Source organism: Psychromonas ossibalaenae ATCC BAA-1528 (assembly GCF_000381745.1).
Classification (GTDB): domain Bacteria; phylum Pseudomonadota; class Gammaproteobacteria; order Enterobacterales; family Psychromonadaceae; genus Psychromonas; species Psychromonas ossibalaenae.
The window spans coordinates 57,672-98,540 of sequence record NZ_KB906980.1 but is presented as its reverse complement, the minus strand read 5'-3'; the positions used below and the strand labels follow the sequence as shown (position 1 = coordinate 98,540).

The window sequence follows — 40,869 nt, the reverse complement described above, 5'->3', positions numbered from 1 at the left end:
AAGCTAGAAGCTGACAAGCTAGAAGCTGAAAAACTAGAAGCTGAAAAACCAGAAGCTGAAAAACCAGAAGCTGAAAAACTAGAAGCTGAAAAAGAAAAGTCAGTTGGCGAAGATTATTATGAAGAGATAATGTTTGACCAGGAACCGGTGAAACCTGCCGCTGCCGACAAAAAAGAACAAAAAACCTTAGGTTTCTTTGCCCGCTTCAAACAAAGCTTAAGCAAAACTCGTTTAAGTATCGGCAGTGGTTTATTCTCTTTGTTCAAAGGTAAAAAAATTGACGATGATCTTTTTGAAGAATTAGAAGAGCAGTTAATCGTTGCCGATATTGGTGTTGATACCACTTTAAAAATCATTGACAATTTAACTGAGCATGCAGACAGAAAGCAGCTTAAAGATGCAGAAGCATTATATAGCCTGTTAAAAGAAGATCTTTCTGAAATACTGCAGGAAGTTGAACAGCCTTTAGTTATTGATGAAAGTAAAAAACCCTATGTTATTTTAATGGTTGGCGTTAATGGTGTTGGTAAAACAACTACTATTGGTAAGTTGGCTAAAAAATATCAGCAGCAGGGTAAGTCGGTAATGTTAGCGGCCGGTGATACTTTCCGAGCGGCTGCCGTTGAACAGCTTCAGGTTTGGGGGGAACGTAATGATATTCCTGTTATTGCCCAGCAGACCGGCGCCGACAGTGCTTCTGTTTTATTTGATGCGATGGATGCGGCTAAAGCACGCGGTGCCGATATTCTAATTGCAGATACAGCTGGGCGTTTACAAAATAAAGATCACTTAATGGATGAGTTAAGTAAAGTGGTGCGTATTATGCGTAAAAAAGACGCAACAGCACCGCATGAAATTATGCTTACCATTGATGCCGGTACGGGACAAAATGCTATCAGTCAGGCACAGTTGTTTGATCAGGCCGTTGGTATTACCGGCATTACACTGACCAAATTAGACGGAACAGCAAAAGGCGGGATCATCTTCTCGATAGCTGATAAATTTAAATTACCTATTCGTTATATAGGGACAGGAGAAGGCATTGACGATTTACGTGAATTTAATGCCAGGGAGTTTATTGATGCACTTTTCTCAAAAGAGGAAGACTCAGAACAAGGTGAAAATTAATCATGATTTTATTTGAAGAGGTCAGCAAAATTTATGCCGGTAACTATGCTGCATTAAAAGAGGTGGACTTCCATCTGAAACAGGGGGAAATGGCATTTTTAACCGGCCACTCAGGCTCTGGTAAAAGTACGTTATTAAAATTAATCAGCTTAATGGAACGCCCTACAACGGGGAGAATTGTTCTAAACGGTAATGATATAAGTAATATTAAAGGTAACGATATTCCTTATCTGCGTCGTCATATCGGCATGATCTTTCAAGATCATCGCTTGTTAATGAACCGTTCAGTATTAGAAAATGTTGGTTTACCATTATTAATCGAAGGTTACAGCCGTTATGAGATTAAGCGTCGTAGTTTAGCTGCGCTTGATAAAGTCGGATTATCAGGTAAAGAAGACTTCTCGCCGATTCACCTTTCCGGTGGCGAACAGCAGCGTGTAGGTATTGCCCGCGCTATTATCAATCAGCCGCCGCTCCTGCTTGCCGATGAGCCGACGGGTAATCTTGATCCTAAATTATCGTTAGAGATCTTGAGTTTATTTGAATCTCTTAATGAGTTCGGTATGTCAGTTTTAATTGCTACCCATGATTTAGGTTTGATTGCAAAAATGCGCTATCGCACTCTAACATTGAAAGACGGTGTGATGATCAATGATGGATTAATGAGAGAACGTAATGGCTAATCAGACAGATTATAAAAAAGTATTATCAAGCTCGCCGCGTATTACAAAAGTTTCATTTTTTGGTCGTGTCGGAGCCGTTATTCGTCAGCATTTTCAGCAGATTTTCAGTAGTTTTACCGAGCTGTGGAAAACGCCTTTTGCCACTTTAATGACTATTTTAGTGTTAGGTGTGGCTTTATCATTGCCCAGTGTTTTTCATGTGTTATACAAAAATGCAGAGCGCGTGAGCGCACAGTGGGACAGTGCATCAGAGATCAGCCTATTTTTGAAGAAAGACATTTCTGAACCGCGGGTACAGGTCTTAATTAATAAATTAAGCATGTATGATGATATTGATTCTGTTACTTATATTTCTCGTCATCAGGCATTAGAAGAGTTTAAAGAGATGTCCGGTTTCTCGAAAGCGCTGAACTATCTGGATGAAAATCCGCTGCCGGCTGTTTTGGTCGTGACTCCAGCTAAGCAGGCGATGAATACCGCGGGCAGCAAGTTATTAGTTGCCAAGCTTAAGCGTGAGCAGGATATTGACCTGGTTAGGGTTGATATCGATTGGATTGAAAAACTGCAGGCTATTTTATCGCTGGTGGTGGATATTGTTATCGGCATTGCCATTCTATTACTGCTTTCCGTTTTACTGATTGTCAGTAACACCATACGCCTGAATATATTAAATCAGCGTCCGGAAATCGAAGTCATGAAATTAGTTGGAGCAACCAACAGTTTTATTCAGCGTCCATTTTTATACGTGGGGGCTTGGTACGGCTTATTAGGCGGTACAATTGCCTGGCTGCTGACCTTTAGTTTAGTGCAGTGGCTGCAGTCCGGAGTGATGGATTTAATGGGCCTATATCAAGTGCAGTTCCAAATATCATTAATGAGTTTTACAGAAAGTGCAATTATGATCGCTGTTGCCACTTTCTTAGGTTTTAGTGCATCCTATATTTCGGTAAAACAGTACTTAGTGCGAATAGAGCCTAAATAAGTCAATACTGTCACTTTATTGTGAAGTGTAAGTAAATAAAAAAGGAGATCTTACTTGATCTCTTTTTTTTTGCTTGTAATATGTGATTTATGTCACCAAATTTGCTGTTTATAATAGTTTAATCGAGGATATTTATGCATAAGGTTGTTGATCTAAAGTTGACCCCTATATTTTCACCTGTCTGCCAGGCACTGATCCACGAACAAATTCAAGACTATTCACAAGAATCTCAAAGTGAACTATATGATAATTACAGCGAATTATTAATTATCCGTTTAGACGGTACAGTTATTGGCTATAGTACTTTCGATGTAGAAGATGGTGATATGATCAGTGTTAACTCCTTACATTTTAGAAGTATTATTAAAGATCATGCGCTTAGTGAGTACTGGTTGTCACGCCTATTAAAACGTCGTTTAAGCAAAAACAACTATCTACAGTTTTTACTTGCTAGTTAATTTTTCTGCTGATCTAATTTGACGGCCTCTATATTCCAGCCTGGTCCGGAACTGCTGATTTTTGCATCTTGAAGCAGTTTCAGTATAATAGACATTTATTTTTGTCTACGGTCAGCATATCGCTTAATACTGTTGTCAAAATAGTTAATATTTAAGTTATCCATTAGAAATTAATAAGGTAAAGCATGAGTAAAACAATAGATTCGATGAGTTTAGTTCCTCAAGGAAGTATTGGAGCCTATGTTCAGTCTGTAAATCAATTCGCTATGCTCAGTGCAGAGGAAGAGAAAGAGCTTGCAGAACGTTTATTTCATAATGGTGATTTAGAAGCCGCTAAAAAATTAGTTATGTCGCATTTGCGCTTTGTTGCTTATATTGCAAAAAGTTATGCGGGTTACGGATTACCGCAGGCTGATTTAATTCAGGAAGGTAATGTTGGTTTAATGAAAGCTGTTAAGCGTTTTGACCCGTCAGTGGGGGTGCGCCTGGTTTCTTTTGCTGTACATTGGATTAAAGCTGAAATACATGAATACGTTATTCGTAACTGGCGTGTGGTAAAAGTTGCAACAACTAAAGCGCAGCGAAAATTGTTTTTTAATCTGCGTAAAGCTAAAAAACGTCTCGGCTGGTTTAGTCATGATGAAGTGGCTAATGTTGCTGAAGAATTAAATGTGACAACCAAAGATGTGCTGGAAATGGAGTCTCGTTTAAACGGACAGGATCAATCTTTTGATTTAAGCGCCGGCGACGATGATGAAGGCAGCTTTGCACCTGTTCAGTATCTGGAAGATAAAAGTGCCGATGTTGCTGTCGTAGTTGAAACAGAAAACGCGCAGCTGCATGTAAAAAATAAACTTTATTCGGCCTTGTCTCTACTTGATGAACGCAGCCAGGATATTGTCAGTTCCCGCTGGTTAAGTGAGCCGAAAGCCACCCTGCAGGATTTAGCCGCTCGTTATGATATTTCAGCAGAGCGTGTCCGTCAGCTGGAAGCAAATGCTATCAAAAAGCTGAAATCTAATATGGATTTTGCATAAATAGTCCCCGAAAAAGCGAGCGATAAGCTCGCTTTTTGTTACTTGCCTTAAATTTCTAATTATTACACTCGGTGCCTCATGCTTAAAATTGCTACGCTTGGTCCTAAAGAAACATTTTCAGATTTGGCTGCTCAGCAATATTTAAAAGGCCAGGACATTCCCTATCAGGTTCAATATCTACCTACACTTTCTGAAACTTTTCAAGCTATTGGCAAAGAGTGTGAAATAGGTGTTCTGCCGATAGAGAACTTATCTGAGGGCTACGTTCAAGTTGTATTAGATCACCTCTTAGACACAAATTTAGTGGTGCTCTCGGAGCTGCTGTTGCCGATTCAGTTTTCTTTTGCAGGTTACTGTGAAGAACTTGAACAACTGACGGATCTTTATGTGCAGTTTGTGGCTCATGGGCAATGCTCCGATTTTATCAATAGGTTAGACAATGTCATTATCCATAATACGCAAAGTAATATAGAGTCGTTATTACTGGCAAAGCAGCAGGGAAAAGGAGCCGGTGCGATAATTCCGCAGCATGCTTTAACCATGGCCGAGGGCTGCTGCCTTATTAATAAAAATGTAACCAATTATAAAAATAACCAGACTCGGTTTTTAGTGATAGGCACACAGCAGCTGCCGCGAAGTGCCGAACTTAATTATAAAACGACGCTGGTTGTGAAAAACGAAAAAGATTGTCCGGGAGTATTGAGTAATATCGTCAATGCCTTTGCTCTGCAGAAAGTTAACCTTACTTCGATTATGTCTCGTCCGACGAAATCACAGTTTGGCAAATATCATTTTTTTATCGATGTTGACGGGCATCAGGATGATGCTAATTTAAAACAGGCATTAGAAGAGATACAGATGCAGTATCCGGTGACGGTCCTCGGTTCATATATTAAAGCGCAATAGTTAAAGCTGCTCTGACATTTATCGTCCCTTAATAAAGTAGTACTCACTAGTCTCTTATCATTTCAGATCTTTATTCTGGAAGCTTCTCCATGAAACAAAAAGTCCGCATACTAAAGATTACCCCTGCGGCTGTGATGCTGAAGGAAAAATCACTCTAAGCTTATTAGCCGTGGGAATTGAGATCATTTGTGATTATCAGGGCTCAGATCAGCATGTCTATGAGTGTTTCTCTGCTGGTGAGGAGGCTGAAGCGGATATATTTCTATGGCTGGATAAAGTCGATAAAACTCAATCGCGTAGTCCGTCTATAACAGCTCTGCCTGACAACGAATATGAAATAGTAGGGCTATACAAAGGTACCTGTCAGCATGAAAACAGTTTGTATTATTTAGTGGATTTATTAATCGAATTACTAACTACAAATGAATTTAATGACGACAGCAGGCCTGCAGAAACTGGTGAGTGGGTGAGGGCAGTCGGCTTTTTTTATATTGAGCTACCCTGAAGCAGCTGCGCATTAAGAAGCAGTACAAAATATCAAATTTGTACTGCCTCTACTTTGCGGCCCTCTAGCGTTTAACTAAATATACGCCGGCTTCTGTATGATGTGTGTACGGAAACTGATCAAACAAAGCAAAACGTTTAACAATATGAGTTTCATTAAACACTTCAAGATTGTTTTTCAGGGTATCCGGATTACAGCTGATATATAAAATATTGTCGTAAGTCTGCACCATTTTCACTGTTTCATCATCAAGGCCGGAGCGCGGCGGATCGACAAAAATAGTATTACATTGATAATCGCTTAAAGTAATGCCTTCTAAACGATTGAATTCGCGTACCCCGTTGATTGCCTGGGTAAACTCTTCTGCTGACATACGGATAATAGTGACATTATCGATATTGTTTTTGGCGATATTAAACTGTGCCGAATGTACTGATGGTTTAGCAATTTCAGTTGCCAGTACTTTATTGAAGTTTTTAGCTAATGCTAATGAGAAATTGCCGTTACCACAGTAAAGTTCCAACAGGTCACCCTGGCTGTCACGCGTACAGTCGATAGCCCATTCGAGCATTTTTATGGAAACCTCTGCATTAGGCTGGGTAAAACTGTTTTCAATCTGCTGGTAAATCAGTTTCTGGCCGTCAACTTCTAACTCTTCCACGACATAGTCTTGATCTAGTAAAACTTTCTGCTTTTTAGCACGCCCGATAAAGTTGATATCAAACTGTCTACTCAGTTCTGCTTTGATGCGCTGTGCTTCAACTAACCACTGATCATCTAACTGTTTATGGTAAAGCAGGCTGACAATAACCTGACCGCTTAAGCTGGATAGGAAATCTACCTGAAACAGTTTATAACGTAGTACTTTAGATGATTTTAGTAGTTCAATTAACAGGGGCATCAGATCATTAATAAGCCTGCTTGCCGGCGGGAACTGATCTACACGGATTTTCTGTTTTGTTTCTTTATCAAACATAATGTAATAAAGATCATCTCCATCATGCCATACGCGAAACTCAGAGCGCATACGGTAATTTACTTTTGGTGATGCAAAACATTCCAATTCAGGCAGGTTAAATGTTGCAAATTGCTCGTTAAACTGCTCTTTTTTAGCATTTAACTGATTTTCGTAATTATCTGGATCAACAAATTGCAGACTCATTGTAACCTCTTGGTTGGTATTTATAATGGGGCTGAATTTTAAAGGAGCGGCCGCTGCTTGACCAGAAAAATTCATTTTATTTCTTTATCGATTATTAACAGGTTAAACTATGCAGCTATAAAATAATTTTCAGTTGGTGAACAATGTCAGTAAAACAGGTGCTTATTTTTGATTCCGGAGTAGGCGGGTTATCTGTTTTTGCGCAGGTATTAAAAGTAAATCCTAATATTAGTTATTCCTACCTCTTTGATAATGCCTATTTTCCCTATGGGGAGCTGGATCATGATTTTCTTATTCAGCGTATTACCCGCTTATTAGTGAGCTTTTCTGAAAAGCAGCCGGTGGATCTTATCGTTATTGCCTGCAACTCAGCAAGTACAGCTGCACTGCAAGCTTTACGTGCCCGTTTTTCCATCCCTATTGTTGGTGTTGTACCGGCCATTAAACCGGCTGCCGGAATGACTAAAAACGGTGTGATTGGTTTATTAGCGACACCGGCGACCGTTAACCGGACTTATACTCAAGAGTTAATTACCCAGTTTGCCGTTTCAGCACAAGTATTAAAAATAGGCTCTACGGAACTGGTTAAATTAGCAGAACAAAAACTGCAGGGAGCAACTGTTGATAAAAAGCAGCTGCAGATTATACTGCAGCCCTGGTTAAGCTTAAAAGAGAAACCTGATACTTTAGTGCTTGGCTGTACCCACTTCCCATTATTGAAAAAGGAAATTGCCGCTTGTTTTGATAATGAGGTTAATCTGGTGGATTCGGGAAAAGCGATTGCTAAGCGGGTTAATCAACTGCTCGGGCATAATAGAGCGTTTGACGCTATAAGTCAGCATCAGGCTTATTATACTAAAAGCTTTTCTTCATCAAAGCAGCACACTGCATTACAAAGCAGCTTCAGAAATTATGGCTTTACGGCTTTAAAATTTTATCCTCAAGGTTAACCTGTATTTTTATCTTACGCCGGTCAGGGGAGTTCTGTGCTCGTTGATGCTGTCTGTCTTTACCTTTTTTCCTGTTCCTAAAAGTGAGTGCTTAATTTATCTGCTTTGAACTCTGCATAAGTGGTGGAGGGGATTTAGGTTAAGTCAATTGTGTTTCTTACGGGTAAAAAAAATAGGAGCCGAAGCTCCTATTTATTATTAACTAAATAACCCGGAGGGTTAATCAGCAGTAGTGTTTACCACCAAGCTTCCATTTGAACACCGAAGTTTACTTCATTGTCTTCGCTATTAGAGAAGGTAGAACCATCTTCATGAGTTTTAACGTATGAAGCAAATACACGTAGTTCAGGACGAGCCCAGAAGCCGTTACCAGCACTGATAGCTTGAGCCACAGTCACTTTGCTCAACGTTTCTTCACCCCATGCATCATCGTCTGCTGAGTAGTAACCAGCTTCTAAGATTGTTTTATGGTAATCATTCCATTTGTACGACGGGCGAACAACTACGTTAAAGTAATCATGAGCATTAGCAAAGTCATCACGGTCGTAAGATGCGTAGTTAAAGCTGTAGCCAATATCAACTTTTTCGCCTGCAGGAACAACACCCCAGTTAATTAAACGGTACGCTGTACCATTTTGACCTGTGTTTTCTGCACCGTACCAGTTACCGCCGCCAAAGTAGCGAAGTGCATGTGCGTAACCTTCAGTACCATACTGAATTACAGCTTTGTTAAAACCGCCAAGAATAGAAGATGTTAACTGCGCAGTAAGCATTACACCGTCATCGGCCTTTTTGCCTGATGCTTCTTGTGCATCAGTTAGATTAGCCATGCCGTATGTAAGACCAAAGTCAAGAGAGTTTGAAGCGCCTAGTTTTAGACCAGTGTAACGAACATCAAAGTTATTTACATTTGCTGCAACGCCTGTGTTGCCTGGAATGTTTACTGTATCACCAGTTGGAGTTCCGGTGCCATCAGTAACGGCACTTGTTGAACCACTTGTAAACCCATCTGCACGGTCAGAACGTGTCCATGCGAAGTTAAGCGCACCGCTACCAGCTTTAATTCCTTCGATACCTGCACCGGCACCAGAGATATCCCAGTAGTAGAAATCGACAATATGGATGTCATTACGTTGATAGAAACGTTTACCTGCCCATACCGTTGCTTCAGGAGCAAAATTTAATACGCCGGTACCTGTTGCATACATTTCACGAATTGCAAAAGCAGCATCATTATCATCACCAGTGCCTTCCCAGTCGTTAGAACCGTCTGAAGTGTAAGCTAGTGTTGTTGCAATATTGAAAATCTTGCTGTCATTGTTATGAACTTCCTGCTTTAAAGTTAATTCAGCATAAGTTTCACATTCATTACCTAAACGGCCTACTTTTTGTTTCTGAGCACTACATGACTGAGCGCCATCATCGCTGATGCCAACACCTGAACGTGCATAACCGTGGTACTCGACTGCAAATGCACTACTTGATAGCAATGCTACTGCGACTGCCGCTGAAAGAGTTTTGATTTTCATAGTTTATTTCCTAGTAAGTTATAAAGCTTAAATCATTTAAGCAGTTGGTTTTACCTATCTTTGTAGGTTTTGTTACTTATTGCTGAAACCAACTTTGTAAGTTAGTTTCAGCAATGAATTCTTTATTTAACGCCGATCTCTTTATAAGTACGTTTACAGCTTGTTCCATCTTCCTTAAACAGGTGACAGCGGTACTCAGGGAAAGTGAAATGGAACTCCTGATCCAGTGCGACATTTGCCACATCGAAATAGCGGATAATCAGATCACTTTCAATATCTTTAGCTTCTACATAAATTTGTGTTTCGTGACCCAGCTGTTCCAGTACTTGAATTTCACCGGTTAGGTAACCGTTAGTTTTATCTGTTCCTGCTCCGTCACCACATTGAGTTGATGGTGATGTATCAATATGTTCTGGACGGATACCTACTGTGACTGCATCACCAATCTGCAGTGTATCGTGCTCTACCTGTACGGTTAATTGTGAATCGTTAGGCAGTTTAACTTTTACGCCTTCGCTGCTTAGTTCCAGAACTTTTGCATTGATAAAGTTCATTTTTGGTGAGCCGATGAAGCCGGCTACAAAGCGGTTCAACGGGTAATGGTATAACTCAAGCGGTGTGCCTACCTGAGCAACTCGTCCGCCTTCTAATACTACAATGCGGTCTGCCATTGTCATTGCTTCTACCTGGTCATGGGTTACATAAACCATTGTAGAATTTAGACGTTTGTGTAGTTTTGTGATTTCAATACGCATCTGTACACGTAATGATGCATCTAAGTTCGAAAGAGGTTCATCAAAAAGCAGAACTTTCGGACGGTTAACTAGAGTACGGCCGATTGCCACACGCTGCTGCTGACCACCAGATAACTCTTTCGGCTTTTTCTCCAGCTGACTGCCAAGTTGTAAAATTGAAGATGCGTAATCAAGACGCTCCTGAATTTCAGCTGGATCAGTTTTCGCCAGACGTAAACCGAAGGTCATGTTGTCTTTTAAATTTAGATGCGGATAAAGTGCATAAGACTGAAACACCATGCTGATTGAACGTTGTGAAGGCGGCGTATCATTAACACGCTCTCCATCAATATATAGGTCACCCGCTGTAATATCTTCGAGTCCTGCAATCATTCGTAACAATGTTGTTTTACCGCAGCCTGATGGACCTACAAAAGCAATAAACTCTCCATCAATGATTTCAAGGTCGATATCCTTTTGTACAACAACATCACCGAATGCTTTGGTGATTTTTTTCAATACAACGCTAGCCATGAACTTTACCTTCTTATCTTAAGTGTTTTATTATTGTTCAGATTTCCCTGCGTGATAACTTCTCTATATGAACACGGACACAATCTGATAAGTATTAAATTTGATGGGAAGATTTTGCGCCAAGCTATGTGCTGAAACATCCTCCCAACCGGGGGGCGTAGAGGCTTATTTGGGGGCGGAGTAGTCCTTATTGTGAAGTAGATCCCGCCAATTAAGGTCTATTTCCTGTTTTAGTGTTTATTTGTGCTTTTTTTTTAATATGAGAGCATAAAAATCAAAGATAACAATCAGCTTAAAACAGTCGTCCAGCCCCCGTAAACGCTAAATGCATGACCTGAGTCACACTCTGTTTTTTTATGCTCCTTTCCAGTTTAAGACCGCTCTGCTGCTTTCCTGTTTTTCTGCTCTTAGAATCACCTTTTTTCTTCTCTGTGAATGATATGGACCGGCAGTATCGACCGCATTGAACTGTTGATATGGATGCGGAGGAGAGGATAAACAGCTTTATAGTAGTCAGTGTAATTAAATGGGCAAAATCACAACGTTACTGTCTATTTTTAATCTGTAAGCCAGGTCAGATATTTATGCACAGTGATATTAGTAGAGGCAGACTGCTTTTTCTTCATTTGGTGCAGAGCTCAAACCGTTGAGTGCATTGTTTATGCTGTTCGATTGCTGTGGAGGCTCTGTTAGTGGGCGATCATCACTCAATTTTGGAAGCAGCATAAGAGCAGGGAAATCTTAGGCTTATACCTTTCCGCTAATAAAGTGTTCAGAGTTTTCGTAGGAAAAATAGTTAAGGTCAAGGCGCGCGATTGAGTGCAACTCAGGCATTAGCTATTTTTACCAGCAAAAATGACCAGATACTTAGGCGGATTGGTATCAGATCTAATAAAGGAAATGAGCCGTGTATTCCTGTCTTAGGCAAAAAAAAAGCTTACAACATGGCTGTTGTAAGCTTTTTTAGCAGTTTGTTATTATCAGTTAAGCAGTGTTACCAGCTGTTCGCTCAGCTGCACCGCTTCATTGCGGTCTTCAAGACCAAGTTTCTGATAAACATTACGAATGTGTGATTTTACCGTGGTTGGTGCAACCCCCATGCAGTTGGCTATCTGGTGGTTGCGGTATCCTGCATGAATATAACCTAACACCTGCCATTCTCTCGGTGTCAGCGGGATATTCTTAACTAATCTTGGAGCGCGGGCATGTGCTTTAATTTTAATAATCGAAGCAGAATCAAACGGATTCTTAGGTGCATCATCGAGATTAATCCCTGATAAAGACAGCAGTTTAACCAGCTTCTCTTTTACCGAGTGAATTAGTGTCGGGTCCTTGGCAAGATCCTGATAAACCGGCTTTAAGTTATCTGATTCACGAATAAAACAGGTGTTTAATCCGGTAAACAGTGACGATTCAACTGCTTGTGATAAATGAATCTTGGCATTACCAAAAAGTTTAAGCTTACTTTCGATACTGGTTAGCAGGATTAGATTGCGGTTTATTTCCATCTGCAGGCTGCACTGCTGGGCATCTTGAATATTCTGCTCAACAATCAGCATTGCCTGCTCTAAATCACCTAATTTAATCAGTGCACGTACCCGGTTACGGTTATGGCACTGTTCAAAGTGATTAAAGGCATGTTCCGGCTGCGGGGCGGTAGTTAACCAGCGTTCAATTGCTGCGGTATCTTCTGTTGCCCGCCAGTATTTCAAGCGTGCGTAATTTGCCGCTGCTATCCAGTCGCTGTGATAGTTTTTATTGCGCAGCAGGCGTTCAATATCTTCAATCAGTTCCTGCCCGCGTACTAAATCGTCCTGCTCTAGAACAATTTTTGCCTGCAGCGTATAAGTATATAAAAGCCACTGTTCGCCATAAGGGGAAACAACACTTAAAGCCTGTTGACAGAAATCTTCAGCAACGCTGAACTGACCAGCCTGATAAGCACGCTGTGCTTTGAAATGCAGAGGAAACGCATGCAGAGGCATTGCGCTTAAGTGGTGTTCTTTAATCAGGCTAAGTGCCTCTTCGAGGTGCTGATCTGCCTGCTGATGAAAGCTTTGCGCCTGAAGAATTTCAGTCTGCTGGTAAACAGCCCATATTTCACTTTGGTACATTTGTTGTTCATTGGCCAGTATTTTTACTTCCTGGAAATACTGATAAGCCAGCTCTAAATTACCAAGGCCGTGATAAGACTCTCCGATAACGGCCTGTGCTACAATATTGGCGCGTGTATTGCTGCTCGGTAATAGCAGTAAGGTTTGTTCTGCTTGTGCTAGTGCATCGTGGATACGGCCCTGGTTAATTGCTATCTGGGCATGAATAACCAGAAACTCGCCTTTAAGCTGATCCGATAAAACAATATTATTCTCGGCAAATAATTTCTCCGCCTGATTGATCAGCGGAGCCACTTTATAACTCTGATGACGGCTCTGCAGCATCCACACTTTTAAGATCACCAGTTCCGGATGCAGCCAGAATGACTGCTTAATAAGGTCAAAACATGCCTGCAGGCTGTTTAGCTGGCCGTCATGAAATAATTTCCAGCCTGCCTGGTTTAACAGGGCGATAACCAGCTGCTGATCCTGACATTTAAGTACATGGGGTAATGCCTCCGCAATCTCCTGATGGTTCAGCCATAACTCAGCAATGACTTTGTCATCTCTTTTTACTGAACCGCACTGTTTAGCTTTGTGCACTAAGAATGCTTTGAAGAAGGAGGTGAAAGTAAACCAGTCCTGCTGCTTATCAACGGGAACAATAAATGCGGCGTGTTCTTTGAGCTGTTCGAGCAGCAGATGCCCGTCTTCGGTGGAGCATAAGCTGTTAATGATATTGCTGTCGACTTTATTGAGGGGCGCAATATGTAATAGCAGGTCCTGCAGCTCCTGGCTTAAGACCGAAAAAACTTCTTCATCGAGGTAATCCCATAGATATACATGATTACTTTTACCTATCTGTTCCGCGCATTCATTAAAGCTGCTGCTGTCTTTACTTAAGATGGAGACAAGCTGCAGGGCGGTCGGCCAGCCTTCAACATTATCCCTCAAAGCCAGCTGCTTTTTCTCTTCCGTTTCGAAATCGGTACTGGCGGCAAAAAAATCTAATGTTTCCTGCTCGGTAAATGCTAAATCAGCTTCTACCAGCTCAAACAGCTGCTGCTTAATGCGTAAACCTGAAACGGATAAGGCCGGCATGGTCCTGCTGGAGATAACAACCTGCCAGTGATTAGGCATGTGTTTAATGAAAAATGCCAGTGCCTGGTGGATATCCGGGCTTTTGATATGGTGGTAGTCATCAAGGATTATGCGTAATGGTTTTTCCAGGCCGGACAGTTCATTGAATAATATACTTAATACGCTGACAAAATCAGCGTCGTCACTTTGTTTGGCCATCTCTAAAGATGCCGGGCATGATACTGCCGGGAGCTGTTCGATTGAATGAATAAAATAGTTACAGAAGTGACTGGGATTATCATCAAAACTGTCAATTGAAAACCAGGCTACGTTTTCATGTGCATCTGCCCAGTCGGCAATTGCAGTGCTTTTTCCATAACCCGCCGGCGCACAAATCAAACCCAGTTTATAACCTTCGAAGTCTTCTAAAAGACGGGTTCGTTCAATCCCGTTTTTTAGTTTTGACGGTTTTTTTAACTTGGACTTGATAATCATATTAAACCTCTAAGCAGCGTTTGGATTGTTCAATCTTAGTACGTAAATGATACGCTTTTTAGACGTGATAAGCGCTTTGAATATTGTAACAAAGTGCAACACAAAAACGACTGTAGAGCCCGCAAACCATGAATTTACGAGCGCTAGATCTCATTTTTAACACAACAAAGAGGGGGGCGTAGATTCGGGGAGGGTGACTCTCTTGACCCGGAGCATTAAAGTTTTGCCTGTTTTAAGACAAACGAACAGTTCTAAAAGCAGGAACAGATTAACTATTTATATCACAACTAGATAACTACTTATTAAGGAATTACGATGAAAAAAGCATTAAGTACATTAGCCGTTTCGGTACTTGTAGCACTAGGCAGCGTAAACATTGCTCATGCGAAAATGGATGAAGGACAAATCACTATCTGGATTAACGGTGATAAAGGTTATGACGGTCTTGCTGAAGTTGGCCAAAAGTTTGAAGCTGATACCGGCGTGAAAGTGATTGTTGCTCACCCTGATAAATTAGAAGAAAAATACGCTCAAGTTGCATCTACAGGCGCAGGTCCGGATATCATTTTCTGGGCACATGACCGTTTCGGCGGCTGGGCTAAAGCAGGTTTATTAGCTGAAGTTAAGCCTAGCAAAGAATTCAAAGCAAAAATTGCTGACTTTACTTGGGACGCTGTTTCTTACAAAGGTAAATACATTGGTTACCCGGTTGCTGTTGAATCACTATCACTTATCTACAATAAAGACTTAGTACCTAACCCGCCGAAATCTTGGGAAGAGATGAGTGCGCTTAATGCAAAACTTAAGAAAGACGGTAAATCTGCAATCATGTGGAATCTAAGTGAACCGTTCTTCACATGGCCTCTAATCGCTGCTGACGGTGGTTATGCATTTAAATTCAGCAATGGTGCTTACGATGTAAAAGATACTGGTGTTAATAACGCGGGTTCAAAAAGTGCACTACAGTTCATCATTGACATGATTGATCGTAAAGAGATCAATGCTGATGTTGACTACTCAATTTCTGAGGCTGCATTTAATTCTGGTAAAACAGCAATGACAATTAACGGTCCTTGGTCTTGGGGCAATATCGATAAAAGCGGTATCAACTACGGTGTAACAGTATTACCAACATTCAAAGGTAAATCTGCTAAACCATTCGTAGGTGTATTAACTGCCGGTGTTAACAGTGCTAGTCCAAACAAAGAGTTAGCAAAAGAGTTTCTTGAAAACTACCTGATGACTGACTCTGGTTTAGACCTGGTAAATAAAGACAAGCCGCTTGGCGCTGTAGCGTTAAACTCTTTCCAGGCTAAATTAGAATCTGATCCGCGTATTGCTGCAACAATGCAGAATGCACAGACTGGTGAATTAATGCCTAACATTCCTGAAATGTCTAAGTTCTGGTACGCAGAAAAAGCGGCTATCGGTAATGCGATACAGAAACGTCAAACTGTTGCTGAAGCACTTGATGACGCTGCTGCACGTATTATTAAATAATTAAAATCAAGTTAAGAGGCTCTTGGGAACTTTGTTCTAAGAGCCTTTATTGATTGAGTTCTTATGGGGAAAGGTATGGAACTATCTATTGAATCAGGAAATGCACAAAGTCCGAGTGCAAATTGGATTAAGTGGGGTTTATTAACACTTATTTCACTATCGGCAGGTTACGCTATTATGTTGATGTACGCACAGGATGAACCTGTGTTTGCTATGCTGACCTTGGTTCTTGTCGCTTCGGGTGTTGTTGTTTTTGCGCGTACAGATACCTATTCTCACCGTTATATTTACCCTGGCGTGGCCGCCATATTTTTGTTCATTATATTCCCGCTTATGTACACGGTTGGTATCGCATTTACCAATTACAGCGGTTCTAATCAGTTAACATTTGAACGTGTTCAGTCGCAGTTTCTAGCGCAAAACTATGAAAAACCAGATTCTGCATATAAATTTGATGTTTACCAGTTAGACAACGACAAAATCCAGCTTCACTTTAGTAAAGATGGTGAAGAGTTTGTTACTCCGGAGATCACCTTAGATCAAAATAATAATAATATTGCTCTAACACCTTCAACAGCTGCGATGCAGGGAGAAAAAGTTAAAATACGCTTCCTGGTTAAAAACCGCGAGGCCTTAAGCAAACTTGCAATTCAAACGGTATCCGGTGAACAGTTAATGATGGGAGGTTTACGCTCATTTTCGGAATCATCTCCTTTGTATGCTCTTCAGGCAGATCAACAGTCTTTAGTCAGTCAGGTTGACGGTACAGTCTTAAAGCCGAATTTTGAGATTGGTAACTACCAGGCTGTAGATGCAGACGGCGAATTTGTCGGTAATGCATTATCTCCAGGTTTTGTCGTGAATACCGGTTGGGACAATTTTACGCGAATCTTTTTAGATAAAGGTATTCAGGGACCTTTTATACAGATCTTTATCTGGACGGTTGTTTTTTCCGGCGGCTCTGTATTATTTACTTTAGCTGTAGGTTTAGTGCTGGCATCCGTGGTGCAGTGGGAAGAGCTTAAAGGTAAAGCGATATACCGTATGCTCCTTATTTTACCTTATGCGGTACCGGCCTTTATTTCGATATTGATATTCAAAGGTTTATTTAATCAGAGCTTTGGTGAGATTAACGGATTCTTAAATGCGTTGTTTGGTGTAAAGCTGAAATGGTTTAGTGATCCTTATTTAGCTAAATCTATGCTGTTGATCATCAATACCTGGCTGGGTTATCCCTATGTAATGATTCTATGTATGGGTCTATTAAAATCAATTCCAAGTGATTTATATGAAGCATCAGCAATTGACGGCGCAGGCCCGCTTGATAACTTCTTTAAAATTACTCTGCCGTTAATTATCAAGCCGTTAACTCCGCTGTTAATTGCCAGCTTTGCATTTAACTTTAATAACTTCGTACTGATTGCGCTGTTAACTAACGGTGCGCCGGATATTATCGGCTCATCAACACCAGCTGGTCATACCGATTTATTAGTTAGTTATACCTACCGTATCGCCTTTGAAGGCGGTGGTGGTCAAGACTTTGGTCTGGCAAGTGCGATTGCAACATTAATATTCTTGATGGTTGGTGTGCTTGCGATTATTAATCTGCGCATCTCCAAGAAACAACAAGCTTAAGGAATTATTATCATGGCAATTGTTAAAGCTAAAAATGAAAGAAAACGAGTCTGGTTTGCCCATGCATTTTTAATCGTCTTCTGCGCAATTATTTTGTTTCCATTATTAATGGTTGTGGCAATTTCGTTCCGCGAAGGTAATTTTGCATCGGGATCGCTGATACCTGACAACCCGACCTTAGAGCACTGGAAGCTGGCCTTAGGCTTTACAGTGACCAATGCAGACGGTTCAACCACACTGCCTCCGTTCCCGGTTTTATTATGGTTATGGAACTCAGTAAAAGTAGCTGCAACAACATCTGTTCTTGTATTGGCATTATCAACCACTTGTGCTTATGCATTTGCGCGTATGAAGTTTGCCGGTAAAAAAGTACTGCTGGAAGGTATGCTGATATTTCAAATGTTCCCGGCTGTACTGGCGCTAGTTGCTTTATATGCATTATTCGACAAAGTTGGTCAGTATATTCCGTTCCTGGGGTTAAATACTCACGGCGGTCTGATCTTTGCCTACTTAGGAGGTATTGCACTGCATGTCTGGACTATCAAAGGTTATTTTGAAACCATTGATGTATCACTGGAAGAGGCTGCTGCACTGGACGGTGCTACGCCTTGGCAGACATTTAGACTGGTTTTATTACCGCTTTCAGTGCCGATTCTGGCCGTGGTATTTATCCTGTCATTTGTTGCTGCGGTAACCGAAGTACCAGTAGCTTCCCTACTACTAGTGGACGTTGACAAATATACCTTAGCGGTAGGTATGCAGCAGTACCTTTACCCGCAGAACTACCTGTGGGGCGATTTTGCCGCTGCCGCTGTTTTATCTGCAATACCAATTACTGTTGTATTCCTGTTAGCACAGAAATGGTTAGTAGGCGGCCTGACAGCCGGTGGTAATAAAGGTTAACTAATACTCGATATTTCCTTGCCTCAAAGCCCCCAATTTAGCGACTAAATTGGGGGCTTTTTATTTCTCCCCCTTTTTTCTGTCTACTCTCCAGTAATAACTATTTAAAATTCTCTGTGTTCTACTGACTCTGTTGTTTGAAGATAAATCGAAGTGGATTGTTATTAAAAGTAATAAAGGCTATGGTTTATTAATCAGGTAAACAGCAGTGGCTGCCGTTTACCTTGATTTGAAGACAGGAAGTTATTTGTGATTATCAGTGCCAGCCGTAGAACGGATATTCCAGCCCTTTATCATCGCTGGTTTATGAATCGAATTCACGCGGGGTTTCTACTCAGCAGAAACCCCTATAATGCCAGGCAGATAAAAAGAGTTTCACTATTGGCTGAAGATATCGATGCAGTTATATTCTGGACGAGAAATGCCGGGCCTATTATCAAACATCTTCCAGAGTTAGATGCCTTAAACTACAACTATTATTTTCAATATACGCTCACCGCTTATCCAAAGATACTGGAGAGGCACCTGCCGAACCCTTACACTGCAGTAAAGACCTTTATTAAACTGAGTGATCTTATCGGTAAAGAGCGGGTAATCTGGCGCTATGATCCTATTCTGTTATCCACTGTTACCCCGGTTAATGAGCATAAAAGGCTGTTCAGCAAAATTGCACAAATGCTGGCAGGGAAAACTAAGAAAGTAGTTATCAGCTTTGCTGATATCTATCAGAAAACTGAGCGTAATTTAAATGCGCTGAACGGGCTGGAATATTTTGATATTTTAGCTGAAAAGGAAGCACTGCAGGAGCTGTGTTTATTTATGGCAAATACCGCCGCTCATTACGGTATGCAGATATCAACCTGTGCCGAGGAAATTAGTCTCGAAAAGTACGGGGTATATAAAGGAAAATGCATTGACGAGCAGGTGCTTAATAAACTTTTTGATCTGCAGCTGTCAGCAGCTAAAGATACAAATCAGCGCCTGCAGTGCGGCTGCATTAAAAGTATCGATATTGGACAGTACAATACCTGCAGTCATGGCTGCGTATATTGTTATGCCGTCGATAGTGCAGAGCGGGTGAAAAGTAATCAGTTAAAACATGACCCGGATAGTCCGTTTCTGCTTGGCGGGATTGATGATGTTGACCAGAAACTGCTGTTGAAACCTATTATTCAGCAGAGTTTATTCTAGCAGCCGCTTAAAAATCGTATTCAATTTTATTGATATACCAGGTTACAACACCATTGGGCGTTTTTACCTGCGCCTCATCATCCACCTGCTGTTTTAATAATGCCCGTGCCATCGGACTGTCAATCGATATGTAGTCTTTACGCTGCACAAGTTCACCACGCTGAAATATTTCATCGGGGCCGACAATCTTAAATCGCTTTATCTCTGCCTGATCATTTTCAATGGTTACCCAGGCGCCGAAGAACACTTTATCTGCCTGCTGCAAAGAAGGAGAGACGACCGTAACCTGCTCAATACGTTTACCTAAAAAACGGATACGTGAGTCTATCTGACGGAGAATACGTTTGTTCTCCTTGTAATCAGCATTTTCAGATCTGTCGCCTAAGCTGGCCGCCCAGGTCACTTTCTTGGTGATTTCAGGACGGTACTGCCGCCACAGATAATCTAATTCTGCCTGCAGTTTTTTAAAACCTTCCGGAGTGATTAAGTTTGTACGCAATGTCTGTCTCGTTTGAAAAAGAGTATAGATACCTATTTATAATGATTAGTTCCTGCTTTGCAAGTGTTGATATGCTGTCTTTACCTTATATAAATGAACTAATCATCAGCCGATGACTCTAAGAAAAATGAGAGCGGTCAATATTTGAATTCGCAGTAACTTAGATGGTAATGCTGTTGTTAAAAAAAATAAGTTTATATGGTGTGCTAATTTTACTGCTTTTTACTATAGCTGCTTGTGATTCGTCAGTTAACAGCAGCGTTAAAAACTATGAAAAGCACGCTTTAATGCAGTCAGGCAGTCAGCTCTTATATCTGCAGAAAATAAAACTGCCGGAGGGGGCAAGTTTAGAAGTGCGCTTGGAAGATGCAGCAGCTTCGACCTTGATAAGCAGTAAAAGCGTAACCCTGAAAGGGCGTCCGCCTTACCTGTTAGAACTTGATTACCCGGAAAACAGTATTGAGCATAACCACATATACAGACTGCGCAGCGTCATTACAATAGACGGGAAACCGCTTCTGGTTTCCAGTCAGAGTATCAATTCATTTTTACTGGAAATTAAACAGCCGCTTGAAATAAAGATTGACCCTGTGGATCGCAGCGGAAAGTTTTAACTGATATATTTCCTGCAATACAACCAGAAGGTACTGCATACTGCTTTTAACTGGAAAATCTGTCTAGATTAACAGCTGCGGATCACTAAACTCTAAAGCATGTGCTTTAGCGACCTCTTTAAGAGTCACCTTTCCAGCACAGATATTTAATCCGTTAAGCAGGTGTTTATCCTCTTTTAAGGCTTGTCGGTAACCTAAGTCAGCAAGTTTTAATACATAGGGCAGGGTAACATTATTTAATGCCTGTGTGGCTGTCAGTGCCACGTCGCCGGGCATATTAGCTACACAATAATGTACGATACCATCCACAACATAAGTCGGATTCTGATGTGTTGTGGCGCGGGATGTTGCAAAGCAGCCGCCTTGATCAATGGCAACATCGACCACAGCGCTGCCTTTTTTCATCTGTTTAATTAATTCCCGGCTTACTAATTTAGGTGCGGCTGCACCTGGAATTAATACTGCACCGATCACTAAATCTGCGTTTACAACATGATTTTCAAGACTTTCCCGGGTGCTGTAAACGGTATTGATACGGCCGGAAAACTGATTGTCAATACGGCGTAGAGTATTGATGTTCTTATCCAGGATAACCACCTCAGCACCTAACCCTAATGCCATTTTGGCAGCATTGCAGCCGACAATTCCTCCCCCTAAAATCACTACATTCGCCGGGGCGACACCGGGGACACCCGCCAGTAATAATCCTGAACCGCCGTTGGATTTCTGCAGTGCGGCGGCTCCTGCTTGAATAGACATTCTACCGGCCACTTCTGACATTGGCCTTAATAAAGGCAGCTGCCCGTTGTTATCGGTAACAGTTTCATAAGCGATACAGACCGCGCCGCTTTTTATCAGAGCTTGAGTCTGTTTTAGATCGGGAGCCAGGTGTAAATAAGTGAATAAAATCTGCTGCGGATGCAGCATCGAACACTCGTTCTGCTGCGGCTCTTTAACTTTAACTATCATTTCTGCCTGACTGAAAACTGTTCGGGCATCTACAGCTATTTCTGCACCGGCATTAATGTAATCCTGATCTGCAAAGCCAATTTCGGCACCAGCATTTCTTTCAACAATAATCTGATGACCGTGAGCGCTTAATTCAGCCACACTGGAAGGGATTAAACCAACCCGGTATTCATTATTTTTAATCTCTTTTGGAATGCCTATTATCATATTTATATCCTTGCTAGTTACTATGAAAATAGGAGAGGCTTAAATAGCAGTCAAAATATGAATAGAGGAAAGCAAGGGTAGTGCACAAATATAGGAGTTTCGATATTGCTGAAGCACAGGTTTGTGTTTTGTTTCTGTACGCTGACACTCTCTTTTAACTGCCGTTTTTCAGCGCCGACCAGCAGTAATCAGGTTAGGCTTTCCAGCTCGATAATATTAGCCAGTGCCTGCTTATCTGTTGTAGCGCATAGGTCCGGGCAGGGCTTAAAATCAGAACAGACTTTTGGTCTTTCCGGTTTGCCGAACAGCTTACACAGATTATTCTCATTGAGCTGTACACATCTTAATCCCGCAGCTTTGCCGTTTGCCATTCCGGGAATTGCAGATGATATACTTGGGGCGATGCAGCAGGCACCACAGCCTAATCGGCAGTCCATAAACAATCCTTAAATTAGTAACAGTGATTCATTATACCATTCACTAGAGTTAAATGGTCTGAAATTATATCAGCAGCTCTGATGCGTATTTCCACCACATTATAACCGGATACTCAGGCTGTTAGTGTCTGTTTTTTCAGTAGAGGGAATTTGTTCAGTTGATCCTGGTGAGTAACTTTTTATGATAAGCAGGGGAAAGCTTTTACTTTATTCTGCTGTAATTAAGTGTCCGGCAGTTCTTGCTAGTGAATAACCAGGTGCTGTATTTCGTCGGGCTGTGTTGGGTTTTGATGCTGTAAGTCTTTAGGCAGGTTTATATTATTATGTTTCTGCATAAAATCCACATGCTCAGCAATCAATGCATCTGATTGTTTTTTCCAGTTTTCTTCTTTATGAAGTTGAAAATATTCAAGCAGAGAAACTAATGTACCGTCTAACACTTTTAAAGAGTAAGTGCGAGTCGGGTTTGACAGCTGCTCACAATCAGCAAATTTTTGGATTTGCACATGTGCTAAATTCAGGTAATAAAATGTTTTCTTTCTATTTCCCTGGTATTGATAAGATCTGGCCAGGTTGTAACAAGCCCTCATATATAAGTGCGCACTGTGCTCGTAAACCGCGCTAAGAGACAGATCATCAATCAGTTTTTGCGCTTCCTGTAAGGCAAGCTTATAAAGCAGCTGTGCTTTATTATACTGCCCATGACTAAAATCAGTTTGTGCTTCTTCGGTTAGCGACTGCCAGTGCTGTAGTGAAAACGGCTGCATAATCAGCTCCTTTCAGCATTAATCAAAACTTTCTCCATTACATCTTAAATATTAGGTCAGGTTCAACAGCTGTGGAAATAACAATCTGAATATATTTAATATTTTGAGATGCAGTAAATCAATTTAAGCGGAAATTAACATTTAACGGCTGTTAGGTGCAGCCTGGAAGAGATGCTGTCCTATACTTATTAGTTATCTCAGTGGATAATCACTGTTCTTGCCCTATAAATAGAGAAACAGATGAAAATTAGTCAGGATGAGCGTGATGCGGTTTATAAAACTATTTTTTCCCGCCGTGATGTACGCGGGCAGTTTCTGGCAGATCCTGTTCCGGAAGAGGTGCTGAAACGTATTTTAACTGCCGCTCACCATGCGCCAAGCGTTGGTTTTATGCAGCCTTGGGACTTCATTGTTGTTCAGAACCAAGAGATTAAAAATAAAATAAAAACAGGATTTGAAGCTGCTCATAATGAATCGGCAGATATGTTTGAGGATCAAAAATCGCAGCAGTACAAAAAATTGAAATTAGAAGGCATATTAGAGTCGCCGCTGGGTATCTGTGTTACCTGTGACCGCAGCCGCAACGGCCCTGTGGTTATCGGACGGACAATTAATGCGCAGATGGATCTGTACAGTGCGGTATGTGCAGTTGAAAACCTTTGGTTAGCTGCCCGCGCTGAAAACTTAGGGGTAGGCTGGGTAAGCATTATTCATGACCATGTATTACGAGATGCTTTAAATATTCCCCAGGATATCGATATTATCGCTTATTTATGTGTTGGTTATGTTTCTCATTTTAAAGATAAACCAGAGCTGGAAAGTGCCGGCTGGCTGCCAAGACGTGATATTGAAGAAGTGGTTCATTATGACAGCTGGATGCCGGATAAAACACAGAACAATTAAACGCTACTATTAAACTGGTATATATAAGCCTGTGAAAGCAAAAGTATAGAGAAAGTAAAGGCCATTTTTTCTAGAATAGTACCGCGGTAGATTCTTTTATTATATTAAATATTCAGAGCAGATCATGAATTCAAAAACGAAACTTAAAGCCCCCGCCGCCCGTAAACAAAGCTATATTCATGAAATTCATGGCCATCAGCGCAGTGATGATTACTTCTGGCTGCGTGATGATAACCGGGAGTCGCCTGAAATTTTAGACTATCTTAATCAGGAAAATGCTTTTACAGGTCAGGAAATGGCGCCGCTGGCGGGACTGCAGAGTGAACTGTATGAGGAAATGGTTGCCCGGCAGGAGCCTGAGCTTGAGTCTGTTCCGTACTTTAAAAAAGGTTACTGGTATATATCGCGTTATGATCAGGGCCAGGATTTTACCGTTTACAGCCGCCGCAAAGGTTCAATGGATGCACCTGAAGAAGTTATTTTAGACTGCAATCAGCGTGCTTTGGGACATAACTACTATCAGCTAGGTGATTTAGCCCTGTCGAGCAATTCATTATTGATGGCTTATTCGGAAGATCTGGTCAGCCGCCGTCAGTATACTCTGCGTTTTAAAAACCTAAGTACAGGTGAAGATTTTGCAGATGTGATTGAAGATATCTCAGCAGTGGTCTGGGCTAATGATAATCAGACTGTTTTTTATGTAAAAAAACATCCTGAAACTCTGCTGCCGTATCAGGTTTATCGGCATAAATTAGGTGATGATATTAAAAATGATCAGCTGATTTATGAAGAATGCGATGATACTTTCTATGTCAATATTTATAAAACCCGCTCTGAGCAGTATTTAGTGATCTGTATTGACAGCACTACGACCTCTGAGTGTCTAGTGCTGGATGCGGACAATCCTATGGGGCAGTTTATCTCCTTTGCACCGCGTACTCGCGATCACGAATACAGTATTGATCATTTCCAGGATAAGTTTTATATCCGTACTAATAACAGCGGTAAAAACTTTGCTTTAAAAACATCTGATTCTTTGACCAATGAAAACAGCGACTCCTGGAATACTATTATCGAAGCGCGTGATGATGTTCTGCTGGAAGGTTATGAGCTGATGGCTGACTGGCTGATTGTCGAAGAGCGTCAGGCGGGACTGCCGTTATTACGTCAGATTAATCACCTTAGCGGCGAGTCAAAAATATTAAGCTTTAAGGATCCTGTTTATACGGTATTCAGTCATTACAACCCGGATCCGGACAGCACTAAATTCCGTTATCAATATACTTCCTTTACCACACCTGCAACGGTTTATGAGTTAGATCTTAATACCGGTGATACCAGACTGTTAAAACAAAGTCAGGTGATGGGGCCGTTTAACAGTGAAGATTACCAGAGCGAACGTCTCTGGGTGACTGCGCGTGACGGTATTAAAGTGCCGGTTTCACTGGTTTACCGCAAAGAACTGTTTAATCATAGCAATCCGCTCCTGATTTATGCCTACGGATCCTACGGTCACAGTTTAGATATTGGTTTTAGTTCATCGAATTTGAGCCTCTTAGATCGCGGTTTTGTTTATGCAGTGGCACATATTCGCGGCGGTGAGGAGTTAGGGCGAAGCTGGTATGAAGACGGCAAGCTTCTGAAAAAGCAAAATACTTTTAATGATTTTGTGGATGTCAGTAAAGCGCTGGTGGAATCAGGTCATGGTGCAAAAGAGCAGGTTTTTGCAATGGGCGGCAGTGCCGGTGGACTGCTGATGGGAGCAGTGATTAATCAGTCGCCGGAATTGTATAAAGGCATTGTAGCAGCGGTGCCTTTTGTGGATATTGTTTCGACTATGTTAGATGAATCTATTCCGTTGACGACCGGCGAATACGATGAGTGGGGCAATCCGAATAAGAAAACCTATTACGATTATATGCTTTCCTACAGCCCTTATGATCAGGTTGTTCCTCAGGATTACCCTAATATGTTAGTTACCACCGGCTTACATGATTCGCAGGTTCAGTACTGGGAACCTGCAAAATGGGTGGCGAAGCTGCGCGAGCTGAAAACGGATAATAATCAGCTGCTTTTATATACGGATATGGAAGCAGGGCATGGTGGTAAATCCGGGCGTTTTAAGCACTTTGAAGATATCGCCAGAGAGTTTGCTTTTTTGCTTAATTTAGCAAAATAGCGTTAAATTTTCAGTTATATTTAAGAGGCGCATTTTGCGCCTTTTTTGCGACTGTTTATTCGTGTCTTTCATGCGTTTCATGCTCTAAATGGTCGGCAAACATTTCTCCGAGGTGAACGTCTTTTGCAATAATGTTTTTTAGTTTATGAATATCCAGCCAGATCAGTTCAACCGGCGTTACTGCTTTTGCGCAGTTTTTATAACGGCCGGTTAAAAATGCATAGCTGCCGATTATCGAACCGACTTCAACAATATCTTCACGTGAAATACAGATCAGATCTACTTTACCGTGCATTACCACCGCGATTGAAGAAGCACGCCTGTTCTGCCGGTAAATGAGTTCACCGCTATTGTAAATCTGTCGTTTAGCAAGCTTGCCTAGCGCCGTCAGGCTTTTATTTTTAATGCCTTTTGCCCAGGGCATGACAGCCAGCTGTTTACTGATCTCTTTGGCAGTAACGTTATGGGGCTGCTGCTGCAGGTGCGCTAATTTATTTTCGACTTCAATGGTGAGTATATTTGCCTCACTCTCGTCCAGCACACCTTCTGAAATAAGATCATCGAGATACACCCGCTCTAAATTAAGCATTAACCTGTGTGCAGAATGCGTTTCGAGACTGTAGGAAAGGTCTGGGAAGTTTTCTCTAAGCTCCTGAATATGTAAGCGGGTATGTTCTTTATTAGACTCTATGTCCTGCACGGCCGCCTGTGCATCCTGCTTTGATGTCGACAGTGATAAAACATGTTTTTGTATCTCTTCCTGTGCCTGAATAAATCCCCGTGCGGTATCATAACTTAGCGCCAGACGTTCAAATGAAAAGTGTACAATGATGCGGTTAAAACCGGGAATATGATTAAAAAACCGCACGTAGCTGGGAGTTTTCCAAAAATCAAACAGCGTACTGCGCGGTGATATCTGTGGATTACCGTCTAGTGCCACTTCAACTGCATTGACCAGCTGCTTAGTTGCGGTGCCGGTTAATGCGCCTTGTCTGAACTGCGACCAGTAGAACTGCCGTTCAGTTTCTAATAAACGCCGGTTAAAAGCGATGCGTAAATCTTCATCCTGTATGGCGATGCTGCTTTGCTGTTCACTGGGTTTATGTATCTCATTTAATGGTTTAGTTAAGCTTGTCCAGTTAGCGCGCTGCAGAAACTCATTCTGCTGCAGTTGCGGCAGTTCGTTTAAAAGGCGCTGTTTTATGGAAAATTTTGCTTTGTCTAAGCTGGCTTGTTTGGCTGGTGGTAATTTATCCAGCCCCAAGTACCTTAATACCATGGTCATGGTGCTGGAATTAATAACTATGGTTAATACTACGATGCCGGCTGTTAAAAACAGAACTTGATCACCAAGCTCTTTCGGCAGCGAGGTGTCCTGGGCGATAATTAAAGCTAATGCTAAAGACACCGCACCACGCAGTCCTCCCCACACTAAAACAATGGCTTTTGCTTTATTAATACCAATGCCGATTCGTTTAAGTAGAGGCATAAAGGCCATTACGGATATTGCGCGAATAACCTGAATGCCGAGATATAAACCTGCTAATGTGATCCACCATTCCAGTACATCTAAACGAATCCGCGATGCGATAATAATCCCAACTAGAATAAAAATAAGGGTATTCGCAATATGTGCCATCATCTGCCAGAAATGATGTAAAAACCCGGCAACTTCCGGCGAAATGCGTGTACGTCCGATGCTGGCAAGGAGCAGTCCTAGCGCGACGACGGCAACCACACCGGAAACATGAAATATATTTTCGGCAATAAAATATGCAATATAAGCAGCGGAGATAGTCAGGGTGATTTCGATAATAGGCTGATTAAATAAGCGGCCTATCCATAATAAAATAACCGCGCCGACACCCAGGCCGATTAACAGGCCTAATAAAACTACGGATAAAAAACTGCCGGAAATGGCGAAAACATTAAAACTAACCTGTGCGCCTTCTGCGACACTTAATAAACCGTAGAACAAGGTAAATAAAACGATTGCAGTACCATCATTTAACAGTGACTCTCCTTCAATTAAGGTTTCTAAACGCTTGCGCGAGCTGACCTCTTTTAATAACGAAACAACGGCAACGGGATCCGTGGCGCTGATTAGTGCGCCGAATAAAAAGCAGACGGTCCATGACCACTGCCAGGGGAAAAAATAATAGGCTAGAACAGCCGTTAAGGTGGTGGTAAGTATTAAACCCGGGACAGCAAGTATTGCAATCTGGCTGAACATACGCTTAAACAGGTGAGTTTCCATCGCAAAGGCAGATTCAAAGATCAGGGTAGGTAAAAACAGCAGAAGAATAAGGTGCGGGTCGATTAATGCCAGCTCACCCAATGCCAGGCTTAGCTCCGGCAGGTTCGCCTCCATATGCGCTGTACGGCTGTATAAACCTATGCTTAAACCAGCCAGCAGGAGAACCACGCTGTAGGGAGAAATCAGTATTTTAGGCAGGGATTTAACCAGTGCACCAAGCAGCAGCGAAACCACTACAAACATTAAAATTAAAACACCGCTGTCTAAATGCATAAGCAACTCCTTGGTTGTTATGATTTAGTTTAGCTCAATGCTGGACCGTGAGTTTTTGAAGGCATAAAAAAACGCCCGTAAGGGCGTTTAAAATGAAAGTTTAATTAATAAAATTAAACTTCAGCATTTTCTTCAGGACGAGGAGCACGTTCGTTTGCTTCTCGTACTTTTAATGAGCGTTCCTGGAACTCCTTTTCATTTAATGCATTAATGGCATTGGCTGCATCTTTTTCCGGCATTTCAACAAAGCCGAAACCACGACGTTTACCGGTGTGTTTATCTTTCATTAAACGAACTGAAAGTACTTTACCGTGTTCAGAGAAAAGTGTGCGGATAGCCATTTCGTTTGCACGGTAAGGTAAGTTACCAACATATAGTGTTGTTGTTGCAAAGTCGCCCTCAGCGGCTTCACTGCTCGGACCAGATGTTTTAGTGCTGATAAACTGGTTGGCAATACCAGCAGCTACTGCACCAGCTGCGAATAATACTGCGCCGGAGATTGTTGGGTCGAGTACTGTGATAATGATAGAACCTAAAATTGCAACAGCAATAGAAAGCAACACAGATGTGTTTGACTTCATAATAAAATAACCTCAAAGGTAAATAGAAAAAGAATTGAATCAACTTAAATCTTTTCTTGGTGCTTTGGCCTAGCAAAAAGTCTTGTCGATAAAATATAAAAGCTTTTTAATCCATGCCGTAAATCATCCATAAAAAAGCACCCGTATTGTAATCTAAATTCTGAGATTAAGTTAATTTCTTTAACAATTTTAGATTGATGGATATCAACCGGAGTTCTATTTTGTGAAATAGGACACGCAGAAATGCTCTATTAACAGGCAGAAGTTGAATGTTTTGTCGGCAAAAACGACTTTGTATTAAGAAAAAGGCTTAGTTATCGATTTGTTAAATGTTGTAAACAGTATTTTTGTGAAGGGTATATATGAATATTGATTTCTATTTTATGCCTGTCGGGCATACTTTATTAACTTTATTAACTTGATTAATCGGTTAAATTTGTCTTTAACAAGGCCGCGGGTAAAGCGTTTCAATGATCTGGGAGTTTATTCTGTTATTGAACGGCGCACGGGGTAGTTGTTTATTAATCTAGTAATCGGTCATAAAGATAGCGGTTGAAAGATAAATTCGATAGAATGCACAGCAATTAATTAGAGCCATAATGACACTGCATAGTGCACACAGTAAGCATGTCACAACATAGGTATTTAAAGTCTTCATGAAAAATATTCGTAACTTTTCAATCATCGCCCATATCGACCACGGAAAATCGACTCTTTCAGATCGTTTGATCAGTACTTGCGGCGGCTTAAGTGACCGTGAAATGGAAGCCCAGGTTCTTGATTCAATGGATATTGAACGTGAACGTGGTATTACCATTAAAGCGCAGAGTGTAACGCTGGATTACAAAGCTCAAGATGGCGAAACTTACCAGCTTAACTTTATCGATACACCCGGGCACGTTGACTTTTCATATGAAGTATCTCGTTCATTAGCAGCCTGTGAAGGTGCATTACTGGTAGTTGATGCGGGTCAAGGTGTAGAAGCACAAACGCTTGCAAACTGTTACACCGCATTAGAAATGGATTTAGAGGTGGTGCCGATTTTAAATAAAATCGATTTACCAGCCGCTGAACCGGATCGTGTTGCTGAAGAGATTGAAGACATTGTTGGTATCGATGCGGCCGAAGCGGTGCGCTGTTCTGCGAAAACCGGATTAGGTGTTGACTTAGTTTTAGAAGAGATTGTACGTATGGTTCCACCACCGGAAGGTGATCTGGATGCACCATTACAAGCATTAATTATTGATTCGTGGTTCGATAACTATCAGGGCGTGGTTTCCCTTGTACGTATCATGCATGGTCAGATTAAAGTCGGCGACCGCATGAAAGTGATGTCAACGGATCAGGTTCACCTGGTTGGTAAAGTGGGTTACTTCACTCCAAAACAGCATGAAACCGGTATCTTGAAAGCAGGTGAAGTGGGTTACGTTATCGCAGGCATCAAGGATATCTTAGGTGCGCCGGTTGGTGATACATTAACGCTGGCGGGTGCTGAAGCACCTGAGCCGTTAGGCGGATTTAAACGTGTTCAACCGCAGGTATACGCGGGTCTGTTCCCGGTCAGCTCTGACGATTACGAAAACTTCCGTGATGCGCTGGGTAAACTGAGTATTAACGATGCATCGCTATTTTATGAACCAGAGAATTCATCTGCATTAGGTTTTGGTTTCCGCTGTGGTTTCTTAGGTTTGTTACATATGGAGATCATTCAGGAGCGTTTAGAGCGTGAATATGATCTTGACCTGATAACTACTGCCCCTACGGTAGTTTATGAAGTTGAAACCAATGATGGTGCTGTTCAGCATGTTGACAGCCCGGCTAAATTACCTGCAGTGAATAATATTAAAGAAATTCGAGAGCCTATTGCAGAGTGTAATATATTAGTACCACAAGAGTACCTGGGTAATGTTATTACCTTATGTATTAATAAGCGTGGTGTGCAGACCAAAATGGCTTATCACGGCAACCAGGTGGCATTAACTTACCATATCCCGATGGGTGAAGTGGTGATGGACTTCTTTGACCGTTTGAAATCAACCAGCCGCGGTTATGCATCTCTTGAGTATAACTTTGAACGTTTTGAAGCTGCTGATATGGTACGTGTTGATGTCTTAATTAACGGCGATCGAGTGGATGCGCTGGCATTAATTACGCACCGTACAAACTCTGAAAATTATGGTCGTGAATTAGTTGAAAAAATGAAAGACCTTATTCCCCGCCAGATGTTTAATATTGCAATACAAGCCGCGATTGGTGGTAAAATCATTGCCCGTTCAACGGTGCGTCAGTTGACTAAAAACGTATTGGCAAAATGTTACGGTGGTGATATCAGCCGTAAGAAAAAACTATTGAAGAAGCAGAAAGAAGGTAAAAAACGCATGAAGTCTGTGGGTAATGTTGATGTACCTCAGGAAGCGTTCTTAGCTGTACTGCATATAGGCAAAGACAAATAGTTGAATCATTGTTCTTTCTGTTAGTCATTTAAAAATGCGCAGGTATTAAAAGCCTGCGCATTTTTTGGTTTTTAAAGACCCTGTGAAACAACATAAAATGACGTTGTTTTATTAACGCAGCTTTAGCTGAAAATGCTGATCCTGCTTACTGTGACGATTACATATCTGTGTAACTGCACTTATCAGTCATATTAGTTAAACCGATATTAATGGATTATGTCAGCTTAAATAATATGATTTTATAAATATATAAAGGAATCAAAATGGCAAATACGTTTGCATTAATTCTCGTTATCTTAACCTTTGTAACCGGTATTATCTGGGTTCTGGATAAATTTAAATGGGCTCCTGTGCGTAATAAGGCGCGTCAGGAAGCACAGGACAAAGCATCCGTGGGATTAGACGAAGAAGTCTTAGCTACCATCCACCCTGAAAATGTGATCATTGAAAATGCGCGTTCGCTGTTTCCGGTGATCGCAATCGTTTTTGTACTGCGTTCGTTTATTTACGAACCGTTCCAGATTCCGTCGGGTTCGATGATGCCGACCTTATTAGTCGGGGATTTTATTTTAGTTGAAAAGTTCTCATACGGTATAAAAGAACCGGTATGGCAGAACAAGCTGATTCCAGTCGGAGAACCGAAACGCGGTGATGTTGCGGTGTTTAAATATCCGGAAGATATTCGTGTTGATTTTATTAAACGTATAGTGGGCTTACCTGGTGACAGAGTGGTTTACAAAGATAAAAAACTCTACCTGATTCCTGCCTGTGAAGAACAGAAGTGCGGTGATTATAAAGTATTAGATACTAATTACCTGGGCACAGCAGAGTACCCGGAGGAGCAGAATACGGTAGAAGTTTATTCTGAAGTTCTAGGGGAAGTTGCCCATAAAATACTGATTAATCCGGTACGCAGCGACCATACTTCTTATTATTTTCAGCAGGAAGGTACCTACGCTTATGAGTGGGTTGTACCGCAGGGGCAGTACTTTGTAATGGGTGATAACCGTGATAACAGTAAAGACAGCCGCTACTGGGGATTTGTACCGGAACAAAACTTAGTTGGTAAAGCTGTTGCAACCTGGATTAGTTTTGAATTTTATCGTGATAGTAATGGTTTCTTACCGACTTGGGTACCAAGCGCCGTGCGTTTCAATCGTATCGGCGGGATTAAATAATAATGAAAAATAATGAATTAAAACGCTTAGAAAAACGCATTGGTTATACATTTTCAGATTTCACTCTGCTTAAGCAGGCACTGACCCACCGTAGTGCACTTGGTGAGCATAATGAGCGTTTAGAGTTTTTAGGTGATTCAATCTTAAGCTTTGCTATTTCAACGGATCTGTATCTGCGCTTTCCTAAAGTAGATGAAGGTGATTTAAGCCGTATGCGTGCCACCTTAGTTTGTGGAAAAATGCTGGCTGAAATCGGTCGGGAATTCCAGTTAGGCGACTGCCTGATTTTAGGCCCCGGTGAGCTGAAAAGCGGCGGTTTTCGTCGTGATTCGATTATTGCCGATGGCGTTGAAGCGATTATAGGGGCGGCCTTTTTAGACTCCGATATTGATACCACTAAAAAACTGATTCTAAAATGGTTCAACAGTCGTTTACAGTCTATTGAGCCGGGAATCAGTCAGAAAGATCCGAAAACACGTCTACAGGAGCGTTTACAGTCACGTAAACAAGCCTTACCTGTTTATGAAGTGATTGAAATTAAAGGTGAAGCGCATAATCAGCGTTTCACTATGAGCTGCTCTATCGACGGATTAAAATCCGTACAGGGACAGGGTACAAGTCGCCGTAAAGCTGAACAGATAGCGGCAGAAAAAATGTTAGATGTATTAACGGGAACAAAATAATGACTAAAAAATGTGGTTTGGTGGCAATTGTCGGACGCCCGAATGTTGGTAAGTCAACGCTTATTAATGCTCTATTAGGACAAAAAGTAAGCATCACCTCGCGTAAAGCGCAGACAACACGTCACCGTATTTTAGGTATTGATACGGAAGGTGATTACCAGACCGTTTTTGTTGATACTCCGGGCCTGCATATCGAAGAAAAACGTGCCATTAACCGTTTAATGAACCGTGCTGCTTCAAGTTCAATTAATGATGTTGAGATGGTCGTTTTTGTTGTTGAAGGTACGCACTGGAATGAAGATGACGATATGGTGCTGAGTAAGTTTCAATATCTGAAATGTCCGGTAATCTTAGCAATTAACAAAATTGATAATGTCGAAGATAAAGAGCTGCTGCTGCCGCATCTTGAAGAGCTGGGTAAGCGTTATAACTTTAAACATATTTTACCTATGTCTGCTAAGTCTGGTGATAATGTTGAGAAAATTCGCCAGTGGTCGCAGGAAGTGCTGCCTGAATCTGAGTTTTACTTTCCGGAAGATTATATTACCGACCGTTCATCGCGCTTTATGGCAGCCGAGATTGTTCGCGAAAAACTGATGCGCTTTTTAGGTGATGAACTGCCTTACTCTGTTACCGTTGAAATAGAGCAGTTTAAGCAAAAAGAAAACGGCATGTTACATATTAATGCACTGATCCTGGTTGAACGTGACGGTCAGAAACGTATGGTTATCGGTAATAAAGGTGAGAAACTTAAAGCTATCGGTAAACAGGCGCGGTTAGATATGGAAGAGTTATTTGACTCAAAAGTATTTTTAGAGATCTGGGTAAAAGTTAAATCCGGCTGGTCTGATGATCTGCGCGCTTTGAACAGTCTTGGTTATGGTGATGATTACAGTAAGTAATCAGTATGCTGTAAATTTTTTTATTAGTAAGGCTGCTGATGTCAATCGAATGTCATAATGCGTTTATACTGCATCGTCGCCCTTATAGGGAGACGAGTCAGCTGATTGATCTTTTCTGCCAGGATGTCGGAAAAGTCAGTTTAGTTTATAAAGGCGGGCGCAGCGGGACTCGTATGCGTAGAGGAACGCCGCAGCCTTTTACATTATTACAAGTTTCTTATTTTGGGCGAGGCAGTTTAAAAACTGTTAAATCGTTTGAAGCGCAAACACAAGTTGTACCGTTAGCTGGAGATCGTCTTTATCTGGCTATGTATATTAACGAATTAATATACCGTCTGGTGCAGGCTGAAACCGCTTGTGACGGTTTGTTTGAGTGTTACCAGGAAACGTTATTAGCCCTTGCCGGTGAAATAGATCCGCAGGTCGCCTTACGCCGTTTCGAACTGACGCTTTTAGATACATTAGGTTACGGCGTTAATTTCGAAGAAGATATTTACAGCGGCGAGCTGATTGAAGCCGGTTACGATTATCAGTATCAGCAGCAGGCTGGTTTTTTTGCCAAGCAGGCCATTCACAATAAAGATTCTGTTTATCGGGGAGAAGAGCTGCTTGCACTAGCCAGCCGGGATTTTTCAGATCCGCAGATTTTAAAAGCGGCAAAGCGTTTTTGTCGACAAGCCTTAGCCCATTTTCTGGGTGACAAACCATTACATAGTCGTGCACTTTTTGCGGCTAAATAACAAACAATCACAAAGGACAGTATTTAAATGAGCAAACTTCTACTTGGTGTCAATATCGACCATATCGCAACATTACGTAACGCCCGTGGAACTTGTTACCCGGAGCCTGCTCATTTAGCCGCCGTTGCTGAATGTGCCGGTGCTGACGGTATTACTATTCATCTGCGTGAAGACCGTCGCCATATCATCGACCGTGATGTAGCTGTGCTTGCACAGACACTGCAGACGCGTATGAATCTGGAAATGGCGGTTACCGATGAGATGGTGGAAATTGCCGTTAAAACGAAACCGGCATTTGTCTGTTTAGTACCGGAAAAGCGTGAAGAACTGACCACTGAAGGCGGCTTAGATGTAGCGGGTTCTTTTGCTAAAGTTGAGTCTGCGGTGTCGCGCTTAAATGCTGCTGGTATTCAGGTTTCGCTGTTTATTGATCCTGAAAACAGCCAGATTGACGCGGCCGTTAAAACCGGGGCCGCTTATATTGAGCTTCATACCGGCCAGTATGCAGATGCAGAGTCTGAAGAGATTCAGGAAGCTGAACTTAAGCGGGTAGCTAAAGCCGCGACTTATGCTGCTCAGACGGGTATTAAAGTGAACGCGGGTCACGGTCTTAATTATCACAATGTAAAAGCGATTGCAGCTCTGCCGGAAATCATCGAACTGAATATCGGTCATGCTATTGTTGCACGTGCTGTTGTAGATGGCTTTGCCTCAGCGGTAAGTGAAATGAAACGCCTGATGATTGAAGGTCGTAACAGTAAATAATAAAATTCAGTTGAGAGGGAATCGCTTTCCCTCTTTTATTCAAGCGACAAAGCGAGCCTATTTTGTCTGATTCTACTTTCTCTGTTTCTCAAATCCGCACTCATTTTCCGATATTAAATCAGTCTGTAAATGAATTCCCGCTGGTTTATTTAGATAATGCCGCTACGACGCAAAAACCGCTCGCAGTTGTTGAAGCCGTCAGCTGTTATTATCTTAATAACAACGCTAATGTGCACCGCGCCAGTCACCAGTTAAGTAATCGGGCTACCTGTGCATTTGAAGCCGCTCGAGAGAAAGTAAAAAGCTTTATTAATGCGGCAGACAGTAAAGAGATTATCTGGACCAAAGGCACCACGGAAAGCATTAACTTACTGGCAAATGTTCTAACGGCGCAGTTATCTAAGGGTGATCAGATCATCATCAGTGCATTAGAGCATCACGCTAATATTGTTCCCTGGCAGATGCTGGCTGAACGTATCGGCATTGTGTTAAAAGTGATCCCGTTAACTGACAACTTTACTTTAGATATCGCTGCTTATAAAACATTACTGAGTGATAAAACTAAACTGGTTGCTGTCGCACATATTTCAAATGCATTAGGCGTGATCAACCCAGTTAAAGAGATTATTAAACTGGCACATGATGTTGGTGCACAGGTGTTGATTGACGGTGCTCAGGCTGTTGCGCATCAGAGAGTGGATGTTCAGGAGCTGGATTGTGATTATTATGTATTTTCCGGACATAAGCTGTTCGGCCCGACAGGTATTGGTGTTTTATACGGTAAACAGCATCTATTAGAACAGCTTCCGCCGTGGCAGGGCGGCGGCGAGATGATTAAATCAGTGAGTTTTGAGCAGACAACTTATAATGATTTACCATTTAAGTTTGAAGCGGGAACGCCTAATATTGCTGGTGTGATTGGACTGGCCGCCGCTGTTGATTTTATTAACAGCTATGATCGTCAGGATCTTTTAAAACATGAGCAGTCATTATTAAGCTTTACTGAGCAGGCGCTTGCGCAGATACCTGAAATTACTCTGTTTTGTGCCGGTATTAAGAAGTCGGGGGCAGTCAGTTTTTCGGTAAAAGGTGAGCATCCGACGGATATCGCTATGCTGTTAGATGCGCAGGGAATTGCGGTGCGCAGTGGTTCACATTGTGCCATGCCTTTAATGAAAGCGCTGAACTGTAACGGTACGGTGAGAGTATCATTTTCTATTTATAATACGATGGCAGAGGCGCAGCGGTTTATTGCCGCGTTAAAAAATGTTATCCAGATGCTTCAGGAATGATAACTAATAAAAAGGGATGCAGCCGCAGCCCTTTTTAATATCTACCTTAAGATTCAGTAAAGTTTATGCTTTTCTCCAGACTCCCCATTCACCTGACTGCTCCGGGTTATCACCTTTTGTCCACCATTCAGCACGGTAGGTAATACCATTTACAATGACTTGATCACCGCTGTTGTATTCCGCAGAAGCATTCCAGGTAGTTGCCCCAGGATCAACAGGATCAACAGGATCAACAGGATCAACAGGATCAACAGGATCAACAGGATCAATCGGGCCTATGGGATCGACTGGGGCACCGCCTTCACAGGCGACAGGAGCCCAGAACCACGATGCAGCACTCGGTGCTTCCCATGTACCTGGGTTGTTTTGAGCTTCAAAACATTCTCCATTGTAAGAAAATACTTCGCCGTTGCCCGCCGTTGAGGTGCCAGGCACATAAACAGGTATTGTCGGATCCACGACTTTATCTTCGCAAACACCGTTTACCAAAACTTGATCCGCAGTACACTCGGCAGGTTTTTCTTCACAAACTCCATTTACCAGAACTTGATCCGCAGTACATTCTGCAGGTTTATCTTCACCTGTAAAAGTAACTGATTTACTTGTTACTGTTCCTTCGTTATCAGTTGCTTTAACAGTCAGCAGGTTATCGCCTAAGGTAACCGTAAAGTCCGCTGTGTATGTTGAACCGTTTAGTGCCGCCGCAAGGGTATTACCATTAAGGGTCACAATCACAGAGCTCAGTGTTCCATCGCTGTCATTCGCATTAGCACTGAATGAAGCTGTACTGCCGGCAGTAAGTTTACCGCCTGATGTCGGAGAGCTGATTGATACACTTGGCGCTTTATTTTCAGCTGGTATGGTAGTTGACCAGTCAGTTGTGCCTTCAGGATTACCGACAGCCTGGTTCATCGCATTTAAGATATCACCATTGCCGTCGCCATCAATTTCCCAGGAGAAGATACCGCCCAAGCCTAAACTGCGCAGATAGGCACCTTTAGCGAGTACAGAGCGCGGAGTGTCCAGTGTAAGCAGTGTGCTGCTCAAATCGTCCCAGATAAATGAGGCTTTAGCGACATCATCCCAGCCGAGAATTGCATTGGAATTTGCTTCTGAGAATTTAAGTGCGCCGCGGTAATCCATAATGCCTGCTTCCCACGCCCAGGCTGCTTCATCAACTTCTGTTCCTGTACCGCTACTGCCGTTAAACGGGCTGTCTGCAGAGTTGTCAACATGCTGGCCAATGGAGCCCAGAGGATTACCGTTTTCAGCTACCACATCTGTCCAGCCGCGTGCGTACATTGCCGCGCCGACAACCAGTTTTTTCGCCGGAACGCCTTGAGCTAACAGAATCTTAGTTGCGTTATCCAGTGTGTATTCTGGTTTTCCGGCAAATTCACCGATACCGCTGCATTTATCCGCGCTGATATGGGCACCGCAGTAAATAGCGGTCTGATGACCTGTTTCTGGCCCCCACGCTCCGTAGAAATCGTAAGACATCATGAATATATTATCCATGTACTGAGAAGCAGCCGCGTAATCTACATCCTCCAGCTTGTCGTAACCTAGACCAATCGCCGAAGTTAGCTCGTATTTACGGCTGTACTGTTCCTCTAATTCATCTAACATGGCGCGCAGTTCCTGCATTAATGCCACGTAAGCCGGGCCGTCTTTGAGCGGATCACCTAAAGAGGCATTCGCACCGCCGCCGCCGGGGAATTCCCAGTCGATATCGATACCGTCAAAAAATTTCCATGTCTGCAGGAACTCTTTTGCCGAAGCAACAAATGTGTCGCGGTTAGCTTTATCGGTGAAACCGAAAAACGGATCAGAAAGTGTCCAGCCGCCGATTGATGGAACAATCTTAAGATGCGGATAGGCTTTTTTCAGTGCCATTAAATTACCGTAGTTACCTTTACCAATTTCAAGAGAGCCTACAGCTTTACCATCAAGCCTTTTCGCCGGTGTACCGTAGGTAGAGTTTAATGCCGCCCAGGAATCATGAATAACAATTTCATAATCATTCATATCAGAACACACTGTTTTAAGTAGCGCATGTCCCTTAGGATTCGGCTCTTTTAATGACTGATTGTCACCTGTGCCGCCGCAAATCGGCACAAAGCCGTAGATAATATGGGTTAAGTTGTTAGCTGGAATATCGTTAACATTAAATTTCCGACCATAAACACCCCATTCCACAAAGTATGTACCAACAATGCTGTCTTTCTGCTGTGCGTAGGGCTTGTTGGCAGGATCAATATCCATCGGCAGATCTGCCTGCAAATGTGCTCCGTCTGTATCAGAAATCAATAGCTCAGTGGGTGCACTTTCAGAACAGCCGTCAGCATTACAAAGTTTGATAACCATTGATTTTAAACCGCCGCTGCTAAAAGGAATAACAGTGCTGTCACCTTGACCTGTTCCTGATACTGCAGCTTCACCGTCAATAAGTACCTGCCAGGATGTCGCTTTATCACCAGACCAGACATTCCAGGCGACAGGCACTTCAACCACATCAACACGCGTGTACATTGATTTGTAACCAACCGTTGCATCGGTATTGAGGGTTACAAAACCTAGCTTGGAATAGTCAGCCCATGCCAGAGACGGGACAGAAGGGGCAGCCGCGTAGGAGTTACTGGCAAAAGCCGCTAGAATAGAGGCTGCTAAAATATTTTTTTTCATACATTCATCCCTTTGATTTGCAGTGAGAATTAAGTGAAAAGGTCGAAGCAAAGCCGAGGAAAGGAAACAAAATTGAGCTGTTCCGTACAGGATCGTAGCGGGAAAAACTTTTAAATTTTGCTTTACCTGTCCCTGCTGCTTGATTCAAATATTGTATTGCTCTGATTAGTTGCTTTAGATAATTTTATTGAATCAGATGCCGCTGAATATATGGTCAGAAAACAACCTGCACAAGCCGGTGCAGATAAAAACTGTGATTGCCGCCCTTAATATAAAGTTCACTTTCGATGCTAGTGAGATGAATGTTCAGTTACCAATATTTGATAAAATATGCTTTTAATGTGTTTTTCTGCTGGTTATTAAGTTTAGTTCGTGGCTGCCGGTGCAGTCTATAGTGCTGCTTGTTATGTGGTAGTGTGAGTTGGTGTATTTTAAGCTGTAAACATTGTTCTTGATTATAGTTTTATTTTTTGTTTTTTAACCGGCACCTTTTTCAGCCGCAGTGCTTTTGCTTGATCAATAATTTGTATAATTATTAACAAGAAAGAGAAGCATATTAGTTTCGTTCATGGGAGGAGAGTTTTAACCGGAAACGACTGCAGGATAATTTAAAACATCTTAATCAGGCTGTAGATAAAAGAAAGGATCAGCACAGCTGATCCTTTCTTATTAAGTATTTAAAGCGGGCGCTTAAATAGCCGGCTTTAATTATTTGTTTTTGTTATTCATCGCTTTACGAATACAGAAGGCGGCGCCTCCCCATGTTATCCCTAAACCAAGAACCATCATAATGATTGCACCTGTTGTCATCTTAAGCTTCCTTATTGGTTTCAGTTGTTACAGTATCAAAGCTGCTGGATTTATTAATTACAATTGCAACGATTAACATCAGCGCAATCAGTCCCCAGCCAAGCATCAGTAGATCGGACTGTGCATAGCCGCCGTAACCTTCTGTTAACGCGGTAACAATGTTGGTACCT

Annotated in this window: 35 protein-coding genes (1 of these 35 cut by a window edge); 22 read left to right on the top strand and 13 right to left on the bottom strand. The window is 42.0% G+C overall.

The window, feature by feature from the left end:
- From ftsY to G327_RS0109045, 7 genes are all read left to right on the top strand, one after another.
- On the top strand, positions 1–1,128 hold a 1,128-nt coding region (gene ftsY, locus G327_RS0109080), incomplete at its 5' end, for a signal recognition particle-docking protein FtsY (protein WP_019614454.1).
- 2 nt (positions 1,129–1,130) lie between these two features.
- Positions 1,131–1,811, top strand: coding sequence for a cell division ATP-binding protein FtsE (ftsE, locus tag G327_RS0109075; RefSeq protein ID WP_019614453.1), 681 nt, complete (start codon positions 1,131–1,133; stop codon positions 1,809–1,811).
- Positions 1,804–2,793: a permease-like cell division protein FtsX gene (ftsX, locus tag G327_RS0109070; RefSeq protein ID WP_019614452.1), complete on the top strand. Its 990-nt coding sequence runs from the start codon at positions 1,804–1,806 to the stop codon at positions 2,791–2,793. Before ftsE ends, ftsX begins: the two co-directional genes overlap by 8 nt.
- 134 nt (positions 2,794–2,927) lie before the next feature.
- A complete protein-coding gene (locus G327_RS0109065; protein WP_019614451.1) occupies positions 2,928–3,251 on the top strand; it encodes a hypothetical protein in 324 nt (107 codons plus the stop codon).
- Positions 3,252–3,436: 185 nt separating this feature from the next.
- Positions 3,437–4,288, top strand: a complete 852-nt coding sequence (gene rpoH, locus G327_RS0109055) for an RNA polymerase sigma factor RpoH (protein WP_019614449.1) — start codon at positions 3,437–3,439, stop codon at positions 4,286–4,288.
- A gap of 78 nt (positions 4,289–4,366) precedes the next feature.
- A complete protein-coding gene (locus tag G327_RS0109050; RefSeq protein WP_019614448.1) occupies positions 4,367–5,194 on the top strand; it encodes a prephenate dehydratase in 828 nt (275 codons plus the stop codon).
- A 169-nt stretch (positions 5,195–5,363) separates the two neighbouring features.
- Complete coding sequence (locus G327_RS0109045; protein ID WP_019614447.1) at positions 5,364–5,699, top strand: hypothetical protein; 336 nt, start codon at positions 5,364–5,366, stop codon at positions 5,697–5,699.
- Between the two features lie 64 nt (positions 5,700–5,763).
- On the opposite strand, the gene trmA is transcribed toward G327_RS0109045, so the two are convergent.
- Positions 5,764–6,861: a tRNA (uridine(54)-C5)-methyltransferase TrmA gene (trmA, locus tag G327_RS0109040; protein ID WP_026339277.1), complete on the bottom strand. Its 1,098-nt coding sequence runs from the start codon at positions 6,859–6,861 to the stop codon at positions 5,764–5,766.
- A 143-nt stretch (positions 6,862–7,004) separates the two neighbouring features.
- Between trmA and murI the strand changes: the two genes are divergently transcribed.
- Positions 7,005–7,811, top strand: a complete 807-nt coding sequence (murI, locus tag G327_RS0109035; protein ID WP_019614445.1) for a glutamate racemase — start codon at positions 7,005–7,007, stop codon at positions 7,809–7,811.
- A 236-nt stretch (positions 7,812–8,047) separates the two neighbouring features.
- Here murI and G327_RS0109030 read toward each other — a convergent pair whose 3' ends face one another.
- The 3 genes from G327_RS0109030 to malT form a co-directional block, all read right to left on the bottom strand.
- On the bottom strand, positions 8,048–9,340 hold the full coding sequence (locus G327_RS0109030; RefSeq protein WP_019614444.1) for a maltoporin: 1,293 nt from the start codon (positions 9,338–9,340) through the stop codon (positions 8,048–8,050).
- Between the two features lie 122 nt (positions 9,341–9,462).
- Entirely contained in the window at positions 9,463–10,608 is a 1,146-nt protein-coding gene (gene malK / locus G327_RS0109025; RefSeq protein WP_019614443.1) for a maltose/maltodextrin ABC transporter ATP-binding protein MalK, read from the bottom strand.
- Between the two features lie 980 nt (positions 10,609–11,588).
- On the bottom strand, positions 11,589–14,276 hold the full coding sequence (gene malT, locus G327_RS0109020; protein WP_019614442.1) for an HTH-type transcriptional regulator MalT: 2,688 nt from the start codon (positions 14,274–14,276) through the stop codon (positions 11,589–11,591).
- A gap of 315 nt (positions 14,277–14,591) precedes the next feature.
- Between malT and malE the strand changes: the two genes are divergently transcribed.
- The 4 genes from malE to G327_RS0109000 all read left to right on the top strand — a co-directional run bounded on the left by malE (position 14,592) and on the right by G327_RS0109000 (position 19,505).
- Complete coding sequence (gene malE / locus G327_RS0109015) at positions 14,592–15,776, top strand: maltose/maltodextrin ABC transporter substrate-binding protein MalE (RefSeq protein ID WP_019614441.1); 1,185 nt, start codon at positions 14,592–14,594, stop codon at positions 15,774–15,776.
- Positions 15,777–15,851: 75 nt separating this feature from the next.
- Positions 15,852–17,411 (top strand): maltose ABC transporter permease MalF, encoded by a 1,560-nt coding sequence (gene malF / locus G327_RS0109010; protein WP_019614440.1) that lies wholly within the window; start codon positions 15,852–15,854, stop codon positions 17,409–17,411.
- 12 nt (positions 17,412–17,423) lie between these two features.
- Entirely contained in the window at positions 17,424–18,314 is an 891-nt protein-coding gene (malG, locus tag G327_RS0109005; RefSeq protein ID WP_019614439.1) for a maltose ABC transporter permease MalG, read from the top strand.
- Positions 18,315–18,563: 249 nt separating this feature from the next.
- Positions 18,564–19,505: a DUF1848 domain-containing protein gene (locus G327_RS0109000; RefSeq protein ID WP_019614438.1), complete on the top strand. Its 942-nt coding sequence runs from the start codon at positions 18,564–18,566 to the stop codon at positions 19,503–19,505.
- A 7-nt stretch (positions 19,506–19,512) separates the two neighbouring features.
- Here G327_RS0109000 and greB read toward each other — a convergent pair whose 3' ends face one another.
- Positions 19,513–20,004, bottom strand: a complete 492-nt coding sequence (gene greB, locus G327_RS0108995; protein WP_019614437.1) for a transcription elongation factor GreB — start codon at positions 20,002–20,004, stop codon at positions 19,513–19,515.
- 176 nt (positions 20,005–20,180) lie between these two features.
- Between greB and G327_RS0108990 the strand changes: the two genes are divergently transcribed.
- The gene (locus G327_RS0108990; protein WP_169337230.1) at positions 20,181–20,618 is read left to right on the top strand and encodes a YbaY family lipoprotein; all 438 of its coding nucleotides are present in this window, start codon (positions 20,181–20,183) and stop codon (positions 20,616–20,618) included.
- 63 nt (positions 20,619–20,681) lie between these two features.
- On the opposite strand, the gene ald is transcribed toward G327_RS0108990, so the two are convergent.
- From ald to G327_RS0108975, 3 genes are all read right to left on the bottom strand, one after another.
- Positions 20,682–21,794, bottom strand: coding sequence for an alanine dehydrogenase (ald, locus tag G327_RS0108985; protein WP_019614435.1), 1,113 nt, complete (start codon positions 21,792–21,794; stop codon positions 20,682–20,684).
- 188 nt (positions 21,795–21,982) lie between these two features.
- The gene (locus tag G327_RS0108980) at positions 21,983–22,231 is read right to left on the bottom strand and encodes a YkgJ family cysteine cluster protein (RefSeq protein WP_019614434.1); all 249 of its coding nucleotides are present in this window, start codon (positions 22,229–22,231) and stop codon (positions 21,983–21,985) included.
- Between the two features lie 242 nt (positions 22,232–22,473).
- Entirely contained in the window at positions 22,474–22,998 is a 525-nt protein-coding gene (locus G327_RS0108975) for a hypothetical protein (RefSeq protein WP_019614433.1), read from the bottom strand.
- A 240-nt stretch (positions 22,999–23,238) separates the two neighbouring features.
- Here G327_RS0108975 and bluB point away from each other — a divergent pair, with 240 nt between their 5' ends.
- Positions 23,239–23,901, top strand: a complete 663-nt coding sequence (gene bluB / locus G327_RS0108970) for a 5,6-dimethylbenzimidazole synthase (protein ID WP_019614432.1) — start codon at positions 23,239–23,241, stop codon at positions 23,899–23,901.
- Between the two features lie 124 nt (positions 23,902–24,025).
- On the top strand, positions 24,026–26,080 hold the full coding sequence (locus G327_RS0108965; protein WP_019614431.1) for a S9 family peptidase: 2,055 nt from the start codon (positions 24,026–24,028) through the stop codon (positions 26,078–26,080).
- A gap of 55 nt (positions 26,081–26,135) precedes the next feature.
- Here G327_RS0108965 and G327_RS24315 read toward each other — a convergent pair whose 3' ends face one another.
- Both G327_RS24315 and G327_RS0108955 read right to left on the bottom strand, forming a co-directional pair.
- On the bottom strand, positions 26,136–28,610 hold the full coding sequence (locus G327_RS24315) for a cation:proton antiporter domain-containing protein (RefSeq protein ID WP_019614430.1): 2,475 nt from the start codon (positions 28,608–28,610) through the stop codon (positions 26,136–26,138).
- 113 nt (positions 28,611–28,723) lie between these two features.
- Positions 28,724–29,191, bottom strand: a complete 468-nt coding sequence (locus G327_RS0108955; RefSeq protein ID WP_019614429.1) for an RNA recognition motif domain-containing protein — start codon at positions 29,189–29,191, stop codon at positions 28,724–28,726.
- Between the two features lie 656 nt (positions 29,192–29,847).
- Here G327_RS0108955 and lepA point away from each other — a divergent pair.
- The 7 genes from lepA to G327_RS0108920 all read left to right on the top strand — a co-directional run bounded on the left by lepA (position 29,848) and on the right by G327_RS0108920 (position 37,204).
- Entirely contained in the window at positions 29,848–31,644 is a 1,797-nt protein-coding gene (gene lepA, locus G327_RS0108950) for a translation elongation factor 4 (protein WP_019614428.1), read from the top strand.
- Positions 31,645–31,907: 263 nt separating this feature from the next.
- Complete coding sequence (lepB, locus tag G327_RS0108945; RefSeq protein ID WP_019614427.1) at positions 31,908–32,822, top strand: signal peptidase I; 915 nt, start codon at positions 31,908–31,910, stop codon at positions 32,820–32,822.
- 2 nt (positions 32,823–32,824) lie between these two features.
- Positions 32,825–33,505, top strand: coding sequence for a ribonuclease III (gene rnc / locus G327_RS0108940; protein ID WP_019614426.1), 681 nt, complete (start codon positions 32,825–32,827; stop codon positions 33,503–33,505).
- Positions 33,505–34,407: a GTPase Era gene (gene era, locus G327_RS0108935; protein ID WP_019614425.1), complete on the top strand. Its 903-nt coding sequence runs from the start codon at positions 33,505–33,507 to the stop codon at positions 34,405–34,407. Before rnc ends, era begins: the two co-directional genes overlap by 1 nt.
- Before the next feature lie 38 nt (positions 34,408–34,445).
- Positions 34,446–35,147: a DNA repair protein RecO gene (gene recO, locus G327_RS0108930; RefSeq protein ID WP_019614424.1), complete on the top strand. Its 702-nt coding sequence runs from the start codon at positions 34,446–34,448 to the stop codon at positions 35,145–35,147.
- Between the two features lie 27 nt (positions 35,148–35,174).
- Positions 35,175–35,912 carry a pyridoxine 5'-phosphate synthase gene (pdxJ, locus tag G327_RS0108925; RefSeq protein WP_019614423.1) on the top strand — a complete coding sequence of 246 codons (738 nt, stop codon included), beginning with the start codon at positions 35,175–35,177 and terminating at the stop codon, positions 35,910–35,912.
- Between the two features lie 59 nt (positions 35,913–35,971).
- The gene (locus G327_RS0108920; protein ID WP_026339274.1) at positions 35,972–37,204 is read left to right on the top strand and encodes an aminotransferase class V-fold PLP-dependent enzyme; all 1,233 of its coding nucleotides are present in this window, start codon (positions 35,972–35,974) and stop codon (positions 37,202–37,204) included.
- 63 nt (positions 37,205–37,267) lie between these two features.
- Here the strand turns inward: G327_RS0108920 and G327_RS0108915 are convergent, their stop codons facing one another.
- The 3 genes from G327_RS0108915 to G327_RS24310 all read right to left on the bottom strand — a co-directional run.
- Positions 37,268–39,889 (bottom strand): glycosyl hydrolase family 18 protein, encoded by a 2,622-nt coding sequence (locus G327_RS0108915; RefSeq protein WP_019614421.1) that lies wholly within the window; start codon positions 39,887–39,889, stop codon positions 37,268–37,270.
- A 708-nt stretch (positions 39,890–40,597) separates the two neighbouring features.
- A complete protein-coding gene (locus G327_RS26810) occupies positions 40,598–40,699 on the bottom strand; it encodes a MetS family NSS transporter small subunit (protein WP_019614420.1) in 102 nt (33 codons plus the stop codon).
- Position 40,700: 1 nt separating this feature from the next.
- A protein-coding gene (locus G327_RS24310; RefSeq protein ID WP_019614419.1) for a sodium-dependent transporter crosses the window boundary here: on the bottom strand, positions 40,701–40,869 show its end. 1,331 nt of this gene lie beyond the right edge of the window; only the last 169 of its 1,500 coding nucleotides appear in the window; the start codon falls outside the window, past its right edge — the gene reads right to left on this strand; it ends in the stop codon at positions 40,701–40,703.

Bases quoted from the DNA above. Each gene is read 5' to 3' on its own strand.
- ftsE (WP_019614453.1), top strand. From the start codon at position 1,131: ATGATTTTATTTGAAGAGGTCAGCAAAATTTATGCCGGTAACTATGCT.
- ftsX (WP_019614452.1), top strand. From the start codon at position 1,804: ATGGCTAATCAGACAGATTATAAAAAAGTATTATCAAGCTCGCCGCGT.
- G327_RS0109065 (WP_019614451.1), top strand. From the start codon at position 2,928: ATGCATAAGGTTGTTGATCTAAAGTTGACCCCTATATTTTCACCTGTC.
- rpoH (WP_019614449.1), top strand. From the start codon at position 3,437: ATGAGTAAAACAATAGATTCGATGAGTTTAGTTCCTCAAGGAAGTATT.
- G327_RS0109050 (WP_019614448.1), top strand. From the start codon at position 4,367: ATGCTTAAAATTGCTACGCTTGGTCCTAAAGAAACATTTTCAGATTTG.
- trmA (WP_026339277.1), bottom strand. From the start codon at position 6,861: ATGAGTCTGCAATTTGTTGATCCAGATAATTACGAAAATCAGTTAAAT.
- murI (WP_019614445.1), top strand. From the start codon at position 7,005: ATGTCAGTAAAACAGGTGCTTATTTTTGATTCCGGAGTAGGCGGGTTA.
- G327_RS0109030 (WP_019614444.1), bottom strand. From the start codon at position 9,340: ATGAAAATCAAAACTCTTTCAGCGGCAGTCGCAGTAGCATTGCTATCA.
- malK (WP_019614443.1), bottom strand. From the start codon at position 10,608: ATGGCTAGCGTTGTATTGAAAAAAATCACCAAAGCATTCGGTGATGTT.
- malT (WP_019614442.1), bottom strand. From the start codon at position 14,276: ATGATTATCAAGTCCAAGTTAAAAAAACCGTCAAAACTAAAAAACGGG.
- malE (WP_019614441.1), top strand. From the start codon at position 14,592: ATGAAAAAAGCATTAAGTACATTAGCCGTTTCGGTACTTGTAGCACTA.
- malF (WP_019614440.1), top strand. From the start codon at position 15,852: ATGGAACTATCTATTGAATCAGGAAATGCACAAAGTCCGAGTGCAAAT.
- malG (WP_019614439.1), top strand. From the start codon at position 17,424: ATGGCAATTGTTAAAGCTAAAAATGAAAGAAAACGAGTCTGGTTTGCC.
- ald (WP_019614435.1), bottom strand. From the start codon at position 21,794: ATGATAATAGGCATTCCAAAAGAGATTAAAAATAATGAATACCGGGTT.
- G327_RS0108980 (WP_019614434.1), bottom strand. From the start codon at position 22,231: ATGGACTGCCGATTAGGCTGTGGTGCCTGCTGCATCGCCCCAAGTATA.
- G327_RS0108975 (WP_019614433.1), bottom strand. From the start codon at position 22,998: ATGCAGCCGTTTTCACTACAGCACTGGCAGTCGCTAACCGAAGAAGCA.
- bluB (WP_019614432.1), top strand. From the start codon at position 23,239: ATGAAAATTAGTCAGGATGAGCGTGATGCGGTTTATAAAACTATTTTT.
- G327_RS0108965 (WP_019614431.1), top strand. From the start codon at position 24,026: ATGAATTCAAAAACGAAACTTAAAGCCCCCGCCGCCCGTAAACAAAGC.
- G327_RS24315 (WP_019614430.1), bottom strand. From the start codon at position 28,610: ATGCATTTAGACAGCGGTGTTTTAATTTTAATGTTTGTAGTGGTTTCG.
- G327_RS0108955 (WP_019614429.1), bottom strand. From the start codon at position 29,191: ATGAAGTCAAACACATCTGTGTTGCTTTCTATTGCTGTTGCAATTTTA.
- lepA (WP_019614428.1), top strand. From the start codon at position 29,848: ATGAAAAATATTCGTAACTTTTCAATCATCGCCCATATCGACCACGGA.
- lepB (WP_019614427.1), top strand. From the start codon at position 31,908: ATGGCAAATACGTTTGCATTAATTCTCGTTATCTTAACCTTTGTAACC.
- rnc (WP_019614426.1), top strand. From the start codon at position 32,825: ATGAAAAATAATGAATTAAAACGCTTAGAAAAACGCATTGGTTATACA.
- era (WP_019614425.1), top strand. From the start codon at position 33,505: ATGACTAAAAAATGTGGTTTGGTGGCAATTGTCGGACGCCCGAATGTT.
- recO (WP_019614424.1), top strand. From the start codon at position 34,446: ATGTCAATCGAATGTCATAATGCGTTTATACTGCATCGTCGCCCTTAT.
- pdxJ (WP_019614423.1), top strand. From the start codon at position 35,175: ATGAGCAAACTTCTACTTGGTGTCAATATCGACCATATCGCAACATTA.
- G327_RS0108915 (WP_019614421.1), bottom strand. From the start codon at position 39,889: ATGAAAAAAAATATTTTAGCAGCCTCTATTCTAGCGGCTTTTGCCAGT.
- G327_RS26810 (WP_019614420.1), bottom strand. From the start codon at position 40,699: ATGACAACAGGTGCAATCATTATGATGGTTCTTGGTTTAGGGATAACA.